Source organism: Nocardia salmonicida NBRC 13393, from assembly GCF_001613085.1.
Classification (GTDB): Bacteria; Actinomycetota; Actinomycetes; order Mycobacteriales; family Mycobacteriaceae; genus Nocardia; species Nocardia salmonicida.
On record NZ_BDBR01000039.1, the window covers coordinates 1 to 57,671 of the forward strand.

Here is a 57,671-nt window from a genome sequence, read left to right on the forward strand (position 1 = left end):
CCGTCCTAGCGGTTGCCGGGCTTGCGCACCCGGCGACACCACCCATCCCCCTCGGCACACGCCACCTCCCCGAGACAGCACACTCCCGAGCGCCCTGCATCTCCACACCCACGCTTGGCCTCTGGCCCTCCCACCCACCCCGTGCTTGGCCGCTGCGGCCACCAGCCGCGCGACCAAGCATTCGGGACACACCTCCTGCACCTCTGTGAGATTCCAGGGGCGTCCGATTTCTGAGGGGCGCGGATCGCGCTATTCTTGGGCCATGATGTCCGGTCCGCACCCGCTTCATGCGGGCGACGGCTACGAATACTTGACACGTCAAGTAGCGTCAGCTGATCGCGAGCGCGACCGTGCCCGAGACCTGACCGACTACTACACCGAACACGGAACCCCACCCGGACAGTGGTTCGGCAAAGGTGCAGCCGCGCTCGAAATGTCCGGCGAAGTCACCGAGCGGCAGATGCAGGCACTCTTCGGTGAAGGGCTTCACCCCGATGCAGACCGCATAATTGCGACAGCGCTGGACGAAGGGGCGAGCGCAGAGGAGGCCGTTCGTCGCGCGAAGCTTGGCGCGATGTACTCCGAGTTCACCTCGAAGAAGACAGCGATCAGCGAGATCTACGATCGCCGCCTGGACGAGTGGATCGAGAAGAACCAGGCCCGACCGGGTCACGACGTGCGGATGGTTCTGCGAACTGATGCTGCACGCGAGTTCCTGCGCACTTCGCTGGGGCGCAAGCCCACCACCGAAGAGATCAATAACGCGCTCGCGATGGAGAAGAAGCAGTCGCAGCGCGCGGTGGCCGGCTTCGACTGCGTGTTCACCCCGCCCAAGAGCTGGAGCGTTCTGTGGGGGTTGGCGGACGACGATCTTCGCCGCGAGCTCTACCAGATCCACATCGATTCTGTGCGAATCACGCTCGGCTGGGCCGAAGAACACTTCGCCCTGGCCCGCCGCGGCAAGGGCGGCCAGTTCCAGATCGACGCCGACGGACTGACGATCGCCACGTTCGAGCACTACGACAACCGCACCGGCGACCCGAATCCGCACACCCACTGCGTCATCAGCACCAAAGTCTCGGCCGACATGCTCGACGCGCGCGGCGAACCCGTTCTCGATGAGAAGGGCCGCCCGAAGAAGAAGTGGACTTCACTGGATGCCCGCGCCTTCTTTGGTGGTGCGACGTCGATGAGCTGCATGTACAACGCCGTGTCGATGGACCTCGCGAAGCGGCGAATCGGCTTCGAGTTCGTCGCCGAGGACCGCGGGCGTGGCAAGGAACCGGTGATGGAGATCGCCGATGTCCCGCGCGCCCTGCGCGACAAGTTTTCCCGGCGTCCCGACATCATTCGACGGACCGAGGAATTGGCTGCCGACTATCGGCAGCGGCACGGTCGCGATCCTTCCAAGCGAATTCAGCACAAGCTCGCCCAGCAAGCCACTCTCGACACCCGCGATGCCAAGCCGGTGCCGAAGTCTCTGCGCGAGATGATCACCGAGTGGAACGAACGGGCCCAGACCTTGCTGGGTGGTCTTAGCGGCGCCCAGTTCGCGGCCCAGATCTTGCGCTGGCACAAGGACCCGGCGTCACGTCCATTCGACCCGGAGCGTGCCGCCGTATCCGTCGGTGTCGCGCTGGGCGGCAAGCTCGCGACCGTCTCGTCCGACCCGATCGTGCGCAGCAGGGCCATCGATGCCGAGCTGGCGAAGTTCGTTTGGCCGTCGCCGCGACGGCGAGACGACGCATGGTGGAAGATCGCTCAGCTGCTCGATCCACGCGCTGAGAACAATGCCCTCGATGACATCGCCCGAGCACAGAAGGCGGCCAAGGATCGGGTCTACGACCGGGATGTTGTCGCGCGGGAGGTGCTGGAGAAGGTCTCCCGTCGGCGGGCGACGTGGAACGAAGCACACATCCGCGCCGCAGCGTTCGAGCGCGTCCAGCTGTGCGATTTCGACAGCGATGACGGGCTACTCAACGCCACCGAGGAGGTCGTAAGGAAGGTCCGCGACTCGCATTCGATCCTGATGACGATCGACCCGGACGAGCCGCCGAAGAAGTTGCAGCGCCGCAACGGCGAAGCGATGTACAACACCCTGCACATGACGACCGCGCTCTACACCTCACAGGCCGTTCTCGACGCCGAGGACTACGTTCGTGAGGCCGCACGGACTCCGACTGCCTACATTCTCACCCGCGCTGCCGTGGATGAGGCGATCGCCGAGATCGAACTCGCGGGCCAGGCAAAACACGGCCAGGACTTCCAACTCAACGCCGGACAGCGCAACATTGTGCGTCATCTGTGCATGTCGGGCATGCAACATGACGTCGCCGTCGGGCCCGCCGGCGCGGGCAAAACCACTTCGATGGAAGCGGTCGTGCGTGCCTGGACGAAGGCCGGGCTAGAGGTGATCGCGCTGTCACCGCAGAAATCCGCCGCCGAAGTCTTGGCCGCAGACATCGGCGCGCCCGCCGCGACTATCGACAGCCTGTTGTACCGAATGCGGAACAATCCCAGTGCCACCATCAGGCCCGGCACCATGATCCTGGTCGACGAAGCGGCGATGGCCAGCACCGCCCAGCTGCTCGAACTCCAGCAGATCGCCACCAAGTTCGGTGCCGTCGTACGCGCAGTCGGTGACCCTTACCAGCTCAGCGCTGTCGAGTCAGGCGGCCTGATGCGCCTGATCGCGAAGGAAACGAAAGCGCCCGTGCTGAGCACGGTTGTTCGCTTCACGACCGAGGGCGAGGACGAAGCCAGCCTGCATGTCCGCAACGGCGACCCGCTCGCGGCGTTCGACTGGTACACCGGGCAGGGCCGCATCACCTCCGGCATGACCGACGATCTGCGCGGCCAGATCCTGGCCGAGTACCTGGCCGACCGCACCGCCGGATCTCGCAGCCTCATGATGGCGGCCACCATCGCCGACGTCGCCTCGCTCAACGGCTCGGCTCAAGCTGCGCTCGGATTGGCAGGCGAGGTCTCCGTGAAGGGCCGATCGCATGAGCTGTCCGACGGGCACCGCGGCCACGTCGGCGACACCATCGTCACCCGCAAGAACACCAACCATTTGCGGGTCACCGGTGGCATCCGCAATGGCAGCTCCGTCGACAACGGGAACTTGTGGAAGATCACCAAGGTCCACAAGGACGGCTCTCTCACCGCCATCGGCGTCGGCCACAAGGGCAAGGTCAACTTGCCCGCCGACTACGTGAAGGACAACGTCGAACTCGGCTACGCGACGACCGTCCACCGTGCGCAGGGCATGACCGTCGACCGGGCGTACTTGTTGATGAACAAGTCCCTCGGCCGTGCGCTGGCCTATGTCGGTTTGACCCGAGGGCGGCGGTGGAATGGGCTGTTTCTGGCCACCGATACGCTGCCCGACCCGGGTGTCGAGATTCAGCCGTTCGACGAGGACGAGGAACCGACCCAGCGCGATCTGTGGTTGCGAGTCATGGCCCGCGAAGACGACAACCTGACCGCTACAGAGATGCTGCGTGCCGAGCAGAAGCGGATGAGCGACCCCAAGCGCGCCCGTCTCATTTACGACGAAGCGACCGGCATGCTGGCTGCCGAACGCGCCCACTACCTCCTGGACCGGGCATTGCCGACTGTGTACTGGCGCGAAGTGAGCGCCAGCGCACACCTGCAATCGCTGATCGACACGATCGCGGTGGCCGATCACCACCGGCTCGACACCGAGGCGTTGGTGACCAGCATCGCCACCAACGACGATCGCGATCTCGGTGAATCCCTGGCCGAAGCCCGCGATCTCACCGCGGTGTTGCGTGCTCGCGCCGATGCGTGGATCCGCGACCATCTCAACCCGACGACATGCACGGTGACCGCCGATGTCGACTCCCTTGCCGCGACCCCACTCACCGACCACGACGCGCTTTTCGACAACATCCTCGCCACCAACACTGGCGCGGAAGTGATGGCGACCAGCGAGCGAGGCGCACGGTTCTACGCCGTGCGCGACGCCGAATTCGTCGGCGTGCCACCCGTCCCTCCGCGCCATGCGGGCATGGATGCCGAACTGGCCGACTTCGCTCAGCAGCTGCGTGCCAGGCTCGTCGGCGGCGTCGACGAGCCGCCGGCCGCGACACCGTCGCAGCGCGCGGAGGAGATCGAGAACTACGACCAAACCGTCGATCCCGAACTTCGCCGGGCGAAGATTCGCCGCGACTACGAAGCCTACGTCCGTGACCTCTCCCGCGACCGCGCCCGCTACCTGCTCGACCGCGCGCTGCCCATGGCGATCTCGCAGACGGTGGAGCGGTCGCGCGGGCACAGCGATCTGCTCGACACGATCGGTCTCGCCGACGCCTACCGCCTCGACAGCGAGGCGATGGTCGCCGATATCACCAGCAACGGCGGCCGCGACGACGGCGAGAGCATTCTGGCCGCGCGCGACGCGGCCGGGCTGCTGCGTTTCCGCGCCGATGCGTGGATCCGCACGAACCTGGTCACCACGGCCGTCGACATGCCCGCGACCGCGACGATGGCGCTGGAGCCGGGCGTCGGTGTCGCCGCGCTCACTGCCTCGGCTGCGGCGACCAACCTCGGTGCCGATGTGCTGTCAATCGTGCCGCCATCCGGCAAGTTCCGGGCACTGACCGACCTGGGCTTGCCGCGCGGACTGCGACCGATCCCGCCCGAGCACCCCGGCATGGATACCGCCGTCGCCGACCACGCCGACGAACTGCGTCGCCGTCTGCTCGACCTGCCCGAGGACGCTCCGGACTGGCGGACCCGCGCGGTCCGACACGACTACGCCGACGACGACAACGAGCCCGGCTTCGATGAATGGGATGCCTTTGCCGCGGCGACGACTACCGATCTGCCTTACCCGGAACTCGATGCCGGTGAGCGGGTCACCCGACTTCGCACCGAACTTGCTGCCGCTCGTGCACAGGCCGAGCTGCTGGCAGCCACGATCATGTCCGGCGAAAGCCCGCACGCCCTGGCGATCGAACCGATCCTCGAACTGGCGCGAATCCGCCGCGACGCCCTGTCCACACTGCTCATCGATGCGCGCGAGGCGCGGGAGATGTGGCAGGACGCTGACAGGGCCGCCGTCGATGCCGAAGAACAGCTGCGTGACGTTCTCGACACCGACGAAGACGGAAGCGGCCGCGCAGATCTGGCGTGGATGCAGGACATCGTCGACTCCACGACCGACCCGACGGTGCGCGCGCAGCTCGGCGCCAAGCTCGACGAGTACCGCACTGCCCTCGACGCGACCGCGGCAGCGCGGCGTGACGCCGCGCGCGAACACGCCGAATCCACCCGGGCATGGGCCGAGCAGGTCCACACCGACTTGGAAACTGCGGAAGCCGCATTGGCCCGCGCAGCACAGAACACCAGCACGAGCGGCACCGGCGACCAGCACGAGGTGATCGACGCACGCGACATCGAGTACCTGCGCAACTACGCCGACACCCTGGCCCTGGCGGACCTGGCCGCGGCCCGCGCGCAGGAGAGCCGACTGGCTGCTCAGCTGATGCGGGCGCGCAGCGCCGCGATCGAGGATCGGGTCAACGATCTGGGGATCAGTCGCGGCCAGGCCGCAGTCGACATCGACACCGAATTCCAACCCACTGGTGAGCAGGTCGACGCCGCACTGGTCGGCGTGCTCGGACGCACCGCTCCGGCACGCGGGCCGGTGGCCACCGGCCGGCCCGATGCCGCGATGCTCGACACCGCAGTCCGGGCGGCGCGGCGCAGCATCGGCGATCTGGTCGCAGCCGTCGACAACGGTCTGACTCCGCCACCGATCGGCGACGAACCGATCGCGGCGATGATCCGCACCCAGGCAGATCAACTCATGCCCTGGGCGATCGCCGCGCGCTCCGCCGCGCTCGACGCCGGACGAGCCGAGAGCACCGCACAAGGCCTCGAAGGAGATCTGCAGCGCCTGGTGCAGCGCCAGGAGGCCAGCGATCCCTGGGCCGGCGAAGAACCGTTCGTCACCGCGCTGGTCGCCCAGATCGACAGCCTCGATGAGAACTCCCCGCAGCGGGCCGCCTTGATGGCCATGCTCGACGAGTACCGAGCCACCGCCGCCGACTCCGCCGCGCTCGACGCCCGGGCCAAGCTCGTGGCAGCCGAGCACGCCGCCACCACCGCCCGCGCGGATGCCGAACGCCTGCGCGCGGCCGCCGACACTGCCGGTGCCGCCTACCAGGCCCGCCGCCGCGGCGACCAGCGCCCCGACGAGCCGGAACAGTCCGCGCCCGTCGACGAGCCCACGACCGGAGCCTCACCGGTCGCGACCCGCACGCGAACACCGGTCGACCCGGCGCTCGCCGAACCGATCGTGACCGCTGAGACACCGTTGAACGAGGCGGCCTCGGCGTACTTGCAGACGCTGGCACAGCACGGCCAGCCGGCGCCGGACAACCGTGATCGGCACGCCCCGAGATGGCTGCCCGCTCCCCCGCTGCCCGAGGACACTGCTCCGGCGGCTGCGGCCGCGCGCGATCAGTACGCGGCGATCACCGCCCGGACCATGTCATTGGGCGACGCGGCCGCCGACGATCAGCCGGACTGGACCGCCCATCTCGGCCCGATCCCACGTGGCGCGGCCGCACAGGCGAGCTGGGTGGATCTGGCCGGGCAGGTCGCAGCCTGGCGCGAGCAGCACGCGATCACCGAGCACACCAGCGCACTGGGCCCGCGGCCGGACGACCCGAATCACGCCCTGGTCTGGGACGAACTCACCACCCAGGTCGATCAGCAGCGCCGACGCACGGCCGAAGCCGCGCCCGATCGCGGCCGGATCGAGCGTGAGCGCCGCGACCGCGAAGCGAACCGGCCCCGGCCGATCACCCCCGACGCCCCCGATCGAGACCGCGGCATCGACATTTGACCGGCGTCATGGCGGTGAGCCGCAGAAATAGCAATGCCCCGGGTGGCGTGATGTACAGCAAGCTGTACATCAGAGGCGCCCCGGGGCGAATGCGGATAACGCTATCAGGCCGGCGGGCAGGCGGGCAACGAGTTTTCGATGCGGGCGCCTACTCAGGACGGGCGCGGACCCGGTGGAATCGCCGTTGGATCAACAGGGATTCGATGTGGTGGTCCATCTGCCTGCACAGCTCGATGGCGAATTCGCTGCGCTCGTAGCTCTCGACGATCGTGTACGTGATCTGCTCATTGTCACGCGAATAGCCGAAGGACGTGCCCGGGGCCGTGGTGGTGACCTCGGTGATCAGCTCGGGGCGCAGCCCGATTTCCAGCGTAGGAGAGCCGCCGAAGAGATCGATGATCTCGGCGGCATCGGGCAGCCAGATCAACGCGGGCGGCTGTTCGGCATCGTCATGAATCCAGCTGACCGTCAGGGGCTCTGAGCCATCCGCCCGAGATACCCGCGTGCTGATCTCGGCGGTGCAGTGCTGGGCACGGTGGCCGAGCCCGGTGAGCATCGTGACGATGAAATAGCTGGCGAACCAAGGAGACCGCAGGATCGGGTTGCCCCGGACGTGGCCTATCCATTCGTAGGTGCTGAATTCGAGCGCGTCGTGCAGGTGCTTGTGCTCGCGGGCACGCAGCTCGAAGGAGAAGTTTCGGAACGGCCGGAACTGCTGATTGAACGCCCGAATGTCTGCGACCCGGCGTGTGATTCGCGACCACCATCCCCGCGCGACCGGCTCGTCCTCGCCGGCGTCGGATTCATCTGCGGCCGGGTCGGTGAACGACAGCGTCATCTCGGTGCGTTTGCCGCCACCGGGGGTGATGGTCGACCGCGTGGTCACCGACCCACCGCGGCTGCGCTGCAACTCGTCGAAGACTTCGCCGATCCCGGACATGACGAGGTCCTGCTGTCGGTCGGTGAGATAGTTGCTCAACCGCGCCAGCGCCGCGATCACCGGTCGTGCGGGGTCGGTCTCGTCCTGCGGTGTCGCGAGCCCGGCGAGCATGGCCGTGCCCGCCTTGTCGTAGTCGGCCAGGCGTTGCGGGAACGATGCGGTGAGTGTGTCCACCCCGACGTGCCACAGCTCGAACGGCGGTGTCGCGCCCCCGAGCAGTTCCGGGTCGGGTCCGTCGGGCCCGCACGCATCACAGAATTCGCGAACGGCGCTGCACGCCTCACCAATTGCGCCTCTCCACGTCTGGAACGGGCGGCTCAGTGCGGGCATCGCGTCCGGGCCCGGTGGCAGCGTGGCCGCGGTCGTGAACACTTCCTCGGCGGCCTGCTGTGCGGCATCGAACAGTCGTAGGGCTTTGTCCAAGGCTGATTGCTGTGCGGCGCACGCTGATTCGGACACGCTGTGGGTTCCCTCCCTGACTTGCTGGGACGTTCTTCCGCGTGTGGGCCTTGAAGTTCCGTCCGCAGGTCTGCGTGGGGAAACTACACGACTCGGGTCAGGCGGTGCCTGATGTGGTGCTGGGGCGTGAAGCTGGTCGACCTGCATGCGGAAGCGGGGCCGCGTTCACGGCTCCACCGTCAAGGGAAACACAGACCGCTACCCTCCCGCAATCCGACGCGATCAAATATGATCGCTAGATATACGATCAAAAGTGATCGTGTAACGAAGGGTGCCCAGATGGTGCCCGGGGCCCTGGCGGGTGGTGAGACCCGCCAGGGCCTGGTAGCCGGAACAAAAGGAGAGAGGAGTCCCGGCCATGGCAAACGATAGCGACGACAACATGCGCGGGCGTCGAGGCGAGCCGTGCGAGGGGAGGACAATATGTCTGAGCCGACCAAGAACCCGCAGGGGACGCCTGGTGGACGTGGACCGCGTCGACGTCCTGGTGCCGCCGACGACGCGCAGTTCGGGCTATTCGAACTGGAAGGACCCGACGATGACCAGTCCGCAGGACAACCCGATCGACCCGTGGGTGAGGGCCGAAGTCTCCCGGATCTGGCGGGAGTGGGTGGGGATGGACCCGCAGATGCCGCCGGCGGAGCGCGAAGCCCTGATCGACCAGGAAGCGGCCCGGTTGACGGAGATGATCGAGGAGACCGTGGGCGACTCGGCTCACGGGTACCTGGTGGAGCAGTGGCGCCAGGAGCACCCCGGTCAGGACCCCGACTACCAGACGACCGTGGCCCTGACCGAGACGGCGTGGACCTCGGCGCGCAGCAAGATCCTCGAGACCGAGCTCTACCCGCAGGTGAGCTCCGAGGTCGCCCAGCAGGGCGCGGCCGAGATGCAGCATCTGGCCGAGAGCGCCCTGCGTCGGGCGAAGGTGCTCAAGGACGCTCGGGATCCGGACCGGTGGCAGCGGGGAATGGTCGACCCCAGCGAGCTGGCGACCACGATCGTGAACCGGGTGTGGGGGTACGGGGGAAGCATGGAGTTCCAGGAGCTGGCGCTGGCGCTGATCCAGCAGCGTCTCGACGACAATCTCCCGACGCCGTCGACCAGCGCGGACCCGCTGCGCGAGGAGCTGGAACTGATGATCGACGAAGCGCTGCGGCGCAACAGCGCGACGTCTTAGACCTCGTCTACACCTGGGCGCAGCGGCGCCGCGATTTCGACGGCATCCGGGAACGGGGCCTGGCGACCCGCCGCTCGCTCGATGACGCTCGTTCCCGGCTGGCGGCGGCCGATCCCGAAGATCGCAAGCTCACCGCCCGATTACGCCAGTCGGTCTCCAAGCTCGAAGCCCGCCGTGAGCGCCTGCTCACCGAATATCGCGAAGCTCAAGCCGTCGTCGGCGACGTCGACACCCGTCTGCGTGAAGCCGGTGTCGACCCCGCCACCATCAACTACAAGGCGGCGCTGCGCGCAGGGCGCAAGATCACCGCCCCGGCCCCCGCAAGCGGACAGCAGCTCGAATTCCTGACCGAGATGCTGTCGCGGCGCGGCATCTCCGCCACTGCGGTCGACGACACGCTCACCACCGGTGAGGCCACCCGCGCGATCAAGACCGCGCTGACCGGCAAACAGCCCGCCCTGCGCTCCCCCGAGCCGGATCCCCCGGCCCAGGGCATCGCGAGCACGGACGCCCCGCGCGCCGACCAAGACCCGGCGCCGACCCCCGCCGCGGCCGCCGCAGAGACCGCTGCCGCCGAATCTGCAGCCGCCACCGAAGCGGTTCGCACCCGGGTTCTCGACACCATCGCCGGCCACGACGCCATCCGCAAGGTTGCCGCGGTCAGCGTGTTCGCGCTCTACCACGGGGCGGCATACCCCCAGGTCTGCGAACTGACCACGCTCGCGCTGGGCGATGTGATCGAGAACAGCGAGAGCCCGGCCCAGCGCAGAGCCGCGCGGGAACTGCTCGCCGATCCCGCCACGCTGAGCCAACTCGCTCAGCAAGCCACCGAGGCGGTCTGGCACAGCCAGCACACGCCAGACCCGGCCCGGCAAGCCGCGCAGGAACTCGGCGAACGAATCGCGGCCGAGCACGCGGCGACTGGTCTGCCCGCCGCGGGTGTACAGGCCACGATCTTCGACGCCGCGATCGGCGCCGAGTCCGAACTCGCGCGCCAGAGCACGGTGCAAGACGCCATCGATGTCGCGACCACCGCGACCACCGTTGACTGGCATGCGCTGGGCCGTGCGGCGTTCGACCCGGCCACGGTCCTGCTCGACGCCGACCCCAGCAGCCACCCGCAGATGGTCGCGGCCCTGGCGGAACTGCGCGCCGACAGCCCGATCGTCGAGACGATCACCGACCAGTTCACCCTGGGCTACAACAGTGCCCGCACCGCGCACTGTGAGCCGGCCTGCAACGACATCGTCGACACCCTGCTGGCCGATCCCGACGTGCGGGCCGCGGTGCGCGCCCACGATCCCGACCAGATCGGACCGGGCCGGGAGTTCGAGAACCTGCTGGTCGGCAAGCTCGATCAGATCGCGGTCACCGGCGACCTGGTGGCCGCCGCGATTGCCGAGCTGCGCTACGACGAGCACCTGTTCAGCTTCCTGCTGACCGAACGACTACGGAGTGTCGCGCCAGACCCTTTAGGTGAGGTCGACGCGCCAGTCACTGCGAGCGCTGTCGACCACCCGACAGACGCAGTGCACGACACCGATCCCGACGCCGGGGTGGTCGTCACCGATCCGGGCCCCGAGCCCACCGCTGAACCCACACTCCTCGACGGGGACGCTCCCGACGCCACCACGGTCGAGGAAACCCCGGAGGCAGACCCGCCAGCGGTCGAGGTCGGCGAGCCGCCCGTCGAGGGCATCCCCGCGGCGGCCGCCGCCAGCGAGGAACCCAGCCGCGACGGCGCGCTGCCGCAGGTGCCGCAGGACGAAACCGGTGTGCCCCTGTCGAGGTGGGGCAGCACCGCACTGGTCGAAGCCGAACGCCCCGACGGGAGCCGCGTCTACATCGACGCGGCCACCCTGGTGCCGCCCGCGCCCGCCACCGAGTCCACGCCGGAACCGGACGACGCCGCGGTCGCACGGTCCGTCGAGGTCGACGAGCACCCCGTCGACGAGCACGCGGTCGACGAGCACGCGGTCGACAACGATACCGAGCCGGACGAAACCGCCCAGGTCGACGAGGAGCCCCCGGCGTCGGTCGAGACCGTGCGCCGCGGCGAAGCCACCGACTTCGTCCTCGGCACACAGGTTCTCGTCCCGACCTCCCCCGCTGACCGGATCGCCGCCAACATCGAGGCGATCCGGCTGCTCACCCGGCTCGACGAGGCGGGCCGGTACGCCACCGCCGACGAGCAGGCCGTCCTCGCCCAATTCAGCGGGTGGGGCGGCGCGTGGCAGGTGTTCGACACCGCCAAGACCGAGCACGAGCCCCAGCGCGAACAACTGCGCACCCTTCTCGGTGATCGCGAATACCGTGCCGCACGCCAGAGCACCGCCAACGCCCACTACACCGACCCGGCCGTCGTGGCGGTGATGTGGGACGCCCTGGTCGAGGCTGGCCTCCCCGAAGACGCCAACGTTCTCGAACCAGGCTGCGGCGCAGGCCATTTCCTGGGACACGCCCCCGGCTGGGTCAACGCCGTCGGCGTCGAGGTCGATCCGACGACCGCGCGCATCGCGCACTACCTCTACCCGAGCCGCGAGGTCCGCAACCACGGATTCGAGCGCGACTTCTCCCCCACCGCCCGCTACGACGCCGCCATCGGCAACGTCCCGTTCGGCGACTACAGCCTCTACGACGACAAGTTCAACCCCAACGGGCTCAGCGTCCACAACTACTTCATCAAGAAGTCGCTGGCGCTGACCCAGCCCGGCGGCTACGTCGCGGTGATCACCTCGACCTTCACCTCCGATGCCCGTCGTGAGGCCGCGCGGCGTGAGATCGCCGAACTCGGTGATCTCGTCGGCGCGGTCCGGCTGCCCAGCAAGGCTTTCGCCCGCCAGGCCGCCACCGACGTCGTCACCGACGTGCTGGTGTTCCGCCGGCGCGAACCCGACCGCGCCTACAGCCCCGAGACCAGCCGCTGGATCGAGGTCAACAAGTGGCAGATCGACGGCAAGTCGGTCACGCTCAACGACTACTTCGGCACCCACCGCGAACACATTCTCGGCACCGTCGAGGTCGGCTCCGGGATGTACGGGCAGGAGACCCTGCTCGTCCACGGCGACGACACCCGCCCGCTGGCCGATCAGCTGCGCCACGCGCTGCGCGGCATCATCGACCGCGCCCGAGACAACGACCTCGCGCTGTCGACGACCCCGGTGCCCGACGTCGTCACACCGGGACTCGACCGCGGCCAAACCCTGTCGGCCGTCGCGATCCCGGGCACGCTGCGCTGGGACGAAGCGACCGAGAGCTTCGACCAGTACGTCGTGGGCGACGGCTGGGAACCGGCCTACTGCAACGGCCGCGCACGTGCCCAGCAGTGGCTGCGGATGCTCGACATGGGCGACACCGTCATGGCGCTGAGCGAGGCCAGTCGCACCGAGTCCACGTACGAGGACCGCCAGGCACTGCGTGACCGGCTCAACGCCCAGTACGACGACTACGTCGCCACCTACGGCGCGCTCAACCGCTACAAGTGGACCACTCACCGCGAACGCAACGACGAGCAACAGGCCCGCACCAAATTCGGTCGCCTCGAACAGAAGTGGCGCCTGAACAACGGTGAACCGCTCATCAACGAGTACGGCGAGCCGGTCCTGGGCGACGACGGCAAGGTCATCAAGATCCCCGCCGAGGGATCACTTCCTGACCACATCGCCGAGGAACTGCTCGAACAGTCCTACGAGCCCGACCAGAAGCCCTACAAGAAGCGTTCCCAGTTTGAGGGCGCGATCAAACTCGACCCCCGCATCGCGATGGTGCGCGCCCTCGAGCACTACGACGACGACACTCACGTCGCGCGCAAGGCCTCGATCTTCACCGAGGACGCCGCCCGCTTCCACGAGCCGGCCGCGAGCGCCGACAACATCGACGAAGCGCTCGCGATCTGCTTCGACGAGCGCGGCCGCATCGAACCCGCGCGGATCGCCGAACTGCTCGACCTGAGCGTTGCCGAGGCCCTGGAACAGGCCGCGGGCAAGATCTTCCCCGATCTCGACCACCCCGGCGAGTGGGTGATCGCGCCCCGGTTCCTGTCCGGCAATGTCCGCGAGAAGCTGGCCAAGGCCAAGCTCGCGGCCGCCGAGGATCCGCAGCTGCACGGCCCGTCGGTGGCGGCGCTGACCGACGCGATTCCTCCCGATGTCGATCTGACCAAGATCTCTATCCGGCCCGGCGCGGAGTGGCTCGGCGTCGATACCTACCGCGAGTTCTTCCAGGCCGAATTCGATCTGGGCTCCCACGACATCAGCATCGAGTTCTCCCCGATCAGCGGATCGTGGCAGATCGAGACCAAGCGCTATCCGCTGTGGGCGGCACCGGATACCGGCTACCGCGATGCGTGGGGACTCGAGTCGGCCGACATCTCCGGTGTCGAGCTGTTCGAGATGATCGCCAACAACAAGGCGGTCCAGTCGGCGAAGTCCGGCGATGAACTGATGGCCGCGCCCAAGCCGCGGTTCCATCCCGAGCGCACCGAGCTGCTGCGCGCCAAGGCCGTTCAGCTCGAAGAGACGTTCAGCCGGTGGCTCTGGGCCGACCCGGAGCGCGCGGATCGGCTGACCCGCAGGTTCAACGAAGCGCTCAACAGCTTCAACCGGGTCCAGTACCCGACTGAACACAAGACCTTCCCCGGCCTGAACCCGAAATACATCCCCTACGACTATCAGGCCCAGGCTGTTGTCCGGCAGCTGCACGAAGAGACGATCCTGCTCGACCACTGCGTCGGTGCGGGCAAGACCCTGACCATCGCCATGACGTGCATGGAGATGCGCCGACTCGGCCAGGTCCGCCAGCCCTGGATCGTGGTGCCGAACTTCCTGGTCGACCAGTGGCACCGGGAAGTGCTCGACGCCTACCCCAGCGCCAACATCCTGGTGGCCACCGATCTCGACGGCCCCCCGGCGCGGCAGCGGTTCATCGCCCAGACCGCTGTCGGTGACTGGGACATGGTCATCGTGCCGCAGTCGGTGTTCGGGCTGATCGGTGTCAGCAACGAGTACCAGGCCACCTACATCGAGAAGCAGATCACGGTACTGGAAGAGCGCCTGGAGGAGGCCAAGTTCCTCTCCGGAGGGGAACAGACCCACTCGGTCAAGCAGATCGCCAAGGCGATCGAGCGCGAGAAGGCCCGCCACAGCAAACTGATCAAGGGCAAGAGCCGCGACACCGGCTTGACCTTCGAGCAGTCCGGCGCCGACTTCCTCTTCATCGACGAGGCGCACCTGTACAAGAACCTCACCAGGGCGAGCGCCAGCGAAGACCTCGCCCTCATCGATGGGTCGCTGCGCTCGTCGGACCTGGAAATGAAGGCGCTGCTGATGCGCGAGCGCGCCGAGGAGCGCAACCGCGCCGAGGGTCGGCCGTTCGCGCCGGCGAGGGCGATGTCGTTCGCCACGGGTACCCCGGTGTCGAACTCTCTCGGCGAGCTGTGGGTGATGAAACGGTTCCTGCGCCCGGACTTGCTGGCCAAGGCAGGGATGTCCCATATCGATGCGTGGGCGCAAACTTTCGCTCAGCAGCGCACGACCGTCGAGATGAACATCACCGGCTCGTCGCTGCGGCCGGTCTCACGCATGGCCGAGTACAACAACATGCCGCAGCTGCTGGCCATGCTCGATCAGTTCCGCGACGTCGTCACCCAGGACCGGATCCCGGCCGAGCTGCCCGCGCTCAAGGATGGCAAACGCACGGTCGTGGAGTTCGAGCTGTCCCAGCAGGTCCGGGACTTCATGCACGACCTCGACGCGCGCATGGCCCAGACGACGGGCAAGACGATGCACATCGACAACGCGCTCAAGATCGGCTCCGACGGGCTCAACGCCAGCCTCTATCCACCGCTGGCCAACCTGCCCGAGCCCGATCCCGACAACAACCGGATCGCGATCACCGCCAACATCCTGTGGCGCATCCACAGCGAGAATGCCGAGGTGTTCACGCCCGCCGACAAGGCCGGGCCCGACGCGACCGGTGTCTTCCAGCTCGTCTTCTGCGACCGCGGCACGCCGAAGGCCACCGATCACAAACGCACCCAGAACCTCTACACCCGGCTGCGTGACGAGCTGGTCGCACGCGGAATGCGGGAAGAGGAGATCGCCTTCATCCACCATTACCCGTCTGCGCGGGCCAAGCAGCAGCTGTTCGCCGACTGCCGCGCCGGCCGGGTCCGGGTGCTCATCGGTAGCACCGAGAAGATGGGCGTCGGCATGAATGTCCAGCGCCTGGCCAAGAGTCTGGTTCACCTGTCGGTGCCCTACCGTGCATCCGATCTGGCCCAGCGCGAAGGCCGAATCATTCGCCAAGGCAACAGGATGTCCGAGGTCGAGATCATCTCCCCCGTCGCGGTGAAGTCCTATGACGGCACCTCATGGCAGATCATCGAGCGCAAGGCCCACATCGACACCTACCTGCGTTCGGCGGACTGCCCCACCACGATCGAAGACGTCGGTGGCGACATGGCCGTCTCGGCGGCCCAGACCAAGGCCGCGGCCACCGGCGACCCGGTCTACATCGCCGCCGTCGAGAAAGAAGCCGAGGTCAAGGCGTTGCGCGCCGAGCAGACCATGATCGCCCAGGCCGCGGCCTCCCGGGCGCACACCGTGCTCAAGCTCGAACAGTCCCTGCCCATCCGGGAACAGGAGCTGCGCGAACTCGACGCCATGGTCGAGCCCCTCAGCCGGTGGCGCGCCGCCGACCGCGAAGACCGGGTCCTGGTCATCAACGGGCGCACCTACCCAGCCCGCGACACCAGCAAGATCGCCGAAGGCGTGCAGGACACACTGTCTGAACTCAGCTCCCGCCGTCGGCGCGCCGCCGCGACCGAGACAGACGCCGAGCCCCTCAAATTCTTCGAGATCGAGGGCGTGCCGGTCTACGCCTACATCACCCGAACAACCCACGCGTTGGTGCTGACCATGGACGGCGGTCTCACCCGTGTGCTCGCCGCCAGCGAGGCAGACAAGGCAGATGACTGGGGGGTGAGCGTCGCCCGGGCGCACGGCATCGTGCAACGAGTCCACAACATGATCGATGACGCGATCGCCAAGCGCGAGCCCGCAGCAGAACTGGTCGAGGAAGTCCGCCGACGAATCGAGACGTTGAGCAACGAAGCCGATCGGGAATTCACCCGCGGCGACGAGCTCGTGCAGGCCGAGCACGACCTGGCGGCGATGAAAGCCCGCATCAGCGCCCAGGAGAACTCCCCTGCGGCCCTGCACAAGCGCGCCGCAGACTTCGACCGTCGCCAGTCGATGGGCCAATACCAAGGCTGGACATTGGATCTCAACCCCACCGAGGGGCGTGCCGACGATCTCGGCATTCCCCGCGACTCGCTCAAAGAGCTGGTTCCGGTGTGGATGAACGACCACGCCAGCGCCTGGAAGGCCCGCGCCGGAGAGCGGGAAGCGGCGCGACGAGCCGACCCTTGGCAGCCGACCTCATCCGATGGGTCGCGCTATCAATACGGCGGCCTGCGCGAGGACGGCGAGCCCGGTGCCAGCGTGGAATGGACCGGGGAGGACTGGCATTGGATTGCCTGGGACGGCCAGGGCAACACCGACAACTCGGTGATGGCGCGCCGCGACGCCGCGCAGCAGGCCGCTCGCAGTGCGCTCGTCGCGATGCTGCCTGCTGAGGATCCCGCCCACGCGCCGAACTCTTTCCCCGCCCACACCGAGCCTGAACCGGACGTCGACGTCGCCAAACAACGTCTCGAACTGCGGCGTCGGGGCGAGCAAGTAGCGCAGGACCGCCCGGATTGGACAGCGCACCTGGGTCCTGTGCCGACCAGGCCAGCTGACCGCGAAGACTGGATCAGCACCGCCGGACAGCTGGCACTCGCCCGCGAGAACGCCGGAATCCCCGACACCGACACCAGTTTGATGGGCCCACGGCCAGAAGGCGAAGGGCAGGGTGGCGAGTGGGACCGGCTCACCGAGCATGCCGCCGAGCTACGCGCTGCGGCCGCTCAACACAGCGAACACGAGCAGCCGCACGCACCCGAGCACCATCACGAACAGGCTCAACAGCATCAGCGCCCCAGCCCCGCGCCGGAGCCGCCCGCACCGCATCTCGCCCCGTCGATCTAACTCCCGCGCCGGATTACGGAAGAAGGAACAGGCCGCGGGCCCGCCCAGTCGGTAGCTGGTCGGGCCCGCGGCTTGTTCACCTGAGCTCACGCTCAGGCGGCATCCGCCGGGGGAAGGGCCCCGGCGAAGAATGTGGCGTAGTCGTCGGCGGACAGTTTGCCGTCCATCGACAGCGCGACCCGCAAGGCGGCGATGCTGCTGGAACGGGGCACCCCGCGCCGTTCGGCATCACCGATCGTAGTCGCGACGGTGTGACGGGCAAGGATCGGATGATGGCGGATCAGCCAGTCCAGCATCGTCGCGACCTTCCAGTTCAGCGCGACGTCGCGGCGTTCGGAGCCACTGGCCACGGCCACGTCGCGGTCGGAGAGGAATTGGTGCAGGATCGCCGAGCGCACGGTGCCGGCCAAGGCCTGCGCCGGGATGATGTCGTCGAGTTTGAGGGCGACCACCGTGGCCAGTTCGTCGGCGACCTCGTGCACGGCGGTTTCGTTGCGTGCCCGCAGGACCCAGCGCTTGCGGCGCTCGGGCCGCCACAGCCGGGCGAAGAACGACGCGGCGAACTTCTCCCACAGCTCATGGATGCCGACCGGCATCTCGGTGGCGCTGTTCGACAACGCCGCAGCGGTGGCGTCGGTCGAGCGCTGCATCGCTTCGACCCATTCGTCGGCCACTGGGCGCGACCACACGTTCCGGCCCGCGATCGCCGCCTGTGGCGAGGGCAGTTCGACTTGGCCGCGGGCGATCTGGGTGCGCAGCGCTGACGGCTCGGCGCCGATCATCTCGGCGATCTCCGGTGCCCCGATGAGCTGGTCACCGGCAAGCTCCGGCGCGGACAGGTTGACCACGCATTGCGCGAACGGGAGTGCGTCTGCAGGGCGGGCGGCGGCCCAGGCGGCGAGGTGGTGATCCCACCGGCGCACTGGGGCGGCGGTGGCCTCGACATCAGCGATGTCGAGGACGGCGGCGGGGTCGATAGGGCGATCGGTGAGCAGGTCTGCGGCGGTGACGGTGGTCGCCATGGGCACGGCTCGGTTGACGAATCGCTCGGCGACGCCGTCCCACAGCTGTGCGGGTCGGAACCAGTGGCTGCCGTCCCACCAGTACCCGCCTGCGCGGAACAGCAGCGGCTCGTTGCTCCACTGCTCGTGCAGTTGACCGGCCGCGGCGTTGTCGACCAGCACGACCGAACGGCCCAGGCCGGGGTGAAAGCGCACGCACCAGGCCAGATCGGTGCGCCGGGGGTCTGTGGTGAAGGCCCACCACGGGCTGTTGTCCCACTCGGCGGCGCGTGGCCAGTCGAACCGGGCCCACGTCGGCTGGCCGGGAAGGCGGCCGATCGCCTCGATGGCCCGGGCGTCGGTGGTGGGGATGTGGGAGTCGTCGACGAAGGGCAGGTCAGGGATCGGATGATCGGTCGACAACCCGTTCGCCACCGGCACCACCGTCTGCATGCTGTGTCTCCGCTTCATTGTTGTCACGTGGTCTGAAAGAAGCTGCGCGCCATGCGCTACAAATAATGTAGCGCATGGCGCGCGGTTTGAGTTGCTTATCGCGCGGTTGGTCGCGCTAGTGTTCATGAGCCCCGGCGGGCCGGGAGCGCGGGCAGGTCGGCGCGGGCATCCCAGATCCAGCCGGGAAGCTCGGATTCGGCGATCAGGTCGTCGACGGCTTGACGGGTGGTGTCGCTGTCGGCCAGGTAGAGCGCAGTGGCGGGTTCGGTGTCGGTGAGAACCGCGCTGGCCAGGGCCTTGGAGTTGGCCAGGTTGTAGCGCAATCCCTTGACGTAGCTGCGCTTCTGGCTGGTGAGGTGGTCGAGCAGGGCGTGCTCGGTCACCGACTCGTACGGGATCCAGTTCTGGGTGACCGGCATCAGCGTCAACTCCTGGAACGTCGGGACACCCGAACGGTTCACGTGCACCGTTCCGGCCACGATGAGACGGCTGTGTTCGTCGGAAGCCCACAGCTCCAGGTCGACGGCGAAGCGGCGGGCCAGACGGGCGTGCAGGTCGTCGGGCAGCAGGAAGTTGTAGTCGGGTGCCTCGGTCAGCACCATCCGGTGCCCGAGACGGCCTTCGGTGATCGAGGCGACCTCGCCGATCACCAGCAGCAGCCGCTTGCGTTTGGTTCCGGTGTCGGCGACCGAGCCCAAGGCCCGTGCCCGGCGGGCAGCCAGCTCGGTCTTGCGGGCGGGATCGTAGGGTTCGGGCAGATACAGCGATTCGACGAACTGCGCGCCCTTGGTGGTCTTGCCGCGCGCGGCCTCGAGCAGATAGTGGCGCACGACCTTCCAGGACCGTTTGCCCTCCATCCGCGGCACCCAGCGGGCGAACTCGCTTTGATCCCACAGATAGTGCAGGGTGCCGCGCAGGCTCAGCTTGGTCGGGTCGGCCGCCACCGAGTCGCTGGGTTCTGAATTGGTGGCGGGAACTCGGGAGGCGCCGTTGAGTGAGAGCGCGAATCCCAGCTTGAGCTTGGTCTGTTCGCCGTCGTCCTCGATCGCGGCGCCGAGCACCTGGCCGAGCCCGGTCAGCTCGGCCGGTGGCTCCCAGGAATCGCAGGACGGAGCATGGGCGGTGCCCGAGCCCGGCATGCGCTTGAGGATGAGCTTGTTGCCGCCGACGGTGGCGACATACATCTCTGCCCCGGCGGAGGTGCACATGCACCGGGGCCGCACACCCGCGCGGCGCGCGGCGCCCAGTCGCGTCTGCCAGTCGGGGTCGGTGGTGGTGGCGTGTTTGCCGAGCACGCTGTAGGTGGCGGTCATGGGAACTCTCCTTGCTGGGTGCTCGCCCTCGCGCGGGGAGCGGGATGGATACGGGTGCCCGGGGAGCCGGCCGGGCGGGCTAGCAGCCCCCCGGGCACCGTTTCCGCCGGATGGCACGCGCTACAACGGGTTCCACGCCGCCGGGCGGGCTGGAGCGTGGGACCGGGCGCGACCATCCGGAGGTTCATGGGGACCTCAACCCTCTGGGTCGGGTTCGCGCCGGTACAGGTCGGCTTCCTCGTCGAAGTGCCAGAGCCCGCCCTCGTAGTACATGCTCGCGTCGGGGTCTTCGGAACTGACCGGTGTCGCGTTGCCGGTGGTGATCGCTCGGCGCATGTCCGCCACCGACATGGTCGGCTGGTTGTCGGCCGATGCGACGGGCCGGTCGGCCCGCCCGGCGATCTCGCCGACAAGGAACTCCTCCAGGCCGCCTTCGCCGCGGTGTTCGTACAGCGGGCCCGGGAACATCTCGGATGCCCGGCAGTCGCCGGGGGTGCAGCCCTGCATGTAGTTGCCCTCCCGGAGCGAGCGCACCGTGGGCCACATGTAGCTGACGTGCCAGGCGATCGGGGCATCGCGGAACTCGTCGGGCTTGGTGCCGGGCGGGTAGGCGTTGCGGTGGGCGATCATCAGCGCCCAAAGGTGTTCGACCACAGGCGAATGGCGGTACCAGCAGCCGGTGACCGCGCTGACGTTGTAGCGGAACCGCCACCACTCCACCCAGTCGGCCAGGTCGAGCCAGGCCTGCAGCGCACGCTGGCGCGACATGTGCCGCCAGGACCAGATCAGGTCCGGCTTGCCGGAGGGACCGAGGGTGGCCGATTCGTCGAGCCAGTCGAACAGCTCGGTGATCCGACCCGGATCCGGTGCCCACCCGACCGCGACGGTGGGGTCCTCGACCTCGGTCACTTCTTCCCCCAACCCTTGGTGAAGTCGACGACCTCGAGCGGGCCGGCCTCGACCGGTCGGGCCTCGACGCCAGTGCGCTGATCGAATACCGGTGCGGTGATCTCGGGGACCACGCCGGTGGCCACGGCCTTGTCGTAGAACTCCTGCGACGGCTCGACCAGCGCCGACTGGCGTTGGTCGCCGTCAAACCACGCCTTGAGCCGCAGCTTGACTCCGGGCATGTTGCGGAAGACCAGCAGCGCTTCGCCCTCGCCCATCGTGCGGATTTCCTGGGCGGACATGACCGGTTTGGTAATGCGCTCGTCGCGCCACTGGTTCGCGCCGACCTTCGTCGGGATCGTGACCTCGATTGTGCCCAGGAGCTTGGAGACTTCATCGAGCGTTTCGTAGGCCATCAGGCCGGGCAGCACCAACTGACCGCTGGCGGAGTCAATCAGCTGGCGGGCGCCGATGGCCCCGAAGCGGGACCGTAGCTGGTCGGGGCCGTGGGCGAGTGCCATGATCGAGATGCCACGGCCGCCCGAGTCGGTCAACATCTCGGGCAGATCAGGAATCGGGGCGACGTTGGCGACCTCGTCGAGCACCATCCGCATATACGGGTCCAAGCGGCCCGCCGGTGACTGCTCAGAGCGTGTGTGTGCCTCGTAGGCGACTTCGGAGGCAAGGGCTGATACGAATGGGGCCATGGACTGGCCTTTGCCGCTGGAAAGCATGTAGAGGCTGTTGGCGTCGCGGATGTAGGCCGCCACGTCCAGGCTCTCGGCGGCGGAAACGTTGACCGCGGCCATCAGTTTCGGCGAGGACAGCGGCTTGAGGATGTTGGTCACCGTCGACATGGTGTTGGCGGTGACCTTCGGGTCCTCCGACATCGTGGCCTGCACGAAGTCGTTGGCGAAGTCGGAATGGTTGCGCTGCAGGATGCGCAAGACCTCATTGTTCTGCGCGATGGTCGACCAGCGACGGACCTCGGACATCGTCCTGCCGTCGAGTGCCGCGGCGTGCAGATAGCACTGGATGACGATCTCGGCGCGGGTCGCGTAGAACGCCGCGGCGTCGGAGTCACCGCCTTTGCTCATCGGCCGCCCGGCCACCAACCCCGCAGCGCGACGGATGGCCGCATCGGGATCGTCTGCCCCAGCGATCGGTGACCAGCCGGAACGCTCCGGCCAGCCCTTGGCGATGTTCTCCGGGTCGAACACCATGACCTTGCCCTTGCGCTTGCGCGGCAGGACGGTCGCCCGCAGCACATCGGCTTTCGTCGAGGTCACCGCCACCGGGCCGGGAGCGAAGAGGATCTGGGGAACTGCGGTGCGCCAGGTCTTTCCCTGCCCGGACGCACCTAGAACCAGCAGCGAGTCGTTGGGACGCAACGCGATCTCCTGGCCGTCTGCGGTGTTCACTCCCAGCGGGGTCACCAGTTCGGCCGGGTCGTCATCGGTGTTTCCGCCGTTGGCCGCGCGCAGTTTCACCGCATGTGCGCGGGCGCCGTCGGCGTCGATGATTCCGGCGACATCGCGGGTGGTGGCCAGGCCGGGCGTGTGTCCGGCGGAGCGCAGTTTGCGCTCGTTCAGGCGCTGGGAGACGACCCACCAGGCGAACCCGGCGGCGAGGATGAATACCGCGGCGATCGTGTAGATCAACCAGGCCGGGCCCGGCCTGGGGTCTCGGGTCCAGGCTGCGGCGGGGTCGCCGGCGTGGCCGGGCCACTGGATTAGCACATTGGGCAGGGCGCGATCGGGCCCGGCCAGCCCGTTGCCGACGAGCAGGCCGGATAGGGCGGCGCCACTGAGTAGGGCGGCGATGATCACGACGATCGCCCCGACGGTCATCAGCACGCCGGGCGGGAACAGCGGGTGTGCTTCGGCCGGGCTCTGGGGTGCGGTACTGCGTTGGATACTCATGCGAGCCTCCGGCCCTTGATCGCGGCGTCGGTGTTGGTGAGCTGGCGTTCGAGCGGGGAGCGGATGTGGCGCATCAGGATCGGGTCACGCGAACCGATCTTGAGCAAGCACATTCCTGGGCCGAGCTGCATGATCTTTTCGATCGCGCCGTCGGGCAGCTGATACATCCGCGCGCACGCTGCGGCATCCTCATAACGTTCCTGCCCGTACAGGTAGACGATGGAGGCTTCCTGCATCAATGCCCGCGCCGGGCTGTCGACGGGCAGGTCAGAAATGTGGTGGAACGCCGACACCGTCGAAAGTCCCAGACCGCGGGAGAGCTTCATATTCCGCCGCAGGTACAGGCCCGTGCTGCCTTCGGCGAGGTGCCAGCCTTCTTCGACGACGAACTCGGTCTGGTCGAATTTGGAGCTGCGAGCAGCGACACGGTTGGACAGCCACGTGTTGACCAGCGTCATCACCACGCGCACCGACGGGCCCGACTCAGGAAGCCGAGACAGATCCAGGTGCACGAAGGGGTGCTCTAGTGCAGCACGCACGGACGGGGTCGTCGGGGCGTCGACGAGTCCCCGCAAGTCGGTTTCCGACAGCCGCCGAAGGGCCAGGGCTACGTCACGGCCCCACTGCTTGGCATCCTCGCTGTAGAGCGGGCCGAACACATCGGTATCTCCTTCGCGCGGGTGCAGCATGCGCTCGGCGAGGTCACCGATCACCGGCTCTTGCTCCACGCTTCGCTTCTCCTCGGTCACCAGGAGCAGCGCGTTGGACACCGCTGATCGCTCCGTTTCCAGCAGCGGCCGCCCGATGGTGTCTTCAAGCACGGCATAGACCAGCTGGGCTTGGCCTTCGGGCCGGTACTCGGCGCCTTCATGCGCACCCTGCAACGAGATCGCCGGATCGAGAAGGTTGAGCCGATGCTCGCCCGACCCGCCAGCAGTGAACTCGATCGAAGGCGATCCGACAGCGTTGGCGACAACGGCGTACTCACCGGCGCCGGACTGGCGCTTCTTGTCCACCACGATGACCTGCCGACCCAGCGGCAGGGTTCGGGTCGTGTACACCGTCTTGACCATCGAGGATTTGCCCTTGCCGACGTCGCCGATATGGACGACGTTGATATTGGAGATGTCCTCGCCGTAGGCGGTGAACTGATCGACGATGATCGGCGAGTTGTTGGTCGCGTCGATGCCCTGCATGATGCCGCGGTGACCCGAGGGCATGCGGGTCAACGCGAGGTTGAGGGCCTCGCCCTGACGGGTGGTCGAGGCATAGCCGTTGGGGCGGGGCTCGTAGTAGCCGAGCCGGTCCAGAAGTCGTCGCCGCCGGGGCAGCGACCGACGCGGTGGAGCGACCGGGATCAGGTCGTCATCGGTCTCGTAGTCGAACCGCAACGGAGTACCGAAGTGCGAAAGTTCTGACACTGAAACAGTTTTCGTCATCGTGCTCAAGCCCCTATGCCGTCCGAGCCGCAGCGCTACCAGCCATGCCCCGCGCGAGCGGAAGTGTGGCGATCTGAGCGACGTCGTGAGTATCGTTCTGCCAATCGAGACGCTTGATCGCGCTACGGCCTGCCGCCTGGGACACCCGCAGGCACGCCCGTTGCAGGTCATCGGCGTCCCTGCCGGTGACCGACACCCACATCGACCAGTCCAACCCGTGGATGTTCTTGCCGGGCTTGAGATCTTGACGGCGCCGCTGGGAAGCCGTCATCTGGGTCTCGGTGGTGCCGTCGTCGATACGTCCCTTCTGACGTTCTTCGAGGTCGTTGGCGGTATCAGAGGTCAGATCCTCCACCGCCTGAGCACGGGCAGCGTCATCCGGAAGGAAATCCATTCGCACCGACACCGTACGAATGGTCGCGGCCCGCTCTTGGTCGTCACTACCTTCGTCGGCCGCCACCCCCACGAGTAGCGGGTGCAACCACAGCGGCCCAAGCAGCTCCGCGTCCACCCCGCCAGGCGGGATGTGTGCAACGGCGGTGTGCCACCGTCCGTTCACGACCACCGACTGATGCTCGCCGATGTAGGACTGCCAGCAGGACTCCCAATCGGCATCGCGGTCGTCATCGAGGGCGAAGGAGGGGTCCATCAGCGAGCGGATCACCGCGCAAGTGCGCTGGCGGCCGAGCACGGTGACTTCGCCCATTCCGGCGCCTTCCAGCAGCAACACGAAGCGTTGAAGCTCGTCACGTACCACCGATGCCCAGCCGATCTCGGCTCGGCGCCCATCACCCCAGCTGTCTCTTCCGGCTGCTCGTGCCAGGAACGCTTGGTCGACAGGAATCTTGACTACGTACCAGACTCGGTGTTCTTCGGCGATCGGCCGGATCGCTTGGAGCAGACCCCAGTAGGAGTCGACCATCGTTTCGAGCTTGCCATCGGTATTGACCAGGTGATCTGCGTACCACTTGGTGTGCGGAGTCAAGTCGTAGGCGACCGATCGGTGGATTTGCTGGGTGCCCCGAATGAGGGAGTCCTTCTTGGCCAGTTCGGCCATGAGGTAGCCGAATTGCGCCCAGCTTGTGGCGTAAGCAGGGTTGGAACGCAGCCCGCCCTTGAGGCCTTCGACCTGGAGCATCACCGACAGATATTCGGGTTCCCCCGGATTGGCGTGGCGCAAGATGAACAACGAGTCGAAGCCTGTTCCGGCCAGGTCCAGCGGGGCGACGTTGCCGAGCGGCACCGGACGCTCCCACGCCGGATCGGTCTCAGGGTTGTAGTCATGCGAAGGCACGCCGGTGCGGTCGCCCCGATCGCCAGTCGAGTAGTAGATGTGCTCACCGCGCCGGCGCCGGGAGTGGTTGCGCCACCGGAAAATCGCCCGCTTGGCGATCGAGTCCTCGCCGCCCTTCTCGTTGGTGGTCAGATAGACGCCAGCGAAGAGGGCGATCCCGACGATCGCGCCGGTCCATCCGCGAACCGACATCCACAGCAGGATCACGACGAAGGCCGTGATGGACCAGACGATCACCATCAGGCGCGACATCCCGAAGAGGCCGCGGTGGCGGACCTGCGGGTCGAGTTGAGCTGTCCGCGGTTCCATCGTGGGTGTTGTCATCACTTGCTCCTGTCTCGCTCGCTAGCGGTCGTCGTCATCGACCCGCGGTGCGGTGTCGTCAGCCTCGGATTTGGCCTTGTTGATCGCGGTAGCCACGGTCTGCACACCGACCGCCGCAGCGATGGCGGCACCGCCGGTAGCCGCGCCTGCGGCCGCTTCACCGCCGGCGACACCTGCACGGGTTCCCGCTGCCGCGCGGCCGCCCGCCGCCCCACCGGACTCGCCGCTGTGCTGCAGGCCGGGATGCGTGCCGGAGCCCACCGGGTCGGGACGCTGTCCGCGTTCCTGATAGGCGTGGGTGAGCGGGTTCCCGGCGTCGCCGGTGACATTGGAACCGTTGCTGCCGTTGGCGCCTGCGGATCCGTTGGCGCCGGCCTGGCCGTTCGATCCGGCGCTGCCGCCGTCGGTGCGGACCCCGGGTTGAGTCCCGCCGACGCCGCCACTGTCACCACCGCGAGCGAACAGCATGGCGTTGCCGGTGGAGTCGACGGCATTGCCGATGATCGAGGGCGAGTTGCTGCCGAGGTCTTCGCTGTCGGCCGCGGTCGGGGTGATCGGCGCCCACTTGAGCAGGCTCCACGGCGCGAGTCCGGCGATCACCATGGCCACGCTGACCTGGATGATCCGGCCCAGCGTGTCCATGCCGCCGTCGCCGCCGCCCACGTCTACTGCCGCGGCGAGGGAGAAGATGACGCTGAGCAGCAGGAACAGCAGCGGGACGCTGAACGCGATACCCAGGAACAGGTAGACCGGACGCAGAGCCTTGTGTCGGTACTTCGGGTGGATCATCAACGCGACCGAGATGCCGCTGACCACTCCGGCCAGCGCCATTCCGTAGGTGTGCAGGATCAGCCCGAGCCACAGCACCAGCGCACCGATGAGCATGAGCCCGAACATGATGATCGCCATCAGCGATCCGCCAGGGAACGTCTTGGAGGTGGCGTTGCTGAATCCGGCGACTTCGGCCATCACTTCCCCGGTCGGGGTGCCCGCGGCTTCGGCCAGGCTGTCCGACAGGGTGGTGGTGAATTCGAGCACCATTGAGGCGAGGCCGGGAGAGAACAGCGCCAGGAACATGGCCAGGGGCAGGTACTGGAACATCGAGGTCGCCAGCTCCCGCGAGCCGCCGCCACGCTGGGATGCCCGACGCACGGCAAACAGCGCCATGAAGGCCATGACGATGATGCCGATCGCGACCGCGACCGCGTACTGCCTGCGGAACCAGTCCGCGCCAGGATCGAAATGCGACGTGCTCGAAAGGGACTTGAGCACCTTGGTGGAGAAGTCGATCGCGTCGGGCTTGATGGCGTTGGCCCACTCGTCGGCGATCGTCGACGGGTCGTCGATGAACTTCACGGACTTGACGACGAAGCTGCCGATTCCGGTCAGGGCAGAGACGACCCATTTACCTGCCTGCCAACTCGGCGCCCGCGACACCGTCCCGCCCAGGACAGCCCCGATGCGGTCGCCGGCGGAGGTGTTCTGGTCGATCCAGTTCGCGGTTCCGGCGAACAGGCGCCCGACTGCGGTGTTCCATTCACGGCAGCGCTGTAGTTCGTCGACGTTGGTGCCCGCCTTGTTGCAGTTGACGAAGAACGCGTGCGCGCAGTAGATGCCGAGCTCGTCCGACGAGCACGGCTCCGTCCACGCCTTTGCCGGGACATCGCCGCCGCCGCTGGCCGCTTGGGCGGCCTTGAGCGAAGCGTTGTCAGGCGCGGTCCACTCGAAGCCCCAGGTGTTCGACGACGCGGTCGCCCAGGCTTTGAGGTCGTCGGCGCACACGCCCTTGGGCGGGTGGTAGGTAGCGTCCCCGGCCGGGAACACCCGGGGCAGCTGCGAGTCGTCGGGCTCGCGACCTTCCTGGATGAACTTCTCGGCGGCCGCGTCGACGGCGGCCTTGTCGACGGCGCTGAACGCCAGCGACCCGGTCAGCAGAAGCTTCTTGGCCTCATCGGGCATCGACCACCACATCAGGCGGTTCTCGGCGGTCAGCATCGCCGACAGGTAGGCACCCAGATCGCCGCCGCGATCCTTGCAGGCACCGGTGAACCACTCGGCTGCCTTGAATTCCTCGGTGCCACCGATGTACTTGCGCAGATCCGCCGGAAAGCCCTGCGGCAGCGACGTGCTCGACAACCCCGCCGTGGCATCACCCGGCGAGCTGTTCGGCTGCGCGCTGGCCACACCGGCGCCGGTGGCGGCGGTGATCAGGCCCAGCACTGCGGCGACAATCAGCAGGACTATTCGACGAATCATCGTGTCCTCCCCCTCAGTTGATGAAGAAGGAGTAGTAGCCGGACTCGATGTCCTTGGCCGCCTGCGTGGGGTCGGAGACCTCCGAGGGCTCCGGACCGACCTTGAACCGCCAGTCGCGGGCTTTCCAGTCGCCGTTCTCCCACACCAGCGCGACCGTGGTGGTTGCCCACACCGTGCTCATCGCCTTCTGCCCTGCGGCGTTGATCGCCGACTGCCCGGCGGTCACGGTCCACACCGCGACTTCGGCCTCTTGCTCGGTGATCGAGCCGACGGTCACCGTGGCGGGCACGGTGTTGAACACGTCGTCAGTGGCTGGACGGCCCTTGGCGTCGGCCAGCGCCTTGGTCAGCGCCTGCGACGGATTGGCTGCGACCAACCGCGCCTGGACCTGCCCGATCTCGGCCTTGCCCCGATTGGCCTTGCTGATCGCCTGGATCACGTTGACCGCTGCAGTGGCCGCACCGCCCTTGTCACGGGTGTAGCCCGACGGGATGCCGTCCTGGAACGAGGTCGGGCCGTGAACAGTTTCGACCTTGGTCGCGGTGTCGGAACTGTCACTCCCCCCGGAGAACCCGAGAGCGGCGACAACAGTCACGACGATCGCGGCCGCGATGATGATGTAGAGCCGGGGCGGGGAGGTCCAGCTGCCCTTCTTCGCCGACCCGGTGTCCGTTCCCGCCGCTGCGGGGGTTCGGCCGCCGGTGGCGGGCTGGGCGGCGTTGGTCGCGGCCGCCCCGCGAGTCACTTTGGAGAAGTTCTTGGCCATGATGGCTCCAATCAGGGAATGGTGTGGTCAGAGAACGAGATAGGCGATCAGGGCGACGGCACCGTAGGCCAGTAGCCCGGCGAACCCGGCGAGTCCGGACCGGAGATGTTCGTACTGCTCCGAGATCAGGTGTGCGGGGCCCTGGTGGCGAACCCGCATGTACCCGCGCCATGCTCGCGCCGAGATCACCAGGCTCAGCGCCAACGCGAGCGCGTAGAGCACCACGTAGACCGTGACGAGGGTAGAAACGCTGGGCACGTTCATGAGCGGGTACGCGTCCATAGCAGGACTCCGATCAGAACAGGGCGATGACTGCGGCGAAGATGAACGGCAGCGCGACGCAGATCATGAGCGCGACTACCGCGTCACGCAGGCCAGCCGTCTTCTCGGACAAGCTCTGGGCGTATCCGCCCTTGCGCGCGCTTGCGTACTCGCCAGCTGCACGCAGGGCGCTGAACGCCAGCCACACGAAGACCAACCCCCAAGCCCCGCCGAGGATCTTCTGCCAGGCCTTGGTGAATTCCACGCCGAATACCGAAAAGTCCGGCGTGATCCCATCCCAAGGGTTGGTGCCCTTGGCCAGGATCAGTGTGGCGGCGTCGCCGGCGGCAGCCGACGCGACGCCACCCGACAACACGACCGCGATTGTGACGATGCCCGCTACCGCGACGGCGCGGGTGGTGGTGGTACGGATGCTGTTCATGCGAAGAGTCCTTTCTAGGCGCCGAAGCGCCGTACACGATCGGTCGCGGGAATGAGCGGCCTGTCCGGTCGGGGGTCGTTGATGTCGGTGCGCTGCAAGCCGACCAGGGATTCGAGGTTGGCGCCGTTGCCGCGAGCGAACGGGCGGTAGGTCGGGGTGCGCAGCGGCGAGGACACCGCCAGCGATGTCGCGGCCATCGCCGCGACCCGCGTCCACGCGGTGACGGTGTTCTCCGAGAGCTTGGAGTGGTTGATGCGGCCGCCGGCGGCCAGGTCGGGATCCCACGGGACCTCCACGGCGTTGCGGACTCCGCGGGAACGCAGCGCGCCCAGGATCGCCTCGCGGCGTTCTTCGGTGACGCCGCCAGGCGGAGTGGTGAGCACGACGATCGCGTTCGTGACCAGCGTGTGCAGGCCCAGATCGTGCAGCGCGGCGAGGGTGCGGCACACGACGATGGCCGAGTCCTCCCGCAAGGTCATCGGCACGATCATCAGGTGCGCGGTGTAGGCGGCCCACAGCCAGCTGGAGCGGGTGCGATTGTTGTCGGTATCGAGGATGATCAGATCCCGCCAGCGGGCCAGGATCTGGTGGACCGTGCGGCATTCGTCGGCGGTGAGCTGGACCCCGGCCTGCGCCGCACCCGAGGGCAGGATCTCATTGCGAGTGGGCTGCATCCGCAGGTACCCGGTCAGCGCCGAGGTCGGCGTCGAGGGGTCGAGCAGCTGATCAGCGTCCTCGAGCACCAGCCGCACCGACGCCTCTTCCGGCAGATCCGAGGCCGCGCGGGCACCGAGGGTGCCGTCGGCGTCGGTCGCATCCCACACGACCACGCCGCCGCCGGTGTGGCTTCGAGCCTCACCGAAGATCGCGCCGAGCATCAGCGCGGTGACGGTGTTGCCTTCGCCGCCTTTGGGATTGGCGACCATGATGGTCTGGTGGCCGACCCACTGCTGCTTGACCGCGGCCAGGGCGGCACGCGCCTCCAGCTCGGGCAGCCGCGGCTTGAGCCCCAGCAGACCGCCGGTGGTGGCGTTGGCCCATCCGCGAAATCCCCAGCGGGCAGGGTGATCATCGGCGGAGGCTACTGGCGTCATCCCTGCCAGTTCGTCGACCGACGGGCGGGGGGCGTCGATTTCACGGCGGGTGGCGGCGAAGATATCGGCGTCGCCCGAGAGCGGGATGCGTGCGGCGGACCCGCCTGAGACCGGAGTTTGGTCCAGGTCGTCGTCCTCAGCGGGTTTGGGCGCCGGTGCGGTTTTGCGGACTGCCCGCAGGTTGACGGCTGGCTCGGCGGGGTAGCTGCGTTCGGTCATGGAGTGCTTCCTTTCAGTGAGTGCGGATGGGCGGGGTGGTCACCGTGGTCGGACAGAGGCCACCTCCCACCCGTTGGAGCCCCGCGTGAGCTTCACGTCGACGATCTTCTGGAGGGTCTGGGTGGTGGTGCCGTCGGGCAGCGTCACCGCCTGCTCGACCACGAGCTGGGTGTAGGCGGTCGTGGCCGTCGCGGGCGGTGTCGGCTCGGCGCCGCGATGCGCGGTCACGACCATCCGTGCCTTCTGGCCCGCCCACCCCATCCAGTCCGCGCCGGGAGACCCGACAGGCGCGGTCGCGGTGACCTGCTCGGCGTAGGCCGAACTCAGTAGCGGGGCAGTCCGTGCCGCAGCCGCGTTGGGTCCGTTGTCGGTGCCCGGTTCCCAGGCGAACCAGATCTGTGCTGCTGCGATCGCGACGGCGACCGGGTCGGTGCGATTGGGCCCGGTCTGCTGAGTCGGCAGGGACGGCACGGTGGTCACCGAGCGCCGCGTCGACGGCCCGTCCATGCCTGGAGTCCACTGCTGGGCACGGGGGCCGGTCGTGCTCGATGTGGTCGAGGTTGACTCGTCAGACCCGGTTCCGCACGCGCACAGGGTGATTGCGACCGCGACGGCGATTCCGGCGAGCAGTGAGCGCGTTCCGCGGCGCGCGTTGGCCGGGTTCACAGCACACCGTTCACGGTGATGCACGCGGCCGTGACCAGCGCGGCCACCACGGTGTACTGGGCGGTGACGGCTACTGCCCGGATCAGCGGATCGAAGATCGGCTGCTGGGTCGTCAATCGGATGTAGACGGCGGTCACGCCCCAGACCAGCAGCACTACGGCCACGGCCGGAACCCAGGTGAGCGCCGTGGCGGCCAGGTGCCCGAAGACCCAGTCGTTGAGGGTGTGAACCCGATCGGAGCTCAGGGGTCGTCCGAGTTCGGTTCGGGTGAAGCCGAAATCGAGTCCGAGCAGGCACAACAGCGACATCGCCCACTGCTGCGCCCAATGTCCCCACGACTTGGGCTCATCGGCGACGAGCAGGTGGGCACGCAGCTTGTCGATCTGGGTGTGCAGCGCCTGCCAGTGATCGGCGGCGTCGGGGTTGGTCGGCTGCTCACCGAGCGGGGTGGTGGTGTCGGTGATCAGATGCTGCTCGCGCCAGAGCGCTACCTGCTCGGCGAGGGCGAACCACCGTTCACTGTGGCGCCAGTGCGGCACCGGCCCGAGGTGGGTGATGAGCCAATCGGGAAGCGGCTGCGCCCGGTCGGGATCGGTGTAGCCGTGCTGTTCACGGTAGGCCTGGACCGCGCGCTGAAGCGCGGGTGTCGGGGCCGGACCGGTACTGGACAGCTTCACGTTGGTGCTCCTCGCGAGATAGGTGGTGCGGCGGGCGTAGGCGGTCATGCGGTGAACCTCCGTGCCTGGAAATCGGATCCGACCGCCTCAGCGATCGGCGAGAGCTTGACCGGGACACCGAAGGTCGGTGCGTGCACGACCTCGCCGTTGCCCACGTACATCGCGACGTGCTGAGGGTCGCCGCCGGACGGGAAGACCAGGTCACCGGCGGCGAGCTGATCGGGCGCGACCGGGGTGGCGCGCGGATCGTTGAGCTGGCGGGTCGTGTAGTGGTCCAGCATGATCTTGCCGTCGGAGGCGGCCGCGACGGCGTAGATCATCAGTCCGGAGCAGTCGAACCCGACCTCTCCCCCGTCCAGGCCGCCGGTCGGACCGTTCGCGTCGCCGCCACCCCAGACGTAGGGCGAGCCTTCCCAGCGTCGCGCCGCGGCGGCCGCGCGCTGCCCGAACCCACCGGCGAGCATCGCGCCGGGCTGCGGTGTCGGCAGCGACCAGCGGCGGGCAGTGTCGGGGATTTCCTTGACATAGGCCAGGGTTTCGGCGTTCTGGCACACCTGCCCGGCGCCGAGGGTGCCGCCGGGTCCGCAGTTGTACATGCTCAGCATCAGCTCGACCGGGTCGCCGGTGAGCTTGCCCGACGCCAGGCCGTCCTTGACGATGCGCATCAGCTCGCAGTTGTAAGCCGCCTGCGACATCACCGCGTCGGCGACATTGTTGATGTCGCGCTTGCCGTCTCCGTCGCCGTCGACCGCATGCTGATCCCACGTTCCCTGGAGGAACTGGGCCGGACCCATGGCCTGGGCCGGGGACACCAGCCCCTTCTGGAAGCCCGACTCGTTGCGCAGCTGCGCGGCGATCAGCGGAGCGGGTGTGTCCGGGCAGGCCTGGGCACCCTTGTTGATCCAGGGGATGTACTCCGCGGCGGCGGGATACTCCGCGAGCAACTTGGACACGTCCAGGCCTCCCGCGCCGACCTTCGGGCCGCACCCGACACCGCCGGTGCGGCCCGTGGCGGCCGCCAGCGCTATCTGCGCGGTGGTGGTGCCGGCGGCGGTCGGGCCGGCGGATCGCGAGCTGCTCGGTTGTCCGGCGGCTTGGACGTTGGCGTCGGTCGGGGACTTGGCCTGGGCGAACCAGGGCATCGGGTCGATCTGCTTGCCGCCGTTGAACCGGCCGCCGGGCACGACCTCCAGATGCAGGTGGGGGCCGGAGGATTCGCCGTCGCTGCCGACGTTGGCGATGTGGTCACCGGCTTTGACCTTCTGGCCCTTCTTGACCAGCACGCCGTGAGCCCATTCGTGGCCGTAGACGATCGAGACCTTCTGGCCGCCGACGGTGGAGTCGACGACGACCCAGTGCCCGAAGCCGGACGCGGTACCGGCGGCGCTGACTTCGCCGTCGGTGGCCGCGTAGATCGGGGTGCCGTCGGGGGCGGCGAGGTCGACGCCGAGGTGGGCACCGCCGCGAGAGCCGAAGGTGTCCGAGACCGTGTAGGTGCCCTCCTTGAGGGGGAAGATCACCGATCCGGACGGGGCGCTGTTGCTGTTGGTGGGCAGGCAGTTCGAGGCGTCGGGGGTCTTGGGAAGACCGCCGGAGCCGATGAGCGCGCCGGAGCACAGCACAATAATGGCGGCCACCGCGAGAACCAGGCTCCAGCCTTTGCTGGAAGCACCGGTCGCCGAGTCGCTCATCGCGTCAACGCCTTTCGTGTCAGTCAGTGGATCGACCCCGCCCAGGGCACGAACAAAAGAGAAATGGAGCTGGCTTCTACGGCTGCCCGTGTCCTCCTGCGGATGGTGTGGTCGGCGAGCTCGCCGAGCAGAGGGAGACCGTGCCGAACAGCGTCTTGCCCGCCCAGGCCGTCGATGTCAGCACGGTCACCCTCCTCCCTTCGTCTCGTATCGAAATCTGTTGGCTAAGCGGGGATCTGGCCGGACAGGAACGTCAGCAGCTGCTGCACTCCCTGCCCGTAGTTCACGTGGGCACCGGAGGCGTAGAAGGTGGCGACCTCGAGCCCTTGGGAGGCCACGTCGACCAGATCGCCCACGCCGTCGGACCCGGCGATGCCCAGCAGCGCGTTAGCCATGCCCGCCAGGTCGGCGGAGCCGACGCTGGTGGAGAGCGCGTTGGCCTGCTGGCCGACCGTGCCGGACTTGCCCAGCTGCGAGACGTCGGTCTTGGTGCCGCCGCCGGTGAACATCGAGGCGACCGCGGCGGCAAGGTCGATGCCGACCGGCGCGAGCCCGGTCATCGCGGCCCCGGCGCCGAGCAGGTCGCCCTTGGTCAGCTTGTCGACCGCGGCCCACAGCACTTCCTGTGCTTGGCCGATGTCGTTGGCGATGCGGACGATGTCGAGGTTGGCCAGGAACCCGACGACCATCCCGACGATCGTCGCGGTCCCGGAGGGATCGAAGACGCTGGCGGCGGTGATGATCGAGGCGATCAGCGACAGGTCCACCCCGGCGGCCATCTTGATCACCGGGGAGAACAGGTTGTTGATGTCTCCGGCGAGCTTGTGCGCACCGTTGATGTCGCCGGTGGCGATCGCCCCGGGCAGCTTGACGAAGCAGTCCAGGATCGCGGGCAGGTTCGCCGCGGTCGAGGCCGCGCCGGTGACCGCGTTGGTGATCTGCTTGATGATCGTGTTCGGCTTGAGCAGCTTGAGGATCGACAGCCCCGACGACAGCGTCGAGGTGTCGAGGCTGGTCAGCGGTGAGGTCGCCGTGGAGAGCTGATCGGCGCGGGTGGACAGGGCGTCCTTGGCGTTCGTCCCGCCGGTGGTGGTGCTGGCGCTGGTAGAGCCGCCGCCCGAGAGCAGCTGGCTGGCGGTGTTGGCCAGCGACGCCGCCGAGGAGATCGCGCCGGTGATGTCGATCTTGCTCACCGCGTCGAGCACCGAGTTCGCCGCCGCCTCGTTGGAACCCTGCGGAGCGGTCTTCAACGCTTCGGCCGCCGAGGGGTTGTCCTTGACGAAGGTCGCCACGTCCTGCAGCGGGGTGAGCGTGCCGACCAGCGAGCTGGCCCCCGATCCCACGCCGGCGACGTCGGTGGCGGTGGAGAGCGACTCGACGCCGTTCTCGCTCGGTAGCGACTTGGTGCGATCGGCCAGTGTGGACACCGTCGAGGCGATACCCGCCAGGTCACCGCGGGAGAAGTCGCTGACCAGCGAGCTGGCGAGCTGTCCGCTGTCGGAACTGGAGTCGGTGTTGCCGCCCAGGGTCTGCCCGATCGCCGAGACGATCGGAGAGGCGCTGTCGGAGACCGAGCAGTACAGGTCACCGTCACCGCAGATCGAGCGGGTGACCTTGGTCAGCGAGCCGAAGCCCTCGGGGCGAACCCCGGCGATGCCGTGGCCGTCCTGCTGCGTCCCGAGTTCCAGAGTGGACTTGGGGTCGCGTCGCGGATCCGAGAGCAGCCCGACGCCGAGCACGCGCTCCGCGCCGATCGGGCCCTTGCCGTTGCCGATCTCGGAGGCGACATCGCCCATGCCGTCCGCGCCCTGGGAGTATCCGGCCAGTACCAGCTTCGTCGAGGAGCACAGACCAGTCAGGATCTCTTTGATCTTGCTGGTCAGGGTCGCCTTGGACTGGGTGTAAGCCAGGCCCTGATCGAACGCGCTGGCGGCGTAGGGCACGTACAGGACCGTGATGTCGTTGCCGAACTTGGATTTCAGGCCGCTGCCGAGCGGGTTGAGCATGCCGTTGGCGGGTTGCTGGTACATGTCGGCGGCCGCGGTGGTCTCCCACGTGCCGGGTGCGATGAGCGCGGTGTACGGGGTGCATCCCGCGGCGCCGATCGCGGCGGCGTTTCCGGCTCCGGTGATGGTCACCGCCGAGGTCACCGATAGGGCGGCGACCGCTCCTACCAGGACCTTTCGAGCCCAATGTTGTTTCATCGCCTGCCCCTTCTAGGCCCTGCTGATGTCGGTGATGAGGGTGCGACCCTGGCTGGTCACGGTGGTGATGCGCTGGCGGATGAGCTTCGGTTCCGCTGTGGCGGGCCGGTACTCGGTGATCTCGACGTAGAACTGGCCGGGGGTTTCGGGCCGGATGACCACGCAGTGGACCGTTCCGGCCGGGGTGTCGTCGGCGCCGGCTTGGATCGACTCGGCGGGGTTGACGTGGGCGTCTTCGGCGACGACCTCACGTGCCTTCACCCCGTCGCGCGCGACGTAATAGGCGTGCTCGAACGCGAGGATCGCCGCGGGCCCGGAATCGGTGCCGCCGGGCCCGTTCCCCCGCACCACCCCGGGTTCGGTCGCGGGCCCGCACTGGCTGGCGGGCGAGGTGGTCTTCGGCGCGGTGCTGATCGCGGGTACCAGCGCGGTGGTGGTCGAGTCCTCGTCACCGCCGCCGAGCGCGGCGACCGCACCGGCGGTGACCGCCGTTGCCGCCGCCGCGCCGAGGACCACCCGGGTCATGCGCCCGGACTTGCGAGCACGGGGCCCGAATGTGCGGGTGCGTCGCGGTTTCGGCGCGGGCACCAGCAGCATGGCGTCCCCGCGCTTGGGGGTGCGCCCGGCCGCGCCGAACCAGTCGATCAGCCCGGTGGGTGCGGCGGGTGGCCGCGACTGCCCCGCCATCAGCCCAGCGCGCCCTGAACCGCGGCCAGCGCCTGGTTGGCCTGGTCGGTCAGGGGCCCGAACTGCTCGGGAGTGAACGGCTGGGCCTGCTCGACGACCTCGATCGCCGCATCCACGACCGGGGCGAAGGGCTGCTGCTGTGCCCACTCCACCGCGTCGTCAACGGTGGTGTTGACGACTTCGGAGACCGGCTCGACCCACGGCTGCTGCTGCACCCAGGTCTCGGCCTGGTCGACCACGGTGGCGGCCTGGTCGAGGATCTGTTCGCCACCGGGCTGGGTCTCGACCCACTCGACAGCGTCCTCACCGGCGGTGATCGCGGTCTCGGCCTGCGCGGTGAACTGCTCGGTCAATGTGGGGCCGGGCTCGGGAACCTCGCGCTCCTCCATCGGGATCTCGCCGTCGACGCCCGGGCCGGTGTATTCGGAGCCGTCGTCGGAGAGCAGAACGAATCCGACCAGGCCGCCGATGGCTCCGCCTGCGGCGCCACCGATGAGCGCGGCCGGGATGCCGACGATCGCGGCACCGGCGGCAGCACCGGCAGCGGCACCGAGCGCCGTCCCCGCGACACCGGAGGTGACGGTGCCCACGACCGGCACCGGGATCAGCGTGCCCATCGCGGCACCGGCGACGCCGCCGATCGTGCCGCCGATCAGGCCACCGGCCACCGCGCCGAAAACTGCCGCCGGGACGCCGATGACCGTGGCGCCGATGCAGGTTCCAGCGGCCGCGCCGATCACGGTTCCTCCGGCCAGTGCGTCGGCACGCGAGGGCGAGATGCCCACCGACTGCAGCGCAGTGTTGGTTGCATGCTGGGCCTCGGAAATGTAGGCGTCGGACTTCCACGCCACGTCGACCGGCACGAACGACGGCGTCTCGATGGAGGCACGCTTGGAGCCGAGGCGTTCGGGGCCGACCGGCACCCAGTACTTCGGCTTCTCGGGAACCGGGGCCGGGGCGTGCAGGGTCAGCAGTTCCTCGCCGAGGCTCGGCGCCGGGGCGGGCGCGGGCGCGCGGTACTGCGGGGTTGGCGGCTCGACGTAGTAGTAGGGCTGCGGAGCCGGAGCGCTCGGTGCCGGGGAGTCGTAGTACGGGCCGACCTGCACGCCGCCGCCACCGCCGCTGGGCGGGGACTGGTACTCGCTGGGGGCGTGCGTCGGCGGATCGGGGATGATCACGCCGAGCGGGGACTGTTCCTGCGGGCGCGCCGGCGGGGTGACCTTGGGCGCCGAGACACCCGGCTGATCGCCCGACGGTGCCGGGGTGACCCCGCCCTGGGTCGAGGGGGAGTCGGTGACACCGGCCTGATCGCCGGGTACCGCGTGCGCCGTGGCGGCGCCGCCCCACAGCGCCACCGCCAGGGGCAGCGCGGTGACGGCCACGCGCATCCGCGTGATCCTGACGTGCTTGTGCGATCGATCTACGCTGAACATGCAGACCTCCATCTGCCGAAACTCCCGGGCCCAGGTGTCCAGCCATTGCCCGTGGAGTGGGTTTCCCCGTCCTCTTGTTTGCCGCAAGGGGACGGGTCTGTCTCAAGCGTTTCCGCTGGTAGGAAGTAGTTATTCGTCCAACCGCCCCCGCCTGTCTCTGTTTCTATAGTCTCTTTCTACAGTCTGTTGTGACGATCGTATATCCGAGGAGGCAGTGTGTCGACACATGGGCGACCAACGGCGAGGGGCGCTGTGAGCAGGACGATCATGACCGGATTCGACCCGGCCAGATTCGTCGCCGCGCGCGAGGACAAGGGCTGGGACGTGCTCGAACTCAGCATTCAGACCGGTGTCGGCACGTCGACGATCTACCACTGGGAGCGTGGCTCGCGCCGCCCGCAGCTGCCCATCCTGCGCAAGGTGGCCAGCAAGCTCGGTGTGCGGCTCGACGAGCTCATCGTGGTGCCCGAAAACGAGCGAACGATCAGCTACTACCGCAACATCGCCGGTTTGACCCAGGTCGAATGCGCCACGCGCGCCGGGATGCCCAGCAGCACTCTGGCGGCGATCGAGGGTGGCCGGGTCACCCGGCTGACCGAAGACGCGGCGCCCAAACTCGCTGCCGCGCTCGGCATCCCGGAGGAGCTGGTCGTGGCAGCATTCGCGCGGGTGCGCCGCCCTGGTGGTAACCGTCCAACCTAACATCGCCTGTCCCTTCCCCTGGCGAACGTCTTGTCGTTCCATTCGATCCCCTGCTACCTACGCGATCATTTCTGAGTTTGTAGCGCCTGGGTCACAGTAAACCACGCCCACCCGATAGAAGACCAGCCTGGATGTTCGGGCAGGTCGGATGTGTTTTGCAACGAAGCGGCTATTCGTGGTGTAACGGCGCGATAAAGCACCGCTGTGACCCACAGCACATGTCCAGCTAACGGCGCTCTCTACGAGGGCGGATCACCCGCTCCACCGGCGCAATCCGTCGGCGACATCGCGCATCGTCTTCGCGTCGCGGGAGTACCCTCGGCCCGCGCCGGGCCCGCCGGGATCCGGCCCGCCCTCTTCGGTGCCGGGAGACAGGGCGGCCTGCGCGGGCAGGCCATCAGGCAACGTCGCCCCCGGCTCACGGTGCGGAAGGTCATCCCTCATCGCGTGCTCCGCCCGCCCCGGGCGCGCAGACCGTCTCTGCCGGTGGCGATTTCGACCGCGGGCATCGCTGATTCCATGTCTCCCAGCATCGAGGTAGGCGCGGTCACCGGGAACTGTCGCTTCGCCGCGTTGCACTTGCGTTTCACTGGCGTTGGGCACCGGGGGCTCTGGGGAGGGGGCCGCGGCGGTGACAAACTGCGAGCATGGAACTCGACGGATCGCCGATCACCCTGGAAGAACTCGCCCCCTTGGGGCTGGTCGGCTACGGGCACTTCACCTCGATGCGCGCCCACCATGGCGCGGTGCGTGGTTTGACCCAGCACATGGATCGGCTGACCCGAGACAGCCGCACATTGTTCGACGTCGACCTCGATCCCGACCGGGTCCGCGCCCTCATCCGCCAGGCCTTGCCCGAGACCGATGATGCCCTCGTCGTGCGGGTCACCGTCTACGACCCGACTCTCGCGCTCGGACGTCCCGGCGCCGACGCCACGCCACAGCCCTTGGTGACCTTCCGCGAAGCCCCACCAGCCGAGCTCGGGCCGTTGACGTTGAACTCGGCGGTCTACACCCGCGACCTGCCCAAGACCAAGCACACCGGCTTGTTCGGTGCGCTGCACCAGCGGCGCCTGGCACAGCGGGCTGGCGCTGACGACGTACTCTTCATCGGACCCGACGGCACCATCTCCGAAATCGCCACGTCCAATATCGGAGTCATCATCGACGGCCAGCTCGTCTGGCCACAAGCTGACGTCCTGCCCGGCATCACCATGAGACTGCTCAGCCAGACCCTCGACACCGACATCGCGGTCCGACCGATCTCCCTGGCCGAACTCGCTCACGTCGACGGCGCCATCGCCACCAACGCCGCCGTCGGCGTCCGCGCCATCAGCCGCATCGACGACATCGACCTGCCCGTCGACGAGGAACTCATCGCCAAGCTGCGCGCCGAGTACAACGCCATTCCCGCGCTGCGCATCTGACCGGGCACGCCGCTGTCGCACTGACTAGGCTCAGCTTCCAGCCCAAGGGAAGGAAGCTGAGCCTCGATGGCAATTGTGGTGCGCGAGTGGACCGGTGCCGAGGCGGCCGCGCTGCGGGCGTCGCGCCGAATGAGTCTGGTGGATTTCGCCGCCCATATCGGTGTCGATCCCAGCGTGATCTCGCGGTGGGAGGGTGGCGGCAAGAATATTCGGCCGCGACCGATCAACCAGCAAGCCCTCGACACCATCTTGGAGCGCCTGACCGAAGCCGAAATCGCACGGTTCGTCGCGGCCATCTCCCCCGAAACCCTCAGCGAGACCCGCGATCTCGACGTACCCGAAATCAGCACCGACCAGCGCCATCCCTCCGACGGCAAGCGCATGGTCTGGGTGCCGGAGGGGATCTTCCTGTCCGGGCCGCGCGACGAGCCGGTCTGGGTAGGCGGATTCTGGATCGACATCTTTCCCACCACCAACGGCGACTACGCCAATTTCGTCGCCGCCGCAGGGCATCGGCCGCCACGACACTGGAACGGTCCGGTGCCGCCACGCGAACTCGTCGAGCACCCGGTCGTCTGGATCGACCACGACGACGCCTGCGCATATGCGCAGTGGGCGGACAAGACCCTGCCGAGCACACAGCAGTGGGAGAAGGCCGCGCGCGGAACCCGAGGCAACACCTGGCCCTGGGGCAAGCAGCCCACGCCGGCGAAAGCCAACGTTCGCGGCTCCGGGCCCGGGCGGACCACCCCGGTCGCGAACTACGCCAGCGGCGTCAGCCCGTACGGGGTGTACGACTGCGTCGGAAACACGTGGGAATGGACCTCTTCGGACACGTCGACGGGCCGGTTCGAACTCAAGGGCGGCGCGTTCACCAGCCCGTTCGACCGCGGCGAGCCCGCCTCGTTCAACGACGCCAGCCACACGATGCTCGACGACGACACCGGATTCCGGTGCGTGACCACCAGCATCGCCCCACCGGAAACCGCCGCGTCCCCGGCCCGGTAGCGACGGCCATGACGGCGGGCCGCCTGGCTGTGGCACCCGGCGTGGCGGGTGTCGGGCCGATCCGGCGACCGCCACAATCGATTTCATGTGGAGGCGAGTCCCCAGCGACCCAGACATCTTGCTCACCCGTCACTCCCTGCCCCACCAAGGACGGGACCGGACCTACACGGCCGCCCGCTCGGTCAGCCAGCGCGAGGGTGCCGCGCTGTTGGTGATGCTGCACGGCAGCTACCAGACAGGCGCAGGCCTGCGGCGCTTCACCCGCGGCGCGTTCGACCGATTCAGCGCCGACGGCGCGGCTGTCGTCGTCTATCCCGACGCGGTGCGCCGGGAATGGAACGGGGCCCGGTCCGCGACCATGGCGTTCAAGATCGTGAAGACCGTCGACGACGTCGGGTTCCTCTCGGCGCTGATCGAGGACTGCCGGGACCGGTTCGGCATCGGCGAGGTCTATGTGGTGGGGTTCAGCTTGGGCGGGCAGATGGTGATCCGGCTACTGCACGACCAGCCGCAGGCGCTGACCGCGGCCGCGATCATCTCCGCCGACCTTCCCACCTCGCCGAACCGGGTGGTCTCCGACCAGCCCGCCGTACCGGTCCCGCTGGTCCTGGTCCACGGCACCGACGACCCGCTGGCGCCCTACACCGGTGGCCATGTCGGCTTCCACGGCCACTTCTCCAAGGGCGAGCACCACTCCGCTGTCGACACCGCGGCCTACTTCGCCGGCCGCAACGGCATCACCGCCGCACCGATCACCGAGCGCACCCACCGCGGAGATGCTCGCACCGCGATCACCCGCACCGACCACCTCCAGCCTGACCGCGCACCGGTCACTCTGTTCACCGTGCACGGCGGCCGCCACGAAATCCCCGGCGCCTCGCGACCACCGCGGATCCCCTTCGCCCGCACACCACCACAGTTCGACACCCCGCGCGAGCTCGCCCGGTTCTTCGGACTCCCCTACCCCACTCCGTCAGCCAGCTGACCACGCACACCGCTGCCGGCGCCCAGCCTGGCCCACGTCGTCAGTAGCCCAATGCCGGATCGGTGGCAGACTCGCCGATATGAACGAAAAATCGGCCCCCACCATCAGCTGCGGCGCCCGCGTTCGTGCCCAGCCCGACGCACACCAACGCGCCGGACGCCTCGCCGCCGCGCTCGGCGCCGCCGGGATCGGCCGTGGCAACCGCGTCGCGGTCATGGCCCGCAACGACATCGAGTTCCTGGAAATCTCCCTGGCGATCGCCGCCGTCGGCGGCAACCCGGTGCCGATCAACACCCGCTGGCGCGCCCCCGAGGTCGCCCACGTCCTCAGCGACGCCGACGTGCAGCTGGTGATCGCCCACACCGAGTTCGTCCCGACCATCGAGGCCGCGCGCGAACACGCCGGTGTCGAGCCCGCGATCCTGGAAATCGCCATGCCCAAGGAACTGCTCGACGAAGCCGGCCTCGATCCGTCCCTGGCGCAGCCCACCGGCCGCCATCCCCTGCTCGAGGACTGGATCGAGTCCCAGCCCGAACCGCTGGGCCACGTCGAAGGCGCGATCGCCGACAGCATGGGCCTGATCTACACCTCGGGCACCACCGGCGCCCCCAAAGGCGTGCTGCGCGAGCGGATGACGCCGATGCAGCTGTTCTCCATCGCCAGCGGCACCGCCCAGCGCATGGGCCTGGCCGACGGCGGCCAGATGCTGGTCGCCGGCCCGCTCTACCACACCTCTCCCAACGCGCTGGCCGTGCTCGGGCTGCGGATGGGCACCAACATCACGATCATGCCGCGCTGGAACGCCGAACGCTTCCTGCAGCACGTCGACGAAAAGCGCATCCAGCAGGTCAAAGTCGTGCCGACCATGCTCTCGCGCCTGATGTCTCTGCCCGCCGATGTCCGGGCCCGCTACGACACCAGCAGCCTGACCCACGTCATCCACTCCGCCGCACCCTGCCCGCCGGCGGTCAAGCGCGCCGGGATCGAGATGTTCGGCGATGCGCTGTGGGAGTTCTACGGCAATACGGAATGCGGCACCATCACCTGGGTCTCGGCATCGGAATGGCTTGCCCACCCCGGCTCGGTCGGCCGCCCCGTCGACGGCTCAGCCGTGGTCGTCGCCGACGAGGACGGCACCCCGGTCCCGACCGGGCAGACCGGCCGGGTCTACGTCCGCGGCGCCGACTACTGGCCGAAATTCGAGTACCTGGGCAAGGGCGCACCCAGCGGTCCCATCGAGGGCATGATTTGGGTCGGCGACCTCGGCCACCTCGACGACGAGGGCTTCCTCTACCTGTCCGGGCGCGACAGCGAAGTCGTCATCCGTGGCGGGGTCAACATCTACCCCGCCGAGATCGAGAACGCCATCGCCGCGATCCCCGCCGTCGAGGACGTCGCGGTGCTCGGTGTCCCCGACGCTGGCGACCTGGGCGAAGCTCTCGTGGCGTTCGCCGTCGCCCGGCCCGGCCACGAGCTGACCGCCGAGTCGGTCGTCGACGCGCTGCGCGGCCAGCTCGCCGACTACAAGCTGCCCGGGACCGTGAAGGTGGTCGCCGAGCTGCCCCGCGACGACTCGGGCAAGGTCTACAAGCGTCAGCTGCGCGATCAGATCGCGGACTCGGACTCCACATCGTCGCCGTAGTGCCGATCGTCGTCGGCCCGGCGCGCTGCACTGTAGCCGCGTCGGGCCGAGACCCCCGCGATCACGCGACCGGCCAGGCCGAACAGCAGACCGGTCAGGATCAGCACGACCGTTGTAGCCGCACTCGCCACGCTGACCGGCGACTCGATCGCGATGCGCTCACCGGTGAAGAACCTCGCCAGCGTGCCGATGACCTTCCACACCGCCCATAACACCCCGACCGCACAACCGGCGGCGGTGAGCCAGCGCGCCGGACCCCGGCGGTACTCCCACGTCATCCAGGTCAGCATGCCGCAGGGCACCATGATCCAGACGGCGAAAATCAATTGGTAGACAACGACATTCCACCGATCACCGAAGTCGTTGATGAAATCGGTACTCGGCGCCATCGGCGGCTGCCCCGGCCACTCCAGCGTCACCGCCAAAGCTGTGATCGAGGCAACAGCCAGCGCACCCAGAATCGTGAGCCGCCGCGTCATTTCTGGGCTCGTCCAACTGGGACTGCCCGTTTTATGAGACCAATGGATGGCCATGGTCAGGCTCAAAATCGCCCAGCCGCCGACCGTGGCGGCGCTCGCCCCCAAAATCCGATCGGAGGTGGTGAGCGCGTGACCGGCGCGAGCAAACCCCAGCGGTGCGTAGACCAGCAACGACATCGCGTACGCCCCGAACGCGATCCCGAATACCGTCTGCGCAGGCAGCGCATTGAGCAGGCCCCGGATCACCAATATCGCGCCGAGACCTGCTGCGAGCCACGCGACAATCGAAACCACCAAGCTCACCCCCGAAATGTTTCACCGAGCGCGGTACAGGTGGTTTTATCCTCTCACACCGAAAGCCTCGTCCAGCATCATGCCAGCTATCGGACGCGGCTCTACCAGCAAATTCTGCTGCCGGGACACCGACAGCCCCAGCTTCTGGGCGAAGCGCTCGCATTGGGCCTCGCGGCGCGCGTATCGCCATCTCCCCCAGCGACCGCGCAGGCCGGATTCATCGGGCATGCTGTTGCAGCGGTGCCCACTGATCAGGTGCCACAGTTCGTGGCCGACGATGTGGACGCGGTACTCGAGGCTGCCCTGCTGCGGGTAGAACAGCACCGCCACCGACCCGGAGGACGGCCGCACCGACAACCCGGAGAACGGGGAGCCCTTAGCAACCGAGGCCAGCGCGACGACCTTCATGCCGACCTCGGGACAGGCGCGCGCGACCACTTCCTCGACAGTGACGGCGCCCGGCGGCGGTGTGATCCGAGAGACCACACGATCCATCCGTCGGCCGGTGAACATCAACCAGCCTGTTGGGTAGCGGTCGTGCCCCCGTCGATCACCTCACGGGCTTGGCGCAGCAGACGTGCGAGTTCTTCCCGGGCTTCGGGAGTCAAGTCGTCCGGAGTGACGTTGTCGCGGCTGCGCAGCGTCACCAGCAGAGCCGACAGGTCGTCGTCTTCGCTGGCCGTGGTGCGCGAGAAGTAGTTGAGCGGCCTGCCGAAGAACTTGGCGATCGCATCGAGGATGACCGCGTCGACCTTGGTCACCTTGCCGGTGCGGATTCGGTAGATGTACTGGCGATCCACGTCCCGGTCGGTGGTCTCCGAGACGAACTGGGCGACCTCGACGGTCGCCATCTTGTGACCCTTCGGCCAGCGCTCGTTGAACAGCTGGTCGACCATCTCGGACACACTCAGCTCAGGCTGGGTGGCCTTCCGGTCGGGACGTCGTCTCACCGCCACTCCACTCCTTGACAGGTTCGCAGGTCACTGGCGCGGCCCCCGCCCGAACGCCGGACGAATCCTAGCGTCACCACCTCTTATGGTGCCACGTCGGTATACCCGCGCGGTACCCCGCCACGGATTCCGAACGTCACGTCGGCGGATTTCCGCCCGCTGGATCACACTGGCCCGTGGTGCTACCGGCGAGGGATGGAGCCTTGCATCGTCGCAGGTCGTGGTGTAGACCAGACCCTAAACGATCATTATTGATCGCAGACGACTACACTCGTTCGGGGCGGGCACGGGCGACGAGGAGGGAGTACCACGATGCACACGGAGCACGGTCGGTTCCTGATACGTCCCAGCGAGATTCAATCTCGCTGCGAGTTCGTCGACGCGACCGCGATGGGTGCGCGGGTCGGATTCCGGTCTCCGGTTGCCCTCGCCGCGGGACTGTGCGCGACGGTCGAGGACACGCTAGCTGTTCTCACGGCCGCCGCTTTCGCGCTCGCTTGCACGTACGGCCAGGTAGTTCCGTTCCAGTTCAACCAGGTTGGGTCCGACGGCGTCATCCGCGGGGTGCCTCTGGTCCTCGAGATCGACGATGAGCACTGGGCCGGTGTCGGTGGGGACGAGTCGCAGCAAGACCCGATTCAGTCTCTGGACCCAGAGATTCGCGTGTCGCCTAGCCCGTCGAATGACACGCATGTAAGGATGGTCGCCATGGCACGTCAAAGCGGAAAACCCGGGCCGGACCCGCAATTCACCTTGGTCCCGAAGAGGCTATGGCTGTCGGAAGCTGCAAAGACCAAGCTCGACGAGATCGCAAAAGAGCGTGGACTCAGCGCCGGACGCTTCGTGACCGCACTCCTCGCGCGGGAAACGGGCGTCCCAGAAGAAGAACTGCTGCGCGACTTGAACCAGAGGACCCTGAAGGAATCAGCGTAAAACCCCGCCGCCGAGAGTCGCGGTAGCCGACAACTCAATAGACCCGAAAGTGCCCCGAAAAGACCAATGACCCCCGGCTCTGCCAAGCCGAGAGTCATCAATCTAAGTCTTGGGGGACGAGTTCGCAGCTCGTCCCCACTGGTGGCACCCTCAGCAACCCGTAGAGAAGGACCTCTCTTGCTGAAGGAACCTGAGGTCGAGGATACAACACGCCCTTTTTCCGGCGCTACCGGATCGAGTCGTGTCGACCAATCCGAGACCAACTCTCCTGATATTGAAGGCGCATATGCGCTGCTCGAGCCCCCATTCGGGTTCGACAACCGCGACACGGCTCACCGCCTGTGGCGCGAACTAGCTCCCCGCCTCGCCGGGCGGCACTGGATGCGGCTCCACGCGCCCGAGACCGGCAAATTCGACGACGAGGGGCGCCTGTCGTGGGGCCGTCTGCCCGACCGACCCGCCGCTGTGATGACCCACGACCGCGCCGAACGCGCGACGGTATTGTTCTTCGACTTCGACCCCCCGAAGTCAGGTCCGCTCGCTGACCGCCGCGCCGCCATCGCCCGCGACGTCGACCGCCTCACCTCCTGGCTCACCGCCGCCGGCGGCCGCTGGTTCGCCGACATGAGCCCCCGCGGCGGTGTCCACGTCTATGTGCCGTTGCAGGATTCGGTCTCACAGCGCACGATTCGGCCCCTGTTCCGCGAGCTGTGCGAGCAGCTGCCGACGTTGGACGCTCAGCCCATGCTCAACCCCGACCAGGGATGCATCACCATCCCCGGGTCGCGCTGCAAGGGCGGCGGATTCCGCACGCTGCTCGGCTCGCTCGACGACGCCCTCCACACCATCGAACACCGCTCCGCGCCCAACCTGATCGGGCAGCTCCGCGCGGCCGTGGCGCCCGAGCTCTTCCTGACCAGCCACCTCAACGAGCTGCCGCAGCAGGATCGCGACCGGATGCACGGCCCCGCGCTCGACGAACTCGTCGTCGACGCCGACTACGCCGTGGACCCGGCACCGACCCGCAAACCTGTGCCCTGGTGGGTACCTGACTTCTGCGCGCATGGCACCGTCGCGCCACACCACAACTCCGCCAGCGAGTCCCGGCTGTCCACCCTGTTCCACCACGCCTCGCGTGGCTGGTCGCTGGCCGACATTCGCGCAACCCGCCAGTCCCCGGCCTGGGCCGCGTTCTGGGCGAGCTACACCGAGCGTCGTGACGGGCAACGGCTGCTCAGCGGCGAGTGGAACAAGGCTATCGCCCATGCCCGCGGCAGAGCCGCGGCGAAGATCGCAGGGAAATCGTCTTATTCCGCGCATAAACCCGAGCAACTACACACGGGGGGGATGTCTGCTCTCCGACCGATTCGCTGGAAACTTGCGGCCGCGCGAAAGTGGATTCTCGAAAGCGGTGAGTTCTCAGGCAAACAAACGTTCTCGGCTCTGGCCGTGGTTACCGCGTTGGCCTACGCGATCTCGCTCAGCGGAAGGGGTAGCGCAGCGGTGGGAGGCCGCTGGCTGGCGGTGGCGGCCGGGGTCCTCGGCGACGACACAACCCGGGGTGTTCTGCAGAAGCTGATCGCTGCCGAAGGATCGCCGGTGCGGCTTGTAGAAGCCTGGTCGGCGCGTACACACGCCGGCGATCGGCTGGCCCTGGTTGAGCCTAAGATCGCGGGAAAACCGGTGCGAGCGGCTGAATGGGAGGCCTTTGCCGCCAAGCCGGAACCGGTCCACCAGGTCTGGGGTGCACTCGGCCTTTCTGCCTGGTGGGTACACACGATCCTGACCGCGATCGAACCCTCCCCCGGAGCCGCGGTCGCACCTCGCGCGCTCGCGGCCGCCTCGAGAGTCAGCGCCGCCACCGTCACCCGGGCCACGGCCACCCTGGCAGCCGAAGGCATGGTCGACTACGGGCACGGCTGGATCTCCCGGACACAGCGCACGCCCCAGGCCATCCCGCTGGTCAGCGCCCTGGCAGATCAACGACGCGCCGACCGAATCGCCCGCCATCGACGCGAGCGCGCCGAGTTCTGGAACTTCTGGGACATGGTGCTGGACAACTGGTCCGCCCGGGAATTGTCCGGATTTGCGAGCGCTTCTGCGGCGGCCGCCGACCACGACGACTACATGGAATCAGTCGCCCCCGGCGCCCGCGCGGCTGGTCCGGGACCCGGCCGACCGCCCGATGCCGTGCCCGAAGACCCTGGCGACCCAGACGAACTCGCGTTGGCGCTGCTGATGAACGAGCTCGGCGCCGCGGTCGTCGAGGAAGGGTGAGCCGTAGACGTAAGTTCCCCCGCCGGCGAGCGTGGCGGGGGAACCGACTAGCTGGCGCTTTCGGCTAACTCACCTGCCGATCGAACGCCAAGCCGTACTGGCGTGCAGGGGCGACGATCCGGAACGAATCGTCCGGCTCATGCTGTTGGAGCGCGCGACCGAACTCGGCGACGGTCCCCGGCCAGGCGTTGGTGGTCGTGCCGTCAGCCTGCTTCCACCACGTGTGCACGCCATCGCGCCACACCGTGCGGGCCAGCGCGCGGTCGAGGCGATCGAGATAGGCCGCCATCGCCTGCTCGCTGACCTCGACCGGTGCGCCCACCCGGTCGCTGAGGTCCAGGCAGCGCATGATGTAGCGGGCCTGGTGCAGCTTCATGGACGGGTTGCTGTTCGAAGGCGTAAAGGCATTGGGCCCGGCGATCATGTACAGCCCGGGGAAACCGGGCACCGCCGTGCCGTAGAAGGCGCTCGGTCGGCCCTGCTGCTGCCACAGCGCGCGCAGCTCCAGCCCGTCGCGGCCGCGGATCTCCACCCCGGAGAAGAAGTCCAGGGTGCGGAATCCGGTGGCCCACACCACGAGGTCGGCCGCGCGTTCGGTGCCGTCGGCGGTGCGGATCCCGGTCGGGGTGATGGCCTCGATCGGGTCGGTGACCAGCTCGACGTGCGGCTGTGTGAGGGCGGGGTAGAGCCCACTGTCCATCAGGATGCGCTTCTCCCCTATCCGGTAGGCCGGGGTGAGCTTGCGCCGCAGCTCGCGGTCACGGACCTGGCGCCGCAGGTGCGCGCGGGCGAGCAGCGCCGCCGGGCGCGCCGACCATCCGCCCCGCATGATCGGGGCGAGCACCAGATCGGCGCCGCGATAGACCCCGGCCCGGTAGAGGGCGTGCAGACCGGGCACATGAGCCAGCGCCCACCGCGACACCGGCCCGAACTGGGCATCGGGCTTGGGCAGTACCCAGGCCGGAGTGCGCTGATAGACCGTCACCCCCGCTGCGGTGCGAGCGAGTTCGGGAATCATCTGCGCCGCCGAGCATCCGGTGCCGATGACCGCGATCTGCCCGGTCAGGTCGACGGTGTGGTCCCACCGCGCGGAATGGACCGCGGCGCCAGCGAAGGTCTCGGCACCATCGATGTAGGGCATCGAGGGCCGATGCAGCTGGCCGACGGCCCACACCACCGCTCTGGTGCGCAGGACCTGGCGGCCGGTGGTGGTCAACGTCCAGGTGCCGTCCTCGCCGTAGTCGGCCGCGGCCACCGAGGTGTTGCAGCGCAGGTGTTCTCGCAGCCCGTGCCGGTCGGTCACCTCGCGCATGTAGGCCAGGATCGACTCTTGGTCGGGATAGCGGATCCGGGGGTCGCGGTGCGGGTCGTGGGCGAAGGAGTACAGGTGCGAGGGCACGTCGCAGGCGGCGCCGGGGTAGGTGTTCTCCCGCCAGACCCCGCCGACCTCCGGACCTTCCTCAAGGATCAGGAAGTCCTCGACGCCAGCGGACGTGAGCTCGGCGGCCATGGTCAGGCCACCGAACCCGGCACCGACGACGACAACACTGTGAATCGGGGTGTCGGTCATGGGCGTACCTGCTCTCCGACGACGCGGATCGCGGGCCCGAACGGCGAGGCTGGCCATCGTGCCCATTCCTGCCACCAGCGCAGATAATCCGCAGAGGCCATCGGGGCGTCGAAGACCCCGAGGTCGACGTCGAAACCGTCGACGAGCACGTCCAGGTGTTCACCCAGATGCTCGCGGTGGCGGCGGAGCTCGTGGTGAATGCTCTGGGCCCGCCGCGCGGAGAGCTGCCGGTGCCCGGCATACCAGGCTCCACGCCGGTCGATGCGCTCCAGCGCGTACACCGCGGCAGCCGACTCCAGCAGCTCACGCGCGGCCGCATCGGCGGCAGTGGTCGAGGCGGCGTACAGCGCCGTCGCGGCGAGACGTTCGCTGGTGGCGGCCGCGAGTTCGACTGCCGCCGTGTCGGGATCGATCGCCGTCCCGGCCGCGGTGAAGTCGCCGCGACGCAGACCGGCCGCGATGACCAGCTCGCGGTCGCCGAGCATCCGCACCCACCAGGGAAGGTGGGGCGGTGTGGCGGGAAGGCGCAGCGCGGTGGTGTCGCAGGATTGGGCGGCCTGCTTCCACAACAGCTGGGATTCGCCTTCGGCGGTGATGATGCCTTCGCAGGCGCCGATCCAGTCCTCGATCCAGTTGACCCGCAGCGAGCCCTGCGCGGCGGCGCGCTGGCGGCACGTGAGCAGCACGTCGTGGGCTGTCCAGGCCAGCAGCGGCTTGGCCAGCATCGACCAGACGCCCGCGAGGGGGCTCTCGGCGGTCGCGGCCGCGCGCAGATTCTGGATGCGCCTGCCGAGCACGCTGGTCGCGTAGACCGATGCCGTCGCCGACACCAGATCACGGCGCACCGTTCCCCGGTCGATCATCGTGGTCCGCCCACCCGGCCGCCGTTGGGCCGCGTAGTTGGTCGTGACCGCCACCCCAGCGCGCGCCGCGGCCGCCGCCGCACCGGCCAGGTCCAGCCTGCCCTCCCCCAATGCCGCGATCGCACGATGGAACCGCCCGCGCACCGGCCCGACGAACTCCGGGCCCTTGTGCCCCACGAATGCCCAGTCCCCGCCCAGCAGCGCGTCGGCGGGAACGAACGCGGCGTTGAACCGAATCAGCGCGTGGTCCATCGGCGTCCACGCCTTGTCCGGCAGGGACAGCACGTGCAGGCCGGCGGCGAGCCCGTCCGCGGTGCGGAACGCCATCAGGAACGGCAGGACGCCCTCGTCCCGGCCCTCGACGAGCACGCGGGCGGTGACGACGCCGACCTTCCGGACCGCCGGATCGGCGATGTTGGGCATGAACTTCCACGACTCGGGGGTGGGCGAGTCGAGCCACCATCCGCCACGGGTGCTGTCCCAGGTGGCGGTCGTCTGCTGATCGGCACCATTGGTCCCGCCCAGCTCGGTCAGCAGCAGCTCCCCCACGGCCGCACCGGTATCGAGGTCGGCCAACAGCGCGTTCTGGTACGCGCTGTCGTTGCCCAGAGCCAGGATCGCGCCGATGGACAGATCGAGGTGGCCGGTGAGCACCGGCAGCAGGTGCGGGGCACAGATCGCGGCCCACTCGCACAGCACGCCGCGCAGTCGCGGATCGGACTGGATGGCCGCCGCCGAGCCTCCCAGCGCGGTGATCGCCCCGCGCAGCAGCTCCGGCGCCAACGCAGCTTCGCTGCTGTAGGTCATGCCCGACCGGGGGCGGTCACCGAGGCTGGCGATCCGGTCACGCATCTGGCGGTGCAGAGTCCGCGATGAGCCGAGAATTGCCGTTCGCAGCGATTCGGTCGTCGGGTCGGTGGACGGGGAAATCAGCGGCGGGCGGGAGTTATCGAGGCCCGCGAGAATCGTCGCTACATCTACAGTGGTCATGGCAGAGCTCTCCTGAGAAATCTGCATGTGCTCTGCGAGCGGTGGCCGCCGCTGGCAGAGTGCTCCGGGTGTCTCTCCAGTCCTGTGGAGGGGCACCCGACCTATGTCCGGGAGAAGGCGCCGATCAGGGCACGCCCCGGTCCGAATAGCAGCACGTGCCGGTCACAGAACTTGCGACCGCACTGCGAATGCGGTGGGGCGGATCTGACCCTGACGAGTGCTGACGCACTGGTCGAGCTGCATGCGGAATCTGCTGGAGAAGAAGCGAATCACGAAGCGCCCGCGACAGAGGACGGGTCAACGCCCGTCCTCGTGCGAACACCGTGCCGATCATGTCGTCCCCTACCAATCACGCGATCATTTTTGATTGTGTAGCGTTTGATGGACAGTTAACCACGCCTCTCCGCTTCCGGCCAGTCTGGATGTTCTGGCAGGTCGGAAGCACTTCGCCGCAGCCGAGCACACTGGCCGCTACCGGGGGCAGTCCGCGCGGATGTTCCTCAACTCCCTAATCGCGCGTGTGCCAGGATGTTCCGATGTCAGCTGAACGCTCGCACCCCGGGCTGGATCAGGCGTACGCGAACACCGCCGGCCCCGTGGCCTACCTCGACGAGACGTTCCAGCGCCCAGGTGCGGGCTTGCCCGCGTTCTACGTGTTCACTGCCGTGCTAGTCGACCGCGCGGAAATGGCCGATCTGCGGCACCGGCTGCGCGAGATCGCCGGAGGGACCTTCTGGCACACAACAGACGAGCTATTGACCGGTGATGGGTGGAAGAAGACGCTGGCGATGCTCGAGTACCTCGGGCAGGGCACCGAACTGTGCCTGCTCGCCCACGAGCACCAGGTCGACGAGACCGACACCGATGTCGAACAAGCCCGCCGCGCGTGCCTGCGAGGCCTGCTGTCGGCGCTGTCGTGCGGCGGGCCCAGTTGGGGACGGGTCGACCTGGCGGTGTTCGAGGAGCGCACGCCGCGAAACCGAGCGAACTTCGACCGCAAGCACGTCTCCGACCTTCGTCGGGAGGGCAAGATCCACCGTGGCATGCAGGTGCAGATGGTCTCTCCCAAGTTCGAGCACCTGCTGTGGCTGCCGGACTTGGTCTCCTCGGCGTTTCGGAAGTCGATCACCGGCCGCGGTGACCAGAATCTGGTGGAGCCGATCCGGGCCCGAATGCACTTCGTCGACCCGGTCACCTGACCCCAAACACAGAGCAGCCCCTGGGGGCCGTAGCTGACACCAGGGGCCAGACCGTCTGTCAGGACCGTAGTCCCGAGGGATGGTTCTTTGCTCGTCTAGATTAACACGGAACCCGTGCCTCTTCATCCGTGGTTTCCCTCACGGCGTCACCGGAAGTCACTGGCACGCGGATCACTGGCGCCACACCGCTCCACTCGGTTTCGTCACAGTGACGTAGGGTGTGACGTCCTCTAGGCGGCGACCGGCTCCGTGATTGAAGGGTCCTTGGCCAGCTCGCCAGCCCGGTCGATCAATCGCCAGACATCATCCTCGGCAACATTGAACGAGGTGGAGATCAGGCTCGCGTCGTCCCCGAGCTCATAGGCGCCGAGGATCGACTCGACAGTCGAAACGATCCGCTCGTAATCCTCGGTTCTGGTGCGAGCTGAAGGCGGGGCGGACTCCGCCACGATCGTCTCTGCGATTCGGCGGATGTCGATCTCATCTTCGTCGCTGTCGTCGCCGGCCGCCTCGAGTTCAGCCTCGCGGCCGGGCTCGACATTCAGCCCGCTGTTGTCCTCGACTACGAGATTGGAATCCGGCTGTGCTCCACCAAGATCGGCATCGGCTTTGGCAAGAATTTCGCTGTAGCGGCTGGAGATCCACCCGTGCAGAGCCATGCCGATCCCGATCATGGCGGGCGCCACCGAGAACTTCGCCGCGGTGCCCCAGTCCTTCGCTGCCACGTGAGGCCCAGCGTTCATGGCCAGCGTGACCATCATCAGAGTTACCTCGAAGGCGATGGCCTTGCCACGATCCAACTCCAACCGCACGCTGGTGGCCGTGGTGGATACCAGCATCAGCGCGACGACGAACCCGGACACGATCGCCTCCGCTCCGAAGGAGAACCACCACAACGGGTCAGCCCAGGTTGAGGTCGGAGCGAGGTTCTTCTGTACGTTTACCGCGGCCCAGCCCAGCGCAATGCAGACGAGCGTAATCAGTACGCGAGAGGTCCAGACCGACCGTTGGTAGGCCTGTAGCCGGCGGTACTCAGGTGTGCCGATCCGAGACAGTCGCCGTTCGGCCGCGCTCCGTCGAAGTTCTGCACGCGCGGCCCTGCCCTGTGCCCGAATCTCCGCGCGGGCCGTTCGGAACTCTTGCTCGCGCCTCAGACCCCGCAGCTGGCGCGCTTGGCGCTTCTCGTGATCCAGCTCATCATCCGATCGAACGTCGGTCAGCTCGCGGCGTGCCTGCATCGGTGCGAGGACGAGCGCTGTGTTTAGTTCAGCCGATAAGCGCTCGACTCGGTCGAGGACCGCACCATTCTGTTGTTGAGTCGCCATCATCCCCTCCTGGTCGTTGCGCGCGATTCACGGTGAATTGCGCAGAGTTGTTGGTTGTAGGCCATTAGCCGGCGTCGGCACCGCCGGAAAGGCGCGGCCCGCGCTTGAGCGGCACGTCGTCGCCAGTGATGGCGTTGCCGTCGTTGTGTGTGATCTCCACCTGTCGCAGTTGATCGGTGAGCGCCAGCTCGACGAACTCGCGCATGCCGAACTCCGGCCTGCCCTTCTGCTGAATCAGTCGCACCGCCGCCCTGACTCGCCGATAGAGATCAGCTCGGACGCTCACTGTCGGATCTCGCTTCGCGGGCCCCATCAGGCCGCACGTCGCGGAACGGATGGCCACAGACCCCGGGAGAGTTGGTGCTCGACCACGCGGTCGTAGTCGGTCGCAACCTCCCGTGTGGGGCGATAGGCATGCAAGGGGATGGCCTCGTTGAAGGCTCGCTTCACGTGTCTGGTTTCCCGAACGGGCGGTGTTACCCCGCAGACTGCGGCATCTGCGTACTGATCCTCGATAATTTCGAGCATCTCGTGGAAACCTGTCGCGGGACGGAAGTGGTACTCACGCAACGACCTCTCCCCCGCTGTCGTTGCGCCTGTCGCGGTGGGAACAATCGTCGGGACGATGCTGAGAAGGTCGATCTTCCGGTTGTAGAGCTTGCTGGTCTGCGCGAGCATCGTGATCAACGGGTCGAGGCCCTCCATCTCCTTGCGAGCTGGTGCCGAGCAGGTGATCACTCCGCTCATCCCCGTCCCTCCGTCAGGAAAATCGACTTCTGCCGTGCACGCCAGCATCGCGAGCGTGTTGAACGGGCTGTCGACACCACCGCAGTCGAGCAACCGGACATCTGCGAGTTGGTCTGGATCGTTGACTGCTTCGTCGATCATCGCGTCGCGCAGCCTGGTCGCGAGCGTCGGCTTACTCACCATCTCCACCATCAGGGGGCTCAACGCCTTGCGAGACGCGGGGATAATCCGCACGCGATCGAGGGTCTTGTACACATCTTCGCCGCTTTCGTTGCTGCCCACGTAGTACTGGGCGGGCAAGCGAACTTCCTTGAGCGAGGCATCGCCGCGCAGGACATCAGCGATCGTCGGGCCGTCCCACTCGTCGTATCCAAGCCAGGATGTCGGGTTCGCCTGCAGGTCGATGTCGAGGATGTCGACATCGAGGCCCAGAGCAGCGAGCCTGCACGCCGTGGTAACGGCCGTGACCGTCTTTCCTGTAGATCCGGACATACTGAGATACGCGGCGGTCGACACGTGAGTCGCTCCTTCGGTGGGGGGCAATTCACCGTGAATTGCCCCGATGGTGTGGTGTCAGTCGACGGGAGACCCGACGGCCTCGGTGGAATCTTGGGCGTGGTTCTCGGCAGTCAATTCACCGTGAATTGACTCGACGTCGGAGCGGAGTTTCGAGAGTCGCGCCAGCTCCCAGGCGGTGGGTGTGTACTCGGCAGTGTCACTCAGGCAGGTGAAATAGGTGGCATCGAGCTGATCCCACGGACGGCTCTTGTCGGAGGCCCGCGTCTCACACGCCGCAAGTGCAACAGCCCAGAGCCCGCGCTGAATGGCCTTCGGATCAGTCTCCCTCTCGAATCGGGCCTGCCATTCAGAAGCCGAGCTTGCATCGCTGACGTGAAGCCAGCTATGGGCCAGCGCCCACACTCGCGGAGCGTCAGTACGGACGCGACTCTTGGTGAGCTGGATCAGCAGGGTACTCAGGCGGTCTTTGCTAGCCCCTTTTGCTGCCGAGGTCGCCGCAGCCGCGCGCCGTGCACGCTGCGCGGCCGCGCGCAGTCGCGAGTCCTCATCGCCCTCCACCGCTTGACCGGCGGGGCCGGTCTGCTCCACAGGCTCCGCTGACGCAGCCCGATCGTCGGTCGGCTTGGACTCGGGGATAGTTTCGCGAAAGTACACCAGCGTCCGGGTGTCGGCATCGAGGGCCGCGACGACACCGCCCGTGCCGGCGGCGGGAACTTCCAACAGCTGGTGGCGGTCGAACTGCGCGCCGAATCGAGCACGGGGGTCCTCGATCAGCTCGAAGCCGGACTCCGCAGCGACGAGCCGAGATCGCCGCTCTGCCCGGACTCGCTCGACGGCGCGCTTGGCCGGAGTTCCCTCGAGGATGTAGGTCAGCGCAGTGCGCTGGTCGTCCGCCCGCTCGGGTGAGGTCGAGTCGTCGTCGATAAAGGACTGCCACTCCCAGCGCGCTTTGCCGATCGGCAGTTCGCGAGCCAGGGTCTCGGCTGCGACGAGGCCGATCGTGCCCGCCTTCTTGTCGGTCGACACGACGGCTTGCGCTTCGGGGCTCAACCACAGCAGTGCGAGATGACGGCTGACCGTTGGCTGGCTGACACCCATGATCTCGCCAATTGCAGGCTGGCTCAATCCGTCATCGATGAAGTTCGCGTACTGATGCGCCGTTTCCAGGATGTCCAGGTCGTCGCG

General features: G+C 67.8%; 39 protein-coding genes (1 of these 39 running past the window's edge). 11 read left to right on the forward strand and 28 right to left on the reverse strand.

The window, feature by feature from the left end:
* Window positions 1–265 precede the first annotated feature (265 nt).
* Window positions 266–6,880: a MobF family relaxase gene (gene mobF, locus NS1_RS29865; protein WP_255284752.1), complete on the forward strand. Its 6,615-nt coding sequence runs from the start codon at window positions 266–268 to the stop codon at window positions 6,878–6,880.
* Between the two features lie 148 nt (window positions 6,881–7,028).
* Here the strand turns inward: mobF and NS1_RS29870 are convergent, their stop codons facing one another.
* Window positions 7,029–8,279, reverse strand: a complete 1,251-nt coding sequence (locus NS1_RS29870) for a hypothetical protein (RefSeq protein WP_157125460.1) — start codon at window positions 8,277–8,279, stop codon at window positions 7,029–7,031.
* Between the two features lie 460 nt (window positions 8,280–8,739).
* On the opposite strand from NS1_RS29870, the gene NS1_RS42730 reads away from it, so the two are divergent.
* On the forward strand, window positions 8,740–9,456 hold the full coding sequence (locus NS1_RS42730) for a hypothetical protein (RefSeq protein WP_062989864.1): 717 nt from the start codon (window positions 8,740–8,742) through the stop codon (window positions 9,454–9,456).
* A 3,761-nt stretch (window positions 9,457–13,217) separates the two neighbouring features.
* Complete coding sequence (locus tag NS1_RS42735) at window positions 13,218–17,546, forward strand: helicase-like domain-containing protein (RefSeq protein WP_507762139.1); 4,329 nt, start codon at window positions 13,218–13,220, stop codon at window positions 17,544–17,546.
* Window positions 17,547–17,638: 92 nt separating this feature from the next.
* On the opposite strand, the gene NS1_RS29885 is transcribed toward NS1_RS42735, so the two are convergent.
* The 17 genes from NS1_RS29885 to NS1_RS29965 all read right to left on the reverse strand — a co-directional run bounded on the left by NS1_RS29885 (window position 17,639) and on the right by NS1_RS29965 (window position 38,576).
* Window positions 17,639–19,000, reverse strand: coding sequence for a hypothetical protein (locus NS1_RS29885; protein ID WP_062989868.1), 1,362 nt, complete (start codon window positions 18,998–19,000; stop codon window positions 17,639–17,641).
* 122 nt (window positions 19,001–19,122) lie between these two features.
* A complete protein-coding gene (locus NS1_RS29890) occupies window positions 19,123–20,313 on the reverse strand; it encodes a DUF1173 family protein (RefSeq protein WP_062989870.1) in 1,191 nt (396 codons plus the stop codon).
* A 195-nt stretch (window positions 20,314–20,508) separates the two neighbouring features.
* Window positions 20,509–21,222 carry a hypothetical protein gene (locus NS1_RS29895; protein ID WP_062989872.1) on the reverse strand — a complete coding sequence of 238 codons (714 nt, stop codon included), beginning with the start codon at window positions 21,220–21,222 and terminating at the stop codon, window positions 20,509–20,511.
* Entirely contained in the window at window positions 21,219–23,123 is a 1,905-nt protein-coding gene (locus NS1_RS29900; RefSeq protein ID WP_062989875.1) for a type IV secretory system conjugative DNA transfer family protein, read from the reverse strand. Before NS1_RS29900 ends, NS1_RS29895 begins: the two co-directional genes overlap by 4 nt.
* Complete coding sequence (locus tag NS1_RS29905) at window positions 23,120–24,544, reverse strand: ATP/GTP-binding protein (protein ID WP_157125462.1); 1,425 nt, start codon at window positions 24,542–24,544, stop codon at window positions 23,120–23,122. The genes NS1_RS29900 and NS1_RS29905 overlap by 4 nt, the downstream gene beginning before the upstream one ends.
* Before the next feature lie 31 nt (window positions 24,545–24,575).
* Complete coding sequence (locus tag NS1_RS29910; RefSeq protein WP_063816313.1) at window positions 24,576–26,180, reverse strand: hypothetical protein; 1,605 nt, start codon at window positions 26,178–26,180, stop codon at window positions 24,576–24,578.
* Between the two features lie 21 nt (window positions 26,181–26,201).
* Window positions 26,202–28,436 carry a hypothetical protein gene (locus tag NS1_RS29915; protein WP_063816309.1) on the reverse strand — a complete coding sequence of 745 codons (2,235 nt, stop codon included), beginning with the start codon at window positions 28,434–28,436 and terminating at the stop codon, window positions 26,202–26,204.
* A gap of 13 nt (window positions 28,437–28,449) precedes the next feature.
* Window positions 28,450–29,202 (reverse strand): DUF8175 domain-containg protein, encoded by a 753-nt coding sequence (locus NS1_RS29920; protein ID WP_062989882.1) that lies wholly within the window; start codon window positions 29,200–29,202, stop codon window positions 28,450–28,452.
* 27 nt (window positions 29,203–29,229) lie between these two features.
* On the reverse strand, window positions 29,230–29,484 hold the full coding sequence (locus tag NS1_RS29925; RefSeq protein WP_062989884.1) for a hypothetical protein: 255 nt from the start codon (window positions 29,482–29,484) through the stop codon (window positions 29,230–29,232).
* A gap of 13 nt (window positions 29,485–29,497) precedes the next feature.
* Entirely contained in the window at window positions 29,498–29,905 is a 408-nt protein-coding gene (locus tag NS1_RS29930; protein ID WP_062989886.1) for a hypothetical protein, read from the reverse strand.
* A 14-nt stretch (window positions 29,906–29,919) separates the two neighbouring features.
* Window positions 29,920–31,218 (reverse strand): MinD/ParA family ATP-binding protein, encoded by a 1,299-nt coding sequence (locus NS1_RS29935; RefSeq protein WP_062989889.1) that lies wholly within the window; start codon window positions 31,216–31,218, stop codon window positions 29,920–29,922.
* A 39-nt stretch (window positions 31,219–31,257) separates the two neighbouring features.
* The gene (locus NS1_RS29940) at window positions 31,258–31,725 is read right to left on the reverse strand and encodes a hypothetical protein (protein ID WP_157125463.1); all 468 of its coding nucleotides are present in this window, start codon (window positions 31,723–31,725) and stop codon (window positions 31,258–31,260) included.
* 155 nt (window positions 31,726–31,880) lie between these two features.
* Window positions 31,881–32,609 carry a hypothetical protein gene (locus NS1_RS29945; RefSeq protein ID WP_062989893.1) on the reverse strand — a complete coding sequence of 243 codons (729 nt, stop codon included), beginning with the start codon at window positions 32,607–32,609 and terminating at the stop codon, window positions 31,881–31,883.
* Window positions 32,606–34,252, reverse strand: a complete 1,647-nt coding sequence (locus NS1_RS29950; protein WP_062989895.1) for a peptidoglycan DD-metalloendopeptidase family protein — start codon at window positions 34,250–34,252, stop codon at window positions 32,606–32,608. Before NS1_RS29950 ends, NS1_RS29945 begins: the two co-directional genes overlap by 4 nt.
* Before the next feature lie 224 nt (window positions 34,253–34,476).
* The gene (locus tag NS1_RS29955; protein ID WP_084504646.1) at window positions 34,477–36,456 is read right to left on the reverse strand and encodes a cutinase family protein; all 1,980 of its coding nucleotides are present in this window, start codon (window positions 36,454–36,456) and stop codon (window positions 34,477–34,479) included.
* Between the two features lie 12 nt (window positions 36,457–36,468).
* On the reverse strand, window positions 36,469–37,143 hold the full coding sequence (locus tag NS1_RS29960; RefSeq protein WP_084504648.1) for a DUF8176 domain-containing protein: 675 nt from the start codon (window positions 37,141–37,143) through the stop codon (window positions 36,469–36,471).
* Window positions 37,143–38,576, reverse strand: coding sequence for a hypothetical protein (locus tag NS1_RS29965; protein ID WP_174562696.1), 1,434 nt, complete (start codon window positions 38,574–38,576; stop codon window positions 37,143–37,145). Before NS1_RS29965 ends, NS1_RS29960 begins: the two co-directional genes overlap by 1 nt.
* Before the next feature lie 252 nt (window positions 38,577–38,828).
* On the opposite strand from NS1_RS29965, the gene NS1_RS29970 reads away from it, so the two are divergent.
* Window positions 38,829–39,278: a helix-turn-helix transcriptional regulator gene (locus tag NS1_RS29970; protein WP_062989901.1), complete on the forward strand. Its 450-nt coding sequence runs from the start codon at window positions 38,829–38,831 to the stop codon at window positions 39,276–39,278.
* A 252-nt stretch (window positions 39,279–39,530) separates the two neighbouring features.
* Here NS1_RS29970 and NS1_RS40405 read toward each other — a convergent pair whose 3' ends face one another.
* On the reverse strand, window positions 39,531–39,722 hold the full coding sequence (locus NS1_RS40405; RefSeq protein WP_157125464.1) for a hypothetical protein: 192 nt from the start codon (window positions 39,720–39,722) through the stop codon (window positions 39,531–39,533).
* A gap of 203 nt (window positions 39,723–39,925) precedes the next feature.
* Here NS1_RS40405 and NS1_RS29975 point away from each other — a divergent pair, with 203 nt between their 5' ends.
* The 4 genes from NS1_RS29975 to NS1_RS29990 all read left to right on the forward strand — a co-directional run bounded on the left by NS1_RS29975 (window position 39,926) and on the right by NS1_RS29990 (window position 44,340).
* Window positions 39,926–40,705 carry an aminotransferase class IV family protein gene (locus tag NS1_RS29975; RefSeq protein ID WP_062989903.1) on the forward strand — a complete coding sequence of 260 codons (780 nt, stop codon included), beginning with the start codon at window positions 39,926–39,928 and terminating at the stop codon, window positions 40,703–40,705.
* 66 nt (window positions 40,706–40,771) lie between these two features.
* The gene (locus NS1_RS29980; RefSeq protein ID WP_084504650.1) at window positions 40,772–41,713 is read left to right on the forward strand and encodes an SUMF1/EgtB/PvdO family nonheme iron enzyme; all 942 of its coding nucleotides are present in this window, start codon (window positions 40,772–40,774) and stop codon (window positions 41,711–41,713) included.
* A gap of 85 nt (window positions 41,714–41,798) precedes the next feature.
* Complete coding sequence (locus tag NS1_RS29985; protein ID WP_062989905.1) at window positions 41,799–42,698, forward strand: CE1 family esterase; 900 nt, start codon at window positions 41,799–41,801, stop codon at window positions 42,696–42,698.
* 79 nt (window positions 42,699–42,777) lie between these two features.
* A complete protein-coding gene (locus NS1_RS29990; RefSeq protein WP_062989907.1) occupies window positions 42,778–44,340 on the forward strand; it encodes an AMP-binding protein in 1,563 nt (520 codons plus the stop codon).
* Here the strand turns inward: NS1_RS29990 and NS1_RS29995 are convergent.
* The 3 genes from NS1_RS29995 to NS1_RS30005 are packed head-to-tail and all read right to left on the reverse strand — an operon-like array spanning window position 44,304 to window position 46,063.
* Window positions 44,304–45,122, reverse strand: coding sequence for a hypothetical protein (locus tag NS1_RS29995; RefSeq protein WP_062989909.1), 819 nt, complete (start codon window positions 45,120–45,122; stop codon window positions 44,304–44,306). The genes NS1_RS29990 and NS1_RS29995 overlap by 37 nt on opposite strands.
* Before the next feature lie 36 nt (window positions 45,123–45,158).
* The gene (locus NS1_RS30000) at window positions 45,159–45,599 is read right to left on the reverse strand and encodes a hypothetical protein (protein ID WP_157125465.1); all 441 of its coding nucleotides are present in this window, start codon (window positions 45,597–45,599) and stop codon (window positions 45,159–45,161) included.
* A 26-nt stretch (window positions 45,600–45,625) separates the two neighbouring features.
* Window positions 45,626–46,063 (reverse strand): hypothetical protein, encoded by a 438-nt coding sequence (locus tag NS1_RS30005; RefSeq protein ID WP_157125466.1) that lies wholly within the window; start codon window positions 46,061–46,063, stop codon window positions 45,626–45,628.
* 312 nt (window positions 46,064–46,375) lie between these two features.
* Here NS1_RS30005 and NS1_RS30010 point away from each other — a divergent pair, with 312 nt between their 5' ends.
* Both NS1_RS30010 and NS1_RS30015 read left to right on the forward strand, forming a co-directional pair.
* A complete protein-coding gene (locus tag NS1_RS30010) occupies window positions 46,376–46,996 on the forward strand; it encodes a hypothetical protein (RefSeq protein ID WP_062989915.1) in 621 nt (206 codons plus the stop codon).
* 381 nt (window positions 46,997–47,377) lie between these two features.
* Window positions 47,378–49,273 carry a bifunctional DNA primase/polymerase gene (locus tag NS1_RS30015; RefSeq protein WP_062989917.1) on the forward strand — a complete coding sequence of 632 codons (1,896 nt, stop codon included), beginning with the start codon at window positions 47,378–47,380 and terminating at the stop codon, window positions 49,271–49,273.
* 64 nt (window positions 49,274–49,337) lie between these two features.
* Here the strand turns inward: NS1_RS30015 and NS1_RS30020 are convergent, their stop codons facing one another.
* Together NS1_RS30020 and NS1_RS30025 are read right to left on the reverse strand one after the other, a co-directional pair.
* A complete protein-coding gene (locus NS1_RS30020) occupies window positions 49,338–50,843 on the reverse strand; it encodes a flavin-containing monooxygenase (RefSeq protein ID WP_062989919.1) in 1,506 nt (501 codons plus the stop codon).
* Window positions 50,840–52,696, reverse strand: coding sequence for an acyl-CoA dehydrogenase family protein (locus NS1_RS30025; RefSeq protein ID WP_062989921.1), 1,857 nt, complete (start codon window positions 52,694–52,696; stop codon window positions 50,840–50,842). Before NS1_RS30025 ends, NS1_RS30020 begins: the two co-directional genes overlap by 4 nt.
* Window positions 52,697–53,232: 536 nt before the next feature.
* Between NS1_RS30025 and NS1_RS30030 the strand changes: the two genes are divergently transcribed.
* The gene (locus NS1_RS30030; protein WP_062989923.1) at window positions 53,233–53,895 is read left to right on the forward strand and encodes a hypothetical protein; all 663 of its coding nucleotides are present in this window, start codon (window positions 53,233–53,235) and stop codon (window positions 53,893–53,895) included.
* 230 nt (window positions 53,896–54,125) lie between these two features.
* Here the strand turns inward: NS1_RS30030 and NS1_RS30035 are convergent, their stop codons facing one another.
* The 4 genes from NS1_RS30035 to NS1_RS30050 form a co-directional block, all read right to left on the reverse strand.
* Window positions 54,126–55,220 carry a hypothetical protein gene (locus NS1_RS30035; RefSeq protein WP_157125467.1) on the reverse strand — a complete coding sequence of 365 codons (1,095 nt, stop codon included), beginning with the start codon at window positions 55,218–55,220 and terminating at the stop codon, window positions 54,126–54,128.
* Window positions 55,221–55,284: 64 nt separating this feature from the next.
* Entirely contained in the window at window positions 55,285–55,506 is a 222-nt protein-coding gene (locus tag NS1_RS30040; RefSeq protein ID WP_157125468.1) for a 50S ribosomal protein L7ae, read from the reverse strand.
* A 26-nt stretch (window positions 55,507–55,532) separates the two neighbouring features.
* On the reverse strand, window positions 55,533–56,483 hold the full coding sequence (locus tag NS1_RS30045) for a ParA family protein (protein WP_062989929.1): 951 nt from the start codon (window positions 56,481–56,483) through the stop codon (window positions 55,533–55,535).
* Between the two features lie 57 nt (window positions 56,484–56,540).
* Window positions 56,541–57,671 carry the 3' portion of a ParB/RepB/Spo0J family partition protein gene (locus tag NS1_RS30050; RefSeq protein WP_444980742.1) on the reverse strand. 90 nt of this gene lie beyond the right edge of the window, so only the last 1,131 of its 1,221 coding nucleotides appear in the window; its start codon lies off the right edge, out of view; the stop codon is at window positions 56,541–56,543.

Bases quoted from the DNA above. Each gene is read 5' to 3' on its own strand.
- mobF (WP_255284752.1), top strand. From the start codon at position 266: ATGTCCGGTCCGCACCCGCTTCATGCGGGCGACGGCTACGAATACTTG.
- NS1_RS42735 (WP_507762139.1), top strand. From the start codon at position 13,218: ATGGTGCGCGCCCTCGAGCACTACGACGACGACACTCACGTCGCGCGC.
- NS1_RS29885 (WP_062989868.1), bottom strand. From the start codon at position 19,000: ATGCAGACGGTGGTGCCGGTGGCGAACGGGTTGTCGACCGATCATCCG.
- NS1_RS29890 (WP_062989870.1), bottom strand. From the start codon at position 20,313: ATGACCGCCACCTACAGCGTGCTCGGCAAACACGCCACCACCACCGAC.
- NS1_RS29900 (WP_062989875.1), bottom strand. From the start codon at position 23,123: ATGAGTATCCAACGCAGTACCGCACCCCAGAGCCCGGCCGAAGCACAC.
- NS1_RS29910 (WP_063816313.1), bottom strand. From the start codon at position 26,180: ATGACAACACCCACGATGGAACCGCGGACAGCTCAACTCGACCCGCAG.
- NS1_RS29915 (WP_063816309.1), bottom strand. From the start codon at position 28,436: ATGATTCGTCGAATAGTCCTGCTGATTGTCGCCGCAGTGCTGGGCCTG.
- NS1_RS29920 (WP_062989882.1), bottom strand. From the start codon at position 29,202: ATGGCCAAGAACTTCTCCAAAGTGACTCGCGGGGCGGCCGCGACCAAC.
- NS1_RS29925 (WP_062989884.1), bottom strand. From the start codon at position 29,484: ATGGACGCGTACCCGCTCATGAACGTGCCCAGCGTTTCTACCCTCGTC.
- NS1_RS29930 (WP_062989886.1), bottom strand. From the start codon at position 29,905: ATGAACAGCATCCGTACCACCACCACCCGCGCCGTCGCGGTAGCGGGC.
- NS1_RS29935 (WP_062989889.1), bottom strand. From the start codon at position 31,218: ATGACCGAACGCAGCTACCCCGCCGAGCCAGCCGTCAACCTGCGGGCA.
- NS1_RS29940 (WP_157125463.1), bottom strand. From the start codon at position 31,725: ATGGACGGGCCGTCGACGCGGCGCTCGGTGACCACCGTGCCGTCCCTG.
- NS1_RS29945 (WP_062989893.1), bottom strand. From the start codon at position 32,609: ATGACCGCCTACGCCCGCCGCACCACCTATCTCGCGAGGAGCACCAAC.
- NS1_RS29950 (WP_062989895.1), bottom strand. From the start codon at position 34,252: ATGAGCGACTCGGCGACCGGTGCTTCCAGCAAAGGCTGGAGCCTGGTT.
- NS1_RS29955 (WP_084504646.1), bottom strand. From the start codon at position 36,456: ATGAAACAACATTGGGCTCGAAAGGTCCTGGTAGGAGCGGTCGCCGCC.
- NS1_RS29960 (WP_084504648.1), bottom strand. From the start codon at position 37,143: ATGGCGGGGCAGTCGCGGCCACCCGCCGCACCCACCGGGCTGATCGAC.
- NS1_RS29965 (WP_174562696.1), bottom strand. From the start codon at position 38,576: ATGTTCAGCGTAGATCGATCGCACAAGCACGTCAGGATCACGCGGATG.
- NS1_RS40405 (WP_157125464.1), bottom strand. From the start codon at position 39,722: ATGAGGGATGACCTTCCGCACCGTGAGCCGGGGGCGACGTTGCCTGAT.
- NS1_RS29975 (WP_062989903.1), top strand. From the start codon at position 39,926: ATGGAACTCGACGGATCGCCGATCACCCTGGAAGAACTCGCCCCCTTG.
- NS1_RS29980 (WP_084504650.1), top strand. From the start codon at position 40,772: ATGGCAATTGTGGTGCGCGAGTGGACCGGTGCCGAGGCGGCCGCGCTG.
- NS1_RS29985 (WP_062989905.1), top strand. From the start codon at position 41,799: ATGTGGAGGCGAGTCCCCAGCGACCCAGACATCTTGCTCACCCGTCAC.
- NS1_RS29990 (WP_062989907.1), top strand. From the start codon at position 42,778: ATGAACGAAAAATCGGCCCCCACCATCAGCTGCGGCGCCCGCGTTCGT.
- NS1_RS30010 (WP_062989915.1), top strand. From the start codon at position 46,376: ATGCACACGGAGCACGGTCGGTTCCTGATACGTCCCAGCGAGATTCAA.
- NS1_RS30015 (WP_062989917.1), top strand. From the start codon at position 47,378: ATGCGGCTCCACGCGCCCGAGACCGGCAAATTCGACGACGAGGGGCGC.
- NS1_RS30020 (WP_062989919.1), bottom strand. From the start codon at position 50,843: ATGACCGACACCCCGATTCACAGTGTTGTCGTCGTCGGTGCCGGGTTC.
- NS1_RS30025 (WP_062989921.1), bottom strand. From the start codon at position 52,696: ATGACCACTGTAGATGTAGCGACGATTCTCGCGGGCCTCGATAACTCC.
- NS1_RS30030 (WP_062989923.1), top strand. From the start codon at position 53,233: ATGTCAGCTGAACGCTCGCACCCCGGGCTGGATCAGGCGTACGCGAAC.
- NS1_RS30035 (WP_157125467.1), bottom strand. From the start codon at position 55,220: ATGGCGACTCAACAACAGAATGGTGCGGTCCTCGACCGAGTCGAGCGC.